Raw genomic sequence first — 57,671 nt, 5'->3', positions numbered from 1 at the left:
TGTTGCCCTCGAGCGGCACTTCGTAGGCGGCCTCCCAGTGACGCTGGACGATGAGGCGTTCGCCCTCGGGGCGGAGCGACCCGGTCGTGCCGGCGTCGCTGGCGGACGGGTCGAGCACCGGGTGCAGGCCCTCGTCAGCCAGGACGGCGCCGCGTTCGACGACCTCGAGCTCCGCCCGGCCGAGGGTGCCGTTGACCGCGACCCGATACCCCTCCCAGGGTGAGTGGGCGTTCAGCGAATAGCTCAGCGTCGCACCGGAGGCGTAGTCGACCACGAGGGCGAGGTTGTCCTCGATGGTGATCCCCTCGCCGAACACGTCGCGGTCGCGCAGGTACCCGTCGTGCTCCTCGGCGTCGAGGTACAGAGCCTTGAGACGTTCGTCGTCGCGGAGGTCGAGCTCGAAGGCATCGCCGCCGTCGTGCGTCCCGCGGGCAGGACGGTCGCCGAGGCCGCGGGCGGCGGCGTTGTCGGCGCCGTAGAACCGCAGCGCGCCCGACGCGTAGACGCGGCGCGGTGCGGAGCGGATCCACCAGTTCACGAGGTCGAAGTGGTGGCTGGCCTTGTGCACCAGCAGTCCGCCCGAATGCTCCTTCTCGCGGTGCCAGCGGCGGAAGTAGTCCGCGCCGTGCTTGGTGTCGAGCACCCACGAGAAGTCGACCGAGGTGACCTCGCCGATGGTGCCGTCCTGGATGACCTGACGCAGCGCGGAGTTGCGCGGCGAGTAGCGGTAGTTGAACGTGATGACGACCTGCCGGCCGGTGCGGTCGATGGCGTCCTCGATGGCCGCCGCGGAGGGCCCGTCGATGGTGAGCGGCTTCTCGACGACGACGTCGGCGCCGGCATCGAGCGCCCGCACGATGAGCGGGGCGTGCAGATCGTCGCGTGCACAGATGACGACGCGGTCCACCTGCTGCTCGCGGACCATCGTCTCGAGGTCGTCGGGCCCGTAGACCGCGGGAGCGGCGAAGCCGGCTTCGACGACACGATCGACGTAGTACTGCGCGCGCACCGGGTTCGGCTCGCAGATCGCGACCAGGGCGGCGTCGTCGCTGTACCGTCCGATGATCGCGTCGACGTACATCTGGGCGCGGTGTCCCGCGCCGACGAGGGCGTACCGGCGGTGGCTCATCTCACTCCTTCAGGAAACGTTTTCTCAGAGTATCATGCTACGCGTCGGAAAGCGCTCGCCGGGGTGATCAGGCCGCCGGGCCGGTCGTGCCGCGGATGGTCAGCTCGGGAAGGACGGTCAGCGGATGCCCCGGCTCCGCGCCCTCGAGCAGCTCTCGCATGCGCGACCAGGCCTGCACGCCGAGCTCCGTCGCGGGCACGGCTGCCGTCGTCAGCGGGGGAGTCGTGTACCGGGCGAACGGGATGTCGTCGAACCCCACGATGGAGAGGTCCTCGGGTACGCGGCATCCGCTCGCCTGCACGGCGCTCAAGAGGCCCATCGCGACGAGATCGTTGAAGGCGAGCGCGGCCGTGGCCCCTGACGCCAGCACGGCGCCACCTGCGGCGGCACCCGCCTCGAAGTCGACGCCGCACGGGATCTCGGTGACGTGCGTCTCGGGATGCTCGGCGGCGAACGACGCGATCGCCTCGAGGCGCGCGGTGTTGGCGACGCTGCCCGGTGCGCCGGCGAGGAAGACGATGCGCCGGTGCCCGAGCCGGTGGAGGTGGTCCAGCTCGGCGGCCAGTGCCGTGCGGTAGTCGGCGCGCACGTGCGGCACGTCGCCCGAGGCGCGATTGATGAGCACGACCGGCCGCAGTCCGCCGACGAGCCGGTCGAGCTCGTCCTGCGGCAGGCGCGGCGCGCAGAGGATCACGCCGTCGGTGCGCCGCCGTGTCGTGCCCGCGAGCACGCGCTCCTCTTCGACGGACTCCGCCGAGTCGGCGACGAGCACGTGGTAGTCGTCGGCCGCGGCGGCGTGGCTGAGTCCCCGCAGGATCGCCTGGAACGTCGGGTTGCCGAGGTCGGGGACGACCACTGCGACGGTCTGGGTGCGACCCAGCACGAGGCTGCGCGCGACCGGGCTCGCGGTGTAGTCGAGCTCCGCGGCGGCGGCCTTCACGCGTTCGGCGAGCGCCGGATCCACGGTGGGGTTGCCGTTGAGTGCGCGCGACACCGTCGACAGCGACACCCCCGCTCGGGCGGCGACGTCGGCGATGGTCGCGCGCGTCGAGCGATCGGCGCGGGGCGGTCGAGGCATCCGTGTCTCCCTGGGTCTCGGCGCGCTCAGCCTACCCGGAAACGTTTCCTCACCCGGCCATATCGCCGCCGGCGTCGACCTCCGCGCCCGTCAGCTGCGCGGCGGCGTGCTGCCCCGCACGATCACCTCGAGCGGGAGCTGCGGCTCGGCCGCCTCCCACTCCGGGTCGGTGGCGGCCTGCAGGGCGCGGTAGCCGAGGTCCTCGAGGGGCACGCGCACGGTCGTGAGACCGGGGCGGATGTCGCGGCCGGTGGCGATGTCGTCGAAACCCGCGACCGCGATGTCGGCGCCGACCTGGCGTCCGGCGTCGCGCACGGCCGACATGATGCCGATCGCGACGACGTCGCTGATGCCGAAGATCAGCGTGCCCGCGGGCACGTCGGCCTCGAGCAGCTCCGACGCGGCCGTGTAGCCGGCGTCGCGCGTGAACCCGGTGCGTCGTACTTCGCGGACGCTCCCGCCCGCGGCCGTGAAGCCCTCGGTGAAGCCTTCGAGGCGGTCATCGGACGTGCGGATGCCCTCGGATGCCGCGACCACGATCGCGTCGCGATAGCCCAGCCGCGCCAGCTCGGCGCCCAATGCCGCCGAGCCCCCACGGTTGTCGACGGCGACCGAACGGGCGGTGCCGCCGCCAGGGCCGACGACGACCACGCGGCCGCCCATGTTCGAGAACGCCTCGAGCTCGCCCTGCAGCCCGACGGCGTCGGGGCCTTCGACGCGAGAGGCCGCGAGGATCAGGCCGCGCGGTCGTTGTCCGCGCAGGGCCCGCACCAGCTTGACCTCGCGCTGCGGATCGCGCTCGGTGATCGCGATCGTGACGACGAGGCCGGCCTCGTCGGCGCCGCGCGCGACGCCGGAGGCGAGTTGACCGAAATAGGGGTCGGCGATGTCGGCGACCAGGAGCGCGACGATGGCGGCGGTGCCTCGCGCGGTGGCCTGGGCGGAGAGATTGGCCGTGTAGCCGAGCTTCTCGGCGGCGGTCTCGACGCGCTCGCGGTAGCTCTCGGCCACCTTTCGCGTCGAGCCGTTGAGCACCCGTGACGCGGTCGCGAGCGAGACCCCAGCCTCGCGCGCGACATCGTGAAGGGTGGCGGCGCCTCGGGTAGGCGCGATGATGTCGCTCACAGGCCAGAGTCTAGAGCCTGTGTCCGGTTCCGGCGATAGATTGGGAAGCGATTTCCCCCCTCCTTTTCCCCAGTTGAGGAACGACATGCCCCGCACTGCAGCGCCGCACTTCGCCTCCGCGTCCGAGGTGCGCCTCACCGGCGCCGATCTCGACGCGCAGCGCACCGTCGGCGTGACGCTCCAGCGGCTCGATCCCGAGCGGCTCCTCGCGCCCTTCCGTCGCGAGGCCGGGCTCCCCGCGCGGGCCGAGAACTACGGCGGGTGGGAGTCCGACGGCCTCGACGGGCACACGGCCGGTCACGTGCTGTCGGCGGCGAGCACGCTGAGCGCCGCGGGGGACGCGGATGCGGCGGCTCTCGCGCAGACGCTGGTGCGCGGCATCCGGGAATGCCAGCTCGCCAGGGGGTCGGGCTATGTGGGCGGCGTGCCCGACGGTGAGGCCCTGTGGGACGAACTGCGCGCCGGGCGCGTCGAGGTGGGGGCGTTCCACCTCAACGGCCGCTGGGTGCCGCTGTACAACCTGCACAAGATCGTCGCGGGGCTCGTCGACGCGGTCGAGCTGACCGGCGACCCGGCCGCGCGCGAGACGCTCGAGCACCTGGGTACCTGGTGGCTGCGCACTGCGGGCGACCTCGACGACGAGGCGTTCGAGCGCATCCTCGAGTGCGAGTTCGGCGGCATGACCGAGGCGTTCGCGCGACTGGCGCTGGTGCTGCAGGATGCTGCGTACCTGCGGCTCGCCCGCCGGTTCGCGCGGCGCGGGCTCGTGGAGCCGCTCGCGGCCGGCCGCGACGAGCTCGACGGCCTCCACGCGAACACGCAGATCCCGGTGGCAGTGGGCTTCGCGACCATCGAGCGTGCGGCGCGCGTGCTCGCGCCCGAGCTGCTGCCCGACATCGAGCCCCGCGAGGGCGCCGCCGCGCGCGTGTTCTTCGACCGGGTTGCGCGCCACCGCAGCGCCGCGATCGGCGGCGACAGCGTGCGCGAGCACTTCCCGTCGGGCTTCGCGAGCATGTTCATCGCCCGCGAGGGCCCCGAGACCTGCAACACGCACAACATGGTCAAGCTCGCGGCCGAGCTGCACCACCTCACCGGCGACGACGCCTACCTGCTGTGGGCCGAGCGCGCGAGGGCCAACCACCTGCGTTCGGCGCAGCATCCCGGTCACGGCGGACTCGTGTACTTCACGCCGCAGCGGCCCGCGCACTACCGCGTGTACTCGCCGGAGGCGGAGGGCTTCTGGTGCTGCATGGGATCGGGCTTCGAGGCGCAGGCGCGCCACGGCGCGCTCGTCTACGCGACCACGGGCGACGAAGTGCGCGTCAACGCCCTCGTGCCGTCGCGCGCCGTGCTCGGTGGGGTCGAGGTCGCGCTCGACGTGGACGACACCACCGATCCATCATGCGTGCGCGCGACGCTCGAGGTGGTCGCGGCCCACGCCGTGCGCCTCGCCGTGCTCGTCCCCGACTGGGTCGACGGCGACGCGCCCGCCGTCATCGACGGGACTGCGCAGACGGATGCCGCCACCGCCGCCGCGGGCACGCGCCTGGTGGTCGAGCTCGGCGCCGGGACGTCCGTCGTGACGCTGACGCTCCCGCGACGGCTGCGCTTCGAGCAGCCCGCCGATGGCTCGGCGTGGGCCTGGATCGTCGACGGACCCGACGTGCTGGCGCAGCGACAGCCCGACGACGCCGTCGCGTACCGGGGCACCGGCGCGCGCATGGGGCACATCGCCGTCGGGCCGCTGCGCCCGCTTGCGGAGACGCCGGTGCTGGCCCCCGGCGCGCTCGCTCGCGCGCTGCGTCTCGGCGCCGGCCGGGTGCGGGTGCCCACGGCCGACGGCAGCAGCGTCGAGCTCGAGCCGTTCGCCGGCATCCACGACGCGCGCTACACGCTGTCGTGGCCACTCGCCGCGGACAGCAGCACCGCGTCCGCCGCCGAGCGTCGCGCGGAGCTCGAGCGGATCGACGCCTCCTCGCTGGGACTCGAGGCACGTACCCGCGACGTCATCGCGTTCGGCGAGCAGCAGCCGGAGTCGGATCACGGCCTGTCCGCATCCGACGAGGAGATCGGCGTGCACGCAGACGCGCGCTGGCGCCGCACCCGAGGCGCGATCACAGCGACCCTGCGCGACTGGAGCGGCACGGCCGAGACGTTGCGTGTCTCTTGGCTGGGCGGCGACGACGACGCGCACCTGCGGATCACCGTCGGCGCAGCCGTGGTCCTCGACGAGCCGGTGCCCGCAGGGTCCGGTGACGAGACCCGCGAGGTGCCGCTCGGCGCTGCGACCGGCACGGTGGAGCTTCCCGTGCGCCTCGAGGCTGCAGGCTCGGCGACGCCCCGCCTGCGCGAGCTCCGGCTGCTGTCAGCGGCATCCGACCGCTGACTCCGAGCACGCCCTGCTCCGCAGTCTCGTTCGGCGACTTCGCTCGTCGCGGACTCGCCGAAGGTGACTGCGGAACAGGGGTGCGCGGTGATGACGAAGCGCCCGCGGGGACGCCGGTGGGTCGGCGTGCCCGCGAGCGCTTCTGAGCTCGCGGAAGCGTCGTCAGCTCGCGACGCGGGCGCGGAGGGAGGGCGAGACGGATGCTGCGAACCCGGCGGCCGTGCGCTGCACGGCGATGAGCGGGTCGGTGGCCCAGATCTCCTCATTGAAGATCTCGACCTCGATGTCGCGGTCGTAGCCGGTCGCCTCGACGGCCTCGGTCAGCGACGCGAAGTCGATGACGCCGTCGCCCGGGTAGTGGCGGCTGAGCAGCGGGTCCGCCGCGAGCGGCGTCTTCCAGTCGCACACCTGGTACGTCGCGATGCGGCCCTCGCGGCCCGCGCGCTCGATCGAGGCCAGCACGTCGGGGTCCCACCAGATGTGGAACGTGTCGACGGTGGCGCCGACGACGGCGGAGTCGAAGTCCGCGGCGATGTCGAGCGCCTGCCCGAGCGTCGAGACGACGCAGCGGTCGGAGGCGTACATCGGATGCAGCGGCTCGATGGCGAGCGTGACGCCCGCGGCCGCAGCATCCGGTGCCAGCTCGCCGATCGCGTCGCGCACCCGCTCGCGCGCGCCCACGAGGTCGCGGGACCCCTCGGGCAGGCCGCCCGCGACGAGCACGAGGATCGCGGTGGACCCCTCGGCGCCCGCCGCAGCGAGCGTCGCGGCCTCTTCGATCGCGACGCGGTTGTCGTCGATCGACGCGCGGCGCGCGGGGCCTTCGGGCATCGTGAAGAAGCCAGAGCGGCAGTGGGTCGTGAAGCGCAGGCCCGAGTCGGTCAGCATCGAGGCCGCGGTCCTGAGGCCGACCTCCTGCACCGGCTCGCGCCAGAGGCCGATCGCCTGCACGCCCGCCTCAGCGGTCACGCGCAGGGCGGTCGCGAGGTCGGCGTGCTTGATGGTGGCCTGGTTGATCGACAGGCGGGGGTCGGGGGCGTTCATGCGCGGCCCTCCTTCAGACGTGCTCCGAGCGTGGCCGCCGACGCGCCAGCAGGCGACCACACTCGGAAGGCGATGGCGGTGGCCGCGCTCACGCGATCACCCCGGGAACATCGATGCCGTTGTGGCGCAGCATCCCGTGCCAGCGGATGGCCGCGAGCTCGGGACGCTCGAGGGCGAGCGACGAGTTCGCGAGTTCGACGATGCGCGACAGGTGCGGAAGGCTCCGCGCCGAGTGCAGCCCGCCGACCATCTGGAACGCGGGCTGGTGCCCGTTCAGCCACGACAGGAAGGCGACGCCGGTCTTGTAGTAGAAGGTCGGCGCGGCGAACACCTGGCGGCTGAGCTCCTCGGTCGGGCCGAGGATCTCGAGATACCGGGCGGGATCGCCGGCGTCGAGCGCCTGGATCGCGGCCGATGCGACCGGCGTGATCGCCGCGAACGCGCCGAGGAGGGCGTCGGAGTGCTGGCGCGGGCTCTCGGGGTTGCGCTCCGGCTGCGTCGCGTCGGGCACGTCCTGGCCGCCGATGAGGCCGACGTAGTTGAAGTCGTCGCCGGTGAACATGCGCACGCCCTCGGGCAGGCGCTCGCGCACCGACACCTCGGATGCGGCGTCGAGCAGGCTCATCTTCACGCCCGCGACCTTGTCGACGTTCTCCTCGATGATCTCGAGGAGGACCGCGGACGCCTCGCGCCAGTCGGCCGAGCCGAAGTAGCCCTCGAGCGCCGGGTCGAACGCCGTGCCCAGCCAGTGGAGCACGACCGGCACGGTCGCCGACTGCAGCACCTCGCGGTAGACGTGGCGGTAGTCGTCGGCCGACTCCGCGACGCGCGCCAGGTGGCGCGACGCCATGAGGACGGGGCCCGCGCCCTGCTCCTCGGTGAAGTGGAGCTGCTCCTTGTAGGCGTCGATGACCTCCTGCAGCGAGATGTGCTCGGCTTCGACGTGATCGGTGTTGACCCCGACCACGACCGACCCGCCCTCTTCGCGGGCGACCTCGGCCGATCGCGCAATGAGGTCGCGCGTCGCGGCGGCGTCGAGGCCCATGTTGCGCTGGGCGGTGTCCATGGCGTCGGCGACGCCCAGACCCCACGAGTACACCGCGCGGCGGAAGTCCAGCGTCGCGTCCCAGTCGACCTCGGCCGGCTGACCGGGGGTGTTGTCAGCCCAGGTCTTCGGCACGACGTGCGCGGCGGCATACGCCACGCGGCTCTGGAGCGGGCCCTCGGGCTTGGTGTAGCCCGGCGACTCGTTCAGCTCGACGGGGGTCAGGGCTCCGGCGTCGGAGAGAAGTGTGAGCTTCGGCATCCGTCGTCCGATCAGTCCAGCGACAGCGTGGGCAGCTCGACCTTGCGGCCCTCGCGGCTCGACTGCAGGCCGGCCTCGGCGAGCAGCACGCCGCGCGCGCCCGACAGCAGGTCGAACTCGTACTCGGTGCCCTCGACATACGAGACGAGGAACTCCTCCCACTGCTGGCGGAAGCCGTTCTGGAACACGTCGTTCGTGGGGACCTCGGCCCAGTCGGCGTCGTAGTCGTGGTCGTCGGCGAGGTCGGGGTTCCACACCGGCTTCGGGGTGGCGTTGCGGTGCTGGATCTTCGCGCCGAACAGGCCCACGACGGCCGAGCCGTGCGTGCCGTCGACGTGGAACTCGACGAGCTCGTCGCGGTTCACGCGCACGGTCCACGACGAGTTGATCTGCGCGACGATGTCGCCCTCGAGCTCGAAGATGCCGTAGGCGGCGTCCTCGGCGGTGGCGGTGTAGTGCTCGCCCTTCTCGTCCCAGCGGTCAGCGATGTGCACGGCGGCCTGCGCGTAGACCGTCTTGACCTCGCCGAACAGGTTCTCGAGCACGTAGTTCCAGTGCGGGAACATGTCGACGATGATGCCGCCGCCGTCCTCGGCGCGGTAGTTCCACGACGGGCGCTGCGCGGGCTGCCAGTCGCCCTCGAAGACCCAGTAGCCGAACTCGCCGCGCACCGAGAGGATGCGGCCGAAGAAGCCCGAGTCGATGAGGCGCTTGAGCTTCTGCAGGCCCGGGAGGTACAGCTTGTCGTGCACGACGCCCGTCTTGACGCCCGCCTCCTGCGCGAGCTTCGCGAGCTCGAGGGCCTCGTCGACCGTCTCAGCCGTGGGCTTCTCGGTGTAGATCGTCTTGCCGGCGGCGATCGCCTTGCGCAGAGCCGAGGCGCGGGCCTTCGTCACGAGGAAGTCGGCGTAGATCTCCCAGCGCGGGTCGGCGAGGGCGGCGTCGAGGTCGGTCGTGTAGTCCTCGATGCCGTGCTTGGCGGCGAGCTCGGCGAGCTTGGCTTCGCTGCGGCCGACGAGGAGCGGCTTCACGGTGACCTTGGTGCCGTCGGGCAGTTCGATGCCGCCCTGCTCGCGGATCGCGAGGATCGATCGCACCAGGTGCTGGCGGTAGCCCATGCGGCCCGAGACGCCGTTCATGATGATGCCGATCTCACGCACGGTGGGACGGACGGATGCCTCGGCCGAGGCCGGGGCGAGAGTCGTGTCAGTCATGGGGTCCTGCTTTCTGCTCTGAAGGCTGTGGGTACCCTGCTTCACGGTCGGGACCGGAAGAAATGGGTAAACGCTTTCCAATAGTGTGACACGGGATCGGACCCTGCGCAAGCGCTTTCCCAGCAGCATCCGATCACCGTCTGTTCAGGCGCGCAAGAGCACACACCCGTGGGGCTCGAGCGAGACCCGTACGACCGAGCTGCCGGGGGCGACGCTGCGCGCGGCGTCGGACTGCTCGTGCACGGCTTCGACGGGCAGGGATTCTGAGCTCCAGACGTCGAGGACCGCCCTCGGCGCGGGACCCAGCCCGAGGGAGCGGGTGTCGAACGGCACCGCGCGCGCCTCGTCGGCGGTGTTGAAGACCGCGACCCAGCGCGTGTCGCCGCGCTCGGCTGTCCAGATCACGAGGTCCCGCTCGCGCAGCAGCTCGCGGTTGCCCGTGGAGTCCCGCAGGATCTCGAGCACGTCGGCGTTCTGGAAGAGCGCGATCGTCTCGGGCGCGCTCGTTGGCAGATCGCCGCCGATCATGAGCGGGGATCGCGCCATGACCCACAGCGTGACGAGGGTCCGGCGCTCGGCGAGCGTGAGCGCACCCTCGCGCGGCTCGCCGCGCTCGGCGCGGATGCCGATGCGGCCGAGCGGCAGCATGTCGGCGTCGGGCCAGCCCTCGGGGCCGGCGAACGGCGCCCAGCGGGCCAGTCGTGCGAAGTTCGCGACGACGTCCTCCCACCGGTCCCACAGATCGTCGCAGATGCGCCACATCGTGGCGTTCTCGCGAAGATGCTCGAGATGGGCGGCCGACAGGTCACGGCCCGGCGACAGCGACAATGCGATCTCGCGCGGCGCGGTCTCGATCGCGGTCGAGAGGGCCTCGATCTCGGCGGCCTGGTACGGCCACAGCATGTCGTCGGCCTTGATGAAGTCGACGCCCCACAGCGCGTACTGGTCCGCGATCGAGTGGTAGTAGGCCGCCGCGCCGGGCGTGCCGTGGTCGAGACCGACGTAGTGCGGGTTCCACTCGCAGGCGTTCGACGGGTCGGCGATGCCGGCCGCGGTCGCCTCGACGCCCAGTACCGGCAGGTCGCGATCGACCGCGATCCGCGGGATGCCGCGCATGATGTGGATGCCGAACCTCAGCCCCAGCTCGTGGATGCGCTCGGCGAGCGGCCCGAAGCCCGCACCGCCGGCCGCCGAGGGGAAGCGCACCGGGTCCGGCTGGACCCGCCCGAACTCGTCGATCACCAGCGGTGCGGACTCGTTGTAGCCGTGCGACCGGGCGGTCGGATCCGCCCAGTCGATGTCGACGACGATCGTGTCCCATCCGTGGGGGAGCAGGTGCTCGGCCATGAACTCGGCATTCGCCAGCACCTCGGCCTCGGTCACGGTCGTGCCGTAGGAGTCCCAGCTGTTCCAGCCCATCGGCGGGGTGGCGGTCTTGCGCAGCGTCATCGCTGTCTCGTCTTCCTTGTCGTGGCGCTCAGCGGATCTCGCACCAGAGAGCGCGCTGGTCGATGCGGGCATCGGCGAGCTCGCACAGCCCGTCGGTCGACGCCGCGAGGCGGGCGGCGGCGTCCGCCGGCAGATGCACGCCGGTGTCGCGGCGCAGGGGAAGGATGTGCAGCTCGACGTGGGCGTCGGGGCCGGCGCCGATGTCGCGGAGGTTGGCGACGAGCTCGGAGCCGTCCCAGAACCGGTCGGTCGCGGTCGCGCCGTCGACGCGCAGCTGCGCGATGTCGCCCGCCCAACGCACGCGGAGCACGGCGTCGGCATCGAGGCCCTCGGGAATCTGGAGCCGGTACACCGCCGCGTGGGCGTCGAGCACGGTGTCGTCGGGCGCGGCCTGCCGGCCGTCGCGCGCGCCGTACTCCCCGGACGGCGAGGTCGCCTCTCGGAGGAGACGGACCGCGACAGTGGCTGTGACCGGCGCCCCGTCCAGATGCTCCCGGTCCGGCGCGTGCCAGGATCCGCCCACGTACTCCCGTACGTCGGGAGCGTCACCGCTCGTGCGCACCCGCACGCGGCCTGCGGCGTCCCACGTGAGCTCGTCCGATGAGACCAAGAGGCGTCGCCCGCCCGTCGCCGCGTCGACGACCCACACCCGCGGGGCCTCCGCGGCGGGGAGCACGAGCACGTCGAGCGCGGCGCCGTCGGCCCCTGCGATCCGCACCGGCGCGGCACCCGGCGTGGCGGCGTGGGCGAAGCCGCCGTGAGCGACCTCCACGGGGATGCCGGCATCCTCGATCAGGACGAGCGTCGGCGGGGTGCCCGCCGACTCCGGCAGCACGGTGACCGCGGACGCCGTTGCCCAGTCGATCGTGACGCCGCTGACCTCGAGACCGAGCGGCCAGCGCGCGAGGGTGCCGGGCGGGATGTCGACCGGCGCACTCGGCAGCTCGATCGTGCCGTGGCTCGTGTCGACGCTGAGGCGCGCGCCGCGATACGCCGGCAGCGGCACGTGCGGCTGGTGCCGGCCGATGAAGACGAACCCCGAGCCGTTCTCGGCACGCAAGGCCCAGCGAAGGGTCTCGGCGTCCTCGACGCCCGACGGTCGCACCTCGGGCAGGTACGACGCCATCGGCGCGAGCCGCTCGCCGAACGCCTCGACGAACGCGTGCTGCAGGCGCAGGGCCGCATGGCTCGGCGCCGTGCGGCCGGACTCGCCGATCGGCGCGTGGAAGTCGTAGCTCAGCCGCGTCATGTCGTTGGGGTAGCCCGTGGCCTGCGTCTCCTCGAGACCCGGCCCGGGGTTCGTGCCCCCGGCGTACATGTAGTAGCCCTGCCACGCCGAGCCGCTGCCGAGCTTGGCGTGCGCGACGGCGGCGATGTCGAGCGCGTCCAGGCGCGGTCGGCGGTGGTAGGCCGTGGCCATGCCCCCGCCGAGTTCGCACGTGGCGGCGGGGAACCACGGCGACAGCTCGGCGCGGTGGCCGGCCTCCTCGCCGCGCACGTCGGCGCCGATGCCGGGATCGTCCCAGGTGTCGGAGAAGAAGTAGTGCGCGCGGAACGTCGGGTCCCACGGCTCGCCGGGGTCGACCCAGAAGCCGTCGCCGTACCCGCCCCACAGCGGAAGGACCTCGGGGTCGGGCAGATCCGCGCCACCCCACGCCGTCGCCGTCCACAGCGGCGCCGACAACCCTGCCTCGCGGGCCAGCCGCTTGAGGGTGACGAGGTGGCCGGGCTGGTCGTACAGCTCGTTGTCGAGCTGGATCCCGAGCACCGTGTCGGGCGTGCAGCGGCCGTCGAGCGCGGCCGCGAGCCGGCCGAACCACTCCGCAACCAGCTCGAGATACGCGGGGTCGTCGGTGCGATGCTGCACGGGCAGCTGCTGCACCCAGTCGGGGAAGCCGCCGTTGCGCATCTCGCCGTGCGCCCACGGCCCGATCCGCAGGATGATCTCGAGGCCTTCGGCGCGCACGGCGTCGACGAAGGCAGCGACGTCGTAGCGCCCGTCGAAGCGGGTCTGACCGCGCACCGGCTCGTGGTGCAGCCAGAACACGTAGGTCGACACGACCGAGATGCCGCCGGCGCGCATCAGCCGCAGCCGCTCGGTCCATCGCTCGCGCGGCACGCGCGTGTAGTGCAGCTCGCCCGACACCGGCAGCCACGGCCGGCCGTCACGCAGCAGCCCGCGGCTGGTGAGAGAGAGTCCGGGGCGCACGTCCTCCGTGTTGGCCATGGCAGGGAGCAGCGTTTCGCGGGGCTCTCCCGTGGCGTCGGCTCGCAGCATCCGCGTGTCCGTTCAGTGGGTCAGGTCAGGAAAGGAGGGGATGCGAGGAGCGGAGGAGACAATGCCGGCCGAGGATCCTCCGCCGGTCACATCTCCTCCGCCCGTCGCGGTTTCAGGCGAGCCGGATCGCCGTCCACGACACGGCCGGCAGTGCCAGCGACAGCAGTTCGCCGTCGACGGATGCCTCGGCCTCGCGCACACCGACACGCTCGGGGTCTTCGAGCGTGTTGGCCGCGTACAGGTCGTCGTCGTGCAGGAGGTGCGACTCGACGATCGCGACCTCGCGGCCGAGAGAGCGCACCAGCGGAGCGAGGTCGACGCGGAGGTCCGCGGCATCCGTCGTCGAACGGTTCACGACGAACAGCGACACGCCCTCGTCGTCGATGGTCGCGACGGCGTTCACGGTCTCGACCTCGCCGAGCTTCTCGCTCGTGAAGGTGCCCGCCGACACCGGCACGCGCACGGCGCGGCCATGGGCGAGGCGCGACGTGATCGAGAAGGGGAAGAACGTGGTCTGTCGCCACGCGGGGCCGCCCGGCTCGGTCATGATCGGCGCGATCACGTTGACGAGCTGTGCGAGCGACGCCGAGCGCACGCGGTCGGCGTGCTGCAGCAGCGTGATCATGAGGTCGCCGAAGACCACCGCGTCGAGGGCGTGGTACTTGTCTTCGAGCAGTCGCGGCGCGACCGGCCAGGCGCCGCCCTTGAACTCGTGGCCCGACTCGCTGCCGTCGGCGTTGTGGAGGTACCAGACGTTCCACTCGTCGAACGAGATCATGATGCGCTTGTCGCTCTTCTTGGTCGCCGCGACCGTGTCGGCGATCGCTGCGACCGACTCGATGAAGCGCGCCATGTCGACGCCCGACGCGAGGAACTCCTGCGCGTTCCCGTCGTGCTCCTGGTAGTACGAGTGGCACGAGATGAACTCGACGTCGTCGAAGGTGTGCTCGAGCACGGTGCGCTCCCACGAGCCGAACGTCGGCATGCCGCGACCCGACGACCCGCAGGCCACGAGCTCGACACCCGGGTCGATCATCCGCATGGCCTTCGCGGTGCGCGACGCGAGCTTGCCGTAGTCCTCCGCATTGAGGTGCCCGACCTGCCACGGGCCGTCCATCTCGTTGCCGAGGCACCACATCTTCACGCCGAACGGCGTCTCGCGGCCGTTCTCGGCCCGCTGGTCGGTCCAGGCGGTCTGCGTGTCGGCGTTGGCGTACTCGAGCAGGTCGAGCGCCTCCTGCGTCCCGCGGGTGCCGAGGTTGACGGCGAGCATGAGCTCGCTCCCGACGCGGTCGAGCCACGTCTGGAACTCGTGCAGCCCGACCTCGTTGGTCTCGGTCGAGTGCCACGCGAGGTCGAGGCGGCGCGGGCGCTCGGCGACCGGGCCGACGCCGTCCTCCCAGCGGTAGCCCGACACGAAGTTGCCGCCGGGGTAGCGGATGGTCGAGACGCCCAGCTCCTTCACGAGATCGATGACGTCGGTGCGGAAGCCGTCGGCGTCGGCGGACGGGTGCCCCGGCTCGAAGATGCCGTCGTAGATGTGGCGGCCGAGGTGCTCGACGAAGCCGCCGAACAGGCGGCGGTCGATGTCGGCGATCTCGTAGTGCGGGTCGAGCCGCGCGGTGGCGTCGGTCGAAGAGGTCATGGATGCTCCTTCATCGGATCGGTCGGGGCCCGGCGTGCGACAGCGCCGCCGGTGGCGCGGATCAGCCGAGCGTGGGCTCGTGCCGCAGGATCAGCGAGATGGCCGCCGGCTGTGCGTGCAGCCGGTGCCGCGGCAGCACGCCCGGCCCGCACGTCGCGGTGCCGACGCCCGACTGGGCGAGATCGATCGACACGAACGTGCGTCCTTCGGGGGTCAGCTCCCAGTTGTGCGCGGCGGCGGCGAGGGACTGCCGGCTGTGCTGCGAAACCGTGAGCGCGAACGGGTGGTCGAGGGTCGACACGTGGAGCGCGCCGCCTTCCGTGACGATTCTGGCATCTCGGACCCCGGTTCGGGAACCGCTTTCCTGAGGTTTCACGTTGTCGACCGTGAGGTCGTGGGGGCCGAGGTGCCACCAGCCGAACCGGGCGCCCGAGCGGAGGTCGGGGTAGCTGTGCATCGGCCCGTAGCCGGCGACGTCCGCGCCGAGGGGCTCGCCCTCGAGCACCAGGTCCAGACCGAGCCGTGCCCACTCGGTCGTCCAGGTCGCGTTGGGCTCGAGCTCGACGTCGAGGCGCACGGCCCCGTCACCGACCGCGCTCCATCGCAGGGTGGCGTCGATCGCGCTGTCGAGGATGGGCGTGCCGGTCCGGGTGCGCACGACGACCCCGTCCGGGCCGGGGCGCAGGTCGACCAGGCGCGTCACCATGCGGTCGATGCCCGCGGCGCGCCAGCGCTCGGCATAGGGCGGCAGGTCGAGCTCGTCGTTGCCGAGATCGCGGTCGTTGTCTGTCGGTGCTCGCCACACTCCCACCGTCGGGCCGGTGATCTCCAGGTCGCCCAGGCGCACGAGCCCGCCGGTCACCCTGTCGAAGTGCGCCGCGCCGACGCGGTCCTCGGTCACCTCGGCGACGATGCCGGGCGGCATGACAGGGCGGCCGTCGCACACCTGCTGGCCGCTCGCGAGCACGTGACCCGCGTCGGCCCACGGCGTCGCCACCGTCGTGAACGCTTCGATGGTGAGCACGTCGGCGACCTCGGCCGAGGCCGGCGTCCGTGCCTCGTCGGGCAGCTCGAGGGTGGCGACTTCGCGGGGGCCGCACGGCGGGACGGCGAGCGTGCCGGACGCGGTCCCCCGACCGTCGACGACGCGCGACCACCGCAGTTCGACGTGCCCGAGGTCGAGGAAGTCGTACCGGTTGGCGATGCGGACCGTCGTGCGCGCGCCATCGACGTCGATGACGACCGGCGCGATCACGGCCGCGTAGTGGAGCAGGCCGGGGCGCGGGTTGCGGTCGGCGTCCACGAGGCCGTCGATCACGAAGTTGCCGTCGTGCACGGCCTCGCCGAAGTCGCCGCCATAGAGGATGCGACTGCTGCCGTCCGGCCCGTCGACCGCGATGCCGTGCTCGATCCACTCCCACACGAACCCGCCGGCGTGCCGCGGGTAGGCCTCGAACAGGTCCCAGTACTCCTGCAGGCCGCCCGGACCGGTACCCATCGCGTGCGCGAACTCGCACTGCAGGAACGGCAGGGTCAGGCGGTGCGCCTGGGCCGGGGTGGCGTCGAAGGGAGCGGGCCGGAGCGTCTCCTCGCCGATCTCGCGTACCTCGTCGTGCGGCGCGTACATGCGCGAGTACACATCGACGTAGCGGCTCTCCCCGTCGCCCTCGTAGTGGATGAGGCGGCTCGGATCGGCGGACCTCGTCCACCGGGCCATCGCCTCGAGGTTCGGACCCACGTGCGATTCGTTGCCGAGCGACCACATGATGACGCTCGTATGGTTCTTGTCGCGGTGCACGGTGCGCTGTATGCGATCGAGGAAGGCGTCCCGCCACGCCGGGTCGGCGCTCGGGTTGCCGCGCCAGCCGACGTGCTCGAAGCCATGGGTCTCGAGGTCGCACTCGTCGATGACCCAGAACCCCAGCTCGTCGAAGAGGTCGAGCACATCCGGGTGCGGGGGATAGTGCGACGTCCGGACCGCGTTGATGTGGTGGCGCTTCATCAAGAGCAGCTCGTCGCGCGCGACCGTGGCGTCGAAGACGCGGCCATGCCGTGGGCGGTGCTCGTGACGGTTGACGCCGCGGAGCATGATCGGCTCGCCGTTCACGAGCAGGCGCGCATCGCGCACCTCGACCCGGCGGAAGCCGACCTTCAGTGAGACGGTCTCGGTCTCGGTGCGGACCTCGACGTCGTACAGGCGCGGTCGCTCCGCGTTCCAGGGCTCGACTCCGCCGAGCCGGATGGAGCCGTCGAGGGAGACGTCCACACCGAGCTCCTCGATCACGAGGCGGGCGCCGCCGCCTCCGTCCACCTCCGCCGCGACCTCGAGAATCCCTTCCGCTGCCTGATCGTCCCAGTCGGCGCGCACGAACAGGTCGTGGACGCCGCCGTCGGGGCGCGCGAGGAGGGTGACGCTGCGGAAGATCCCCGGGAGCCACCACATGTCCTGGTTCTCGAGGTATGTCGCGTCGCTGAACTGCGCCACCCGCACGGCCAGGCGGTTGACGCCCGCCACGAGCATGTCCGACACATCGAACTCGTGGGTGAGGCGGCTCCCGCGGGTCGTCCCGACGAGGGTGTCGTTCAGCCAGATCTCCGCCGCCGACTCGATGCCATCGAAACGCAGCAGACGCCGCCCGTGAGCGAGCACACCCGTGTCCGCGGTGAAGTCGAGGCGGTAGTCGCCGATCGGGTTCGCATCCGGCGGGAACGGCGGATCGACCGGGAACGGCATCTGCACGTTGGAGTACGCGGGAGAACCGTGCCCCTGGAGATTCCAGTGCCCGGGTACGTCGATGGGGCTCCATGAGGCCGTGTCGGCGTCGCGCCAGTCCGCGGGCGCGCTGCGTAGCGAGGGAGAGACCCGGAATCGCCAGCGCCCGTCGAGCGACTGCTGCGGAGCATCCGAACGCAGACGCGCGCGCGGAGCGATGGTGCCGGAACCGGGGCGGGTGGTGGCGATCTCCATGGATTCCTCGTCGATGAGTGGTGAAGACAGGCAACAGGCGCCCGCCGGAAGACGCTTTCCGACTCGCTGAGGCGAACCTGGGAAGACGCTTGCCCGATGGCGTACTTTGCATTAATGTCCTAACATCGTATCAGCGATCGACTCCGCCCCACGGTTCCGGAGCCGCACACAGGACGCGAAATCCCGCGCCCGATCGACAACGATGTTGGCCCCTGGTTCCCCGGGGCGAAAGGGAAATCCAATGAAGCATTCAATCCCAGCCCGCATGCGGGTGACTCTCGCCTTCGCCGCCGCGGCCGTCACCGCCGTCGCCCTCACCGGGTGCAGCGGTTCGGGCGACGCCGGCCCGTCGGACGAGCCCATCCAGTTCTTCCTCTCGGGCGACGCCAACCAGGGCGGCGGCTACGCGCACATGGCCGAGAAGTACGAGGAGGAGACGGGCGTCAAGGTCGAGATCGTCGACATCGCGAACGACGACCTCGCCACGAAGCTCCGCAACGCGGCCCAGGCGAACGACCTCCCCGCGATCGCCCGCGTCGGCGCTGTCGACCCGGTGTGGCGCAGCGAGGCCACCGACCTCTCCGACATCACCGACGGCAGCGAGATCCGCACCGAGCTGTCCGACAAGGACGACGACGGCAACGTCATCTCCCTTCCGTCCGACATCACCGCGGTCGGCATGTTCATCAACAAGACGCTGTTCGACGAGGCGGGGGTCGCGTACCCCACCAGCGAGGACGACATCTGGACGTGGGACGAGTACGTCGCCGCCGTCAAGCAGGTGCAGACCGCGACGGGCACCAGCTACGGCATGGTGATGGACAAGTCCTCGCACCGCCTGAAGGCGTTCCTGTACGAGTTCGGCTCGGACTACTTCCAGCCCGACAAGTCGGGTGAGTTCAGCACCAACGACCAGACCAAGGTCGCGCTCGAGTACTTCAACTCCCTGAACGACGACTCGTTCATGCCGCGCTCGGTGTGGCTGTCGGACGCCGACGGCAACGCGCTCTTCAAGAGCGGCGACGTCGTCTCGTACCTGTCGGGGTCGTGGCAGATCGCCGACTTCGCCGTGAACATCGCCGACTTCGAGTGGGCCTCGGTGTACATGCCGCAGGACGAGGAGCGCGCGACGAACTACGGCAACGCCGCATCCGTCGTCGTCTTCGACGGTCCGCAGCAGAAGGCCGCGCACGACTTCATCAAGTGGCTGTACGAGCCCGAGAACTACACCGAGCTCTCGGAGACCTCGTCGTTCATCCCCGCGATCGACGGGCTGGACATCACCTACGCGTCGCACGCTGAGGCGTTCGACATCTACAACCAGGACATCGCGGCGTCGCCGGCCATCGTGGGCGACATCAAGGCGATGGAGCTGCAGTACGGCGCGCAGAACGTGACGACCGACGGCGACCCGGTGCGCGACGAGACGGTCAAGTACCTGAACGGCGAACAGGATGTCGACACCACGATCAAGAACATCAACGCCCTGTTCACCGACCAGCTGGGTCCGCTGGAGTGACCATGTCCACCACCAAGTCCGTCGATGGTCGCAGCGCGGAGACGTCTGCGGTCATCACCCTGGAGCGGCGCGCGAAGCGCGCGCGCCGCTCCCGGCGGAGCTCGACGAGGTTCGTCCTGGCGCCGCTGTCGTTCATCGCGGTCGCGGTGGTGCTCTTCGGGCTCTTCTTCCTCTGGCCGGGCGCGCTCGGCCTCTGGTACTCGTTCACCGACTACAGCGGTGTCGGCACCCCTGACTTCATCGGGGCCGAGAACTACATCGAGCTCGCCCAGGACCCGGTGTTCTACTCGGTGCTCGGCCGCACCTTCCTCTATACGATCCTGTCGGTGCCGCTGCACTTCGCCGCGGCGCTCGGCATCGCGATGCTGCTGACGAGCTCGCTCGCCAAGGGCAAGTCGGCGGCCCGGATCATCTTCTTCCTGCCGTGGCTCATCTCGCCGATCGTCGCCGGTGTGATCTGGAAGTGGCTGTTCGGCGAGAACTTCGGCCTCGTGAACTACCTCATCGAGCTGATGGGCGGCAACGGCCTGCAGTGGGAGACGGACCCCAACCTCGCGCTGGTGCTCATCCTGATCGTGAGCACGTGGGGCGGAACGGCGTTCAACATGCTGCTGTTCATCGCCGCGATCCGCAACATCCCGCAGTCCTATCTCGAAGCCGCTCAGCTGGACGGCGCGAACGGATGGCAGCGCTTCCGCCGCATCATCCTGCCGCTGCTGCGTCCGACCTCGTTCATGGTGATCCTCCTCACCACGATCGGGTCGATGAAGGAGTTCGCGATGGTGCAGGCGCTCAACGGCGGTGGGCCCGGCACGTCGAACATGTTCATCGTGCAGTACATCTACCGCACCGGCTTCGAGCGTGCCGACGTCGGCTACGCCAGTGCCGCGTCCATGGTCCTCATGGTGATCCTCATCATCATCGCGCTCATCCAGATGCGCTTCGACAAGAGGAACGATCTCGCATGACAACTCTTCGATCCGCGAAGCGCTCGCGCCCTCGTGCCTCCCGGCCGCTGCGCTCCCTTCCGAGCACGCTGCTGCTGTGGATCCTCGCCCTCGGATTCCTGATCCCGGTCGCGTGGTTCATCCTCAGCTCGTTCAAGCCCGGCTCTGAGCTCTTCAGCCTTCCGCTGACGCTCTTCCCGAAGGACTGGACGGTCAGCGGCTACTCGACCGCCTGGAACCGCTTCAACTTCGCGCAGTACTTCCTGAACACGTCGATCGTGGCGATCGTCACGACCGCACTGACGGTCTTCGTCAGCGCGCTGACCGGCTACGCGTTCGCCAAGTACAAGGCGTGGTGGCTGAAGGCCTTCTTCATCTGCATCCTCGCCACGACGATGCTGCCGACCGAGGTCATCATGCCGAGCTCGTTCGCGGTGGTCCGCGACCTCGGCATGTACAACACCCTCGCGGGCATCATCGTGCCGTCGATCGTCACCGCGACCGGCATCTTCATGTTCCGTCAGTACTTCAAGACCGTCCCGGACGAACTGCTCGAGGCCGCGCGCATCGACGGTGTCTCGGAGTTCGGCGCGTTCTGGCGCATCATGCTGCCGCTCGCGAAGCCCATCGCTGTCGTGCTGGCCATCTTCTCGTTCCAGTGGCGCTGGAACGACTACATCTGGCCGCTCATCGTGCTGCGCGACCCCGACCGCTACACGCTGCAGGTGGCGCTGCGGTCGATCGTCGGCGCCGACAACGTGGACTGGTCGGTGCTGCTCGCTGCCTCCGTGATCTCGCTCGTCCCGATGGTGATCCTGTTCGCCGTCTTCCAGCGCCAGATCATGAACGCCGACATCAACTCGGGGCTGAAGGACTGACCCGTGTCGGACTCCGAATTCGAGACGGCGCTCCAGGCGGCCGTCGCCGACGAGGTGCGCCGCGCGCTGGAGGCGACCCTCGGGCCTCACGAGCGGCACCGGCACCTCATGGATCGCGCGCGGCTGTTCGTCGCCGCATACGTGTGGCCGCGCTCCGCGCACGCCGGCGACCCGGAGCTGATCGCCGCCGCGCGTGAGAGCGTCCGGGCGCTCCGCGCGCTGCAGGGGCCGGGCGGGCTGTTCGTCGGGGGCGACAACGTCGACTCGCCGCCGGACTCCTCCTTCACGGTCAACGATCTGTGCGACGCGCTCGAGCTCATCGTGCGGGCGCCGGCCGATGAGCGGGCGGCGCTGGCCGACCTCGAGGACGAGCTGACGGCGATCGCTGACGCGATCGAGCCCGCGCTCCTCGTGGGCGGCGTCCACACGCCCAACCACCGCTGGGAGATCTCGGCGGCCCTCGCCCGTCTGCACCGGCGGCGCCCGTCGCCTGCGCTGCGCGATCGCGCGGAGCAGTGGCTCGCAGAGGGGATCGACATCACGCCCGACGGTGTCTACTCGGAGCGCAGCGCCAACTACGCGGCCTACGTGTCGAACCCGTCGCTGACGGTGATCGCCGACGTGTTCGATCGCGCGGAGGCGCGGGAGGCCGTCATCCGCAATCTCGAGAGCACGCTGGGGCTCATCCACCCCGACGATTCGGTCGAGACCGTGCACTCGCGACGCCAGGACCAGCTGAACCGGTTCCCCCTCGCGCCGTACCTCGTGGCCTACCGCCGCGCCGCGATCGATCTCGACCGTGGCGATTTCGCCTGGGCGGCCGGGCGCGCGCTGGAGGGCGGCATCCCTCATCCCTCCGCGGTGCTGACCGAGCTGCTGCTCGCGCCCCGCATCGGGGAGGAGCTTCCGGATGCTGCGCCCCCGGCGCCGCAGCGCGCATGGGAGCAGTCGGGGCTCGTGGTCGACGCCACGGCCCACCGGCGCCTCGTGGTCTTCGGCGGCAGCGACTACGCGCGGTTCCGCCGCGTGCGGTCGGGGCTGTCGGCGAACCCGACCTTCCTCCGGATGTTCGCGGGCGACGTCGTGCTCGACTCGGTGCGGCTGTCGCGCGACTTCTTCGGTCTCGGTCCGTTCCGCGCGGACCGGTTCACACCGCGATCCGGCGAGCGCGCGCCGGGCTACCGGCTCGCAGAGACCGTCTCGGCCCACTACTACCAGCCGCTCGACGCCGACCGTCGGTCGCCGTCGGGGGAGTACGCCCTCACGGACGACGGCCGGTTCTACGGCTCGATGTCGTTCGGCGACCGCGCCACCGATGACGTGAGCCTGCACACCGTCATCGACGTCGAGCCCACGGTCGACGGCGCCGTCGTATCGATCGCGATCGACGGTCCTGACAGCCCGTGGGCGCTCGAGCTCGCGTTCCGCGACGGGGGAGTGTTCGAGGGTGTGACCGAGCGTGAGGACGGCACCGCGGTGCTGGACTCCGGTGCCGGCCGCTACCGTGTGGGTTCCACCGCGATCGCGTTCGACGCCGGCGACGACTACCGCGCCGACGGCGCCGGTCGGTACCACCCGGGCGAGGACTATGCGTTCCTCGGGGCCAGCGACGCCGCAGCGGGACGCCGCGTCTACCTGACCGGACGCGCCCCCGGCCGGCTCGTCCTCACACTGCATGCGGAAGGGACCGGCGAATGAGCGCCGTCATCGACGCCGTCGGCTTCGACACGCTGCGCGCGCTCCGCGCCGAGCGCCCCGACGCCGTGCGGGAGGCGCTGTCGAACCGTGTGCGGCGCGATGTCGTCCGCGGAGACGGCCGGCTGTTCATCGTCGCGGCCGACCACCCCGCGCGCGGTGCGCTGGCGGTGGGCGACCGCGACGACGCGATGGCGAGCAGGTACCTGCTGCTGGAGCGCCTGGCGGTGGCACTGAGCCACCCCGGCGTCGACGGCGTCCTCGGGACGCCCGACATCATCGACGACCTCGCGATGCTCGGCCTCCTCGACGACAAGGTCGTCGTGGGCTCGATGAACCGCGGCGGGCTGCGCGGCTCGGCGTTCGAGATGGACGACCGCTTCACCGGCTACGACGTGCCGTCGATGGTGCGCTCGGGGATCGACTTCGCGAAGGTGCTGCTGCGGGTGAACCTCGCCGACACCGGCACGGCGTCGACGCTCGAGGCGACCGCGCACGCGGTGACCGCGGCGGCCGAGGCGCGGATGCCGATCATGGTCGAGCCGTTCATGAGCCGATGGGTCGACGGCCGCATCGTCAACGACCTCGCGCCCGATGCCGTGGTGCTGTCGCTCGCGATCGCCGCGGGTCTCGGGGTCAGCAGCGCCTACACATGGATGAAGCTGCCCGTGGTGCCCGACATGGCGCGGGTGATGGAGGCGACGACCCTCCCTACCCTCCTGCTCGGCGGCGACTCGGGCGCCGGCCCCGACGAGACCTTCTCCTCGTGGGAGGATGCTCTCGCCCTTCCGGGCGTGCGCGGCCTGACCGCCGGACGAGCGCTGCTGTACCCGCCGGACGGCGATGTCGCCGGCGCCGTCGACGCGGCGGCCCGCCTCGTCCACACCGATCTCTGACCCGAAGGGGGACTGCGTGAGCATTTCCGGAGAGACCCGATGAAGGCCACCGTCGCGGGGGCGCCCGTGAGCTTCGGGGTGTTCGAGATGACCCCTGAGGGTGCGGCCACCGTCGCGGCCGACGACATGCTCGAGGTGCTGGCCGACGCGGGGTACGGCGGGGTCGACCTCGGCCCCGTCGGCTTCCTCGGCCGGGACGCCGACCTCCGCGCTCGACTGGCCCGCTTCGGGCTCGAGCTCGCCGGAGGCTGGGTGCAGCTGCCGTTCTCGGACGACGAGGCGTTCGAGGCCTCCCTCCCGTCGCTGCACGGCGCACTGCGCGTCTTCTCCGACGCGGCGGAGGCGGGACCGACCCGCCTGCCGCTGCCGACGCTGGCCGACGACGGCTCCTTGGCGCGTCGCGCCCGCCCCGGCCGCGGCCAGGACGTCGACCCGCTCACCGCCCCGGCCTGGGAGCGGCTCTTCGCGAACACCCAGCGCGCGGCCGACCTCGTGCGCGCCGCCGGCTTCGAGCCGACCTTCCACCATCACGCCGGCACGTTCGTGGAGTCTCCCGACGAGATCGACCGGTTCCTCGCGCACGTCGACGTCGACCTCACGCTCGACACCGGGCATCTGCTCATCGCCGACGGCGACCCGCTCGACGCGGTGACCCGCTGGGGTGACCGCATCAACCACCTGCACCTGAAGGACGTCGATCTCGCCGAGCTGCAGCGGGTGCTGGCGTCCGGCGGCGGGATGACCGAGGTGTGGTCGTCGGGCTCATTCGTGGCCTTCGGGCGCGGCGACCTCGACCTGGTCGGCGTGATGGATGCCCTCGAAGCACGCGGCTTCGACGGGTGGGTGGTCGTCGAGCAGGACGTCCTGAACGCCCCCGACGTGGCGATCGACGCCTTCCGGGCCGCACGCGGCGACGACCAGCGCGTCAACCGCGCCGCCCTGCGCCGCTGGGCCTGACCGGCTCCGTACCGAACCCCTGACGAGAAGGACAACCGCAGTGACACATGCCCCGCTCCGCTTCGGGCTGATCGGCACCGGCCGCATCGGCCAGGTGCACGCCGCCAACATCGCCGCGAACCGCGACACGACGCTGTCGTGGGTCGCGGATCCGTTCGTCGACGGCGCGCGGTCCGTGACCGAGAGCTTCGGCGGCCGGGTCACGGCGGATGCCGACGAGCTGTTCGCCGCCGACGACGTGGATGCGGTGCTCATCGCCTCGCCGACGCCGACGCACGTCGACCTCATCGAGCAGGCCGTGGACCGCGGCATCCCGGTGCTCTGCGAGAAGCCGATCGATCTCGACATCGCCCGGGTGGAGGCTCTGCGCCCGAAGGTCGCCGCAGCCGGCGTTCCCGTGGCGCTCGGCTTCAACCGCCGCTTCGACCCCGCTTTCGTCGAGGTCCGCGCGCGCGTCGCGGCGGGCGAGATCGGGGCGCTGGAGCAGCTGACGATCATCAGCCGCGACCCGTCCGCCCCTCCCGCCGCCTACGTCGCCGTGTCCGGCGGAATCTTCCGCGACATGACCATCCACGACTTCGACATGGCCCGCTTCTTCCTGCCCGACATCGTCGAGGTCAGTGCGGTCGGATCCACCACGTTCGACCAGGGCGCGCGCGAGCACGGCGACTTCGACACCGCCGTCGTGACCCTCCGCGCCGCATCGGGCGCGGTCGTCACGATCATCAACTCCCGCCACAGCGCGGTCGGCTACGACCAGCGCCTCGAGGCCTTCGGCGCCCTGGGCACGCTCCAGGTCGCGAACCGTTCGACGAGCCTGGTCCGCCTCTCCACCGCCGAGCGGGTCGAGGCCACCGCGCCCTACGAGGACTTCTTCCTGCAGCGCTACGCCGAGGCCTACGGGGCCGAGCTGCGCGCCTTCGTCGAGCTCGTCCGCGACGGTGCGTCGGCGAGTCCCACATTCGACGACGGCCGGGCGGCACTGCTCCTCGCCGACGCCGCCCAGCGCTCCGCCACCGAGAGGGTCGCCGTCACCGTCAGCCTCGACTGACCGTCACACGCGCGGGATCAATCGACGGATGCCGCGACCGTCGTGTGCACGACCGCGACGCCGGCGGGCTCCAGCGAGAGCGTGTCGCCGACGTCGAGAGTGCGGTCCGTCAGCAGATCGGTCCCCGCGCGGTCGAGCGTCACGGTGCGGACGTCATCGGAGTGGTTCAGCAGGAAGAGGAAGTCGCCGCGATCGTTGCGTCGCTCGGCGATCTCGACGCCGGGCGCGAGCGTGCGCGGCGCGATCCCGGCGCGACGCAGCGCAGCATCCGTCACCGCCTGCTGGGCGTCCGGGGCGAGCCGGGTGCCGACGTAGAGGACGGCACCCGCACCGTTCTCGTGCAGGGTGATCGCCGGCTCGCCGGCGAGATACCCGTCGCGGTAGACGGCCAGTGCCCGCGCGCCCTCGAGCACGATGTCGTCCTGCCAGAAATCGGCGCCGGCCGTGAAATCGACGTCGAGCTCGCTGCCCGCGACGCCGTCGACGTGCACGGTCGCGCCATCGGCGAGAGGCGAGAACTCGCGGACGTGCGCGCCGATGAGCGCGCGCAGGCCGCCCGGGTAGCCGTTCTCGATGACCCGGTCGCACTCGTCGACGATGCCGGAGAAGAACGACACCACGGCGACGCCGCCGGCCTCGACGAACCGGGTGAGCGACGCGCGCTGGGTCTCGGTGATGAGGTACTGATTGGGCACCACGACCATGGCGTACGCCGAGAGGTCGTCCGCCAGATCCACGACGTCGACGGCGACGTTTGCGTGCCACAGAGGGCGGTAGTGGTCGACCGCAGCCCTGGCGTAGGAGAAGGCGTTCGAGGGATGCGCGGCCCCCTCGACGGCCCACCAGTTGGGCCAATCGAACGCGACCGCGACCCGCGCCTCGGTGCGTGCGCCGGTGACCGCCGCCACGCGCGGCAGTTCGGAGCCGAGGTCGCGGACCGCCTGCCACGATCGCGTGGCGGTCCCGCCGTGCGGCAGCATCGCCGAGTGGAACTTCTCGTTGCCCTGCCGTGACGCCCGCCACTGGAAGAACATCACCGCGTCCGCGCCCCGAGCCACCGCCTGATAGGAGCCCAGCCGCATCCGGCCGGGTTGCTTCACGAGGTTCGTGCGCCATTGGCTGGCCGCGTTCGCGGACTGCTCCAGGAGCAACCAGGGGCGGCCGCCGCGCAGCGACCGCATCAGATCGTACTGGAGGGCGGCCTTCATCAGGCTCTCGGGATCGGCCGGGTCGGGGTAGGCGTCCAGCGACACGACGTCCTCTTCGGCTGCCCACGCCCGGTAGTCGTTCGGATCGACGTACTGCATGAAGTTCGTCGTCACCGGAATGCCCGGCGTGAGCTCGCGCATCACGTCGCGCTCCGCCGTCATGAGCTCCAGCTGCCGATCCGACGAGAAGCGTGCGAAGTCGAGCTCGCGGCTCGTCGTGACCTTCCCTTCGACAGGGCCGGGAACGTGCACCTGTTCCCACGCGCTGTAGCGCTGGCTCCAGAACATCGTGCCCCACGCGTCGTTGAGCGCGTCGAGCGCCCCGTATCGAGCATGCAGCCAGCCGCGGAACCGCTCGTCGCAGAGCTCGCAGTAGCACTTCGCGTAGTACTCGTTGCCGAGGTGCCACATCGCGAGCGCCGGGTGCGTGCCGTAGCGCTCGGCGAGCAGTCGCGCGATGCGCAGACTGCGGTCCCGGTAGACCGGCGACGACGAGCAGTAATGGGCGCGGCTGCCGACGCCGACGCGGGTGCCGTCGAATCGGCGGAGTCGCACTTCGGGGTGATCCTCGACGAGCCACGGGGGCGGTGACGCGTTGGGGGTGGCGAGGTTCACGGCGATGTCGTGCGCCCACAGCACGTCGATCACCTCATCGAGCCACTCGAAGACGAAGACGCCGTCGGCCGGTTCCAGCGCCGACCATGAGAACACGCCGACGCTCACGAGATTCACCCCGGCTGCCTGCATGAGACGTGCGTCATCGTGCCAGATCTCGCGCGGCCACTGCTCGGGGTTGTAGTCCCCGCCGTACGCGATGCCGCCGAGGCGGGCGCGCAGCTGCGACAGGCGTTCGTCGGATGCATCGGACACGGGGGCTCCTCCGGGGTGAGTACACGGATGCCGCGGCACGAGGCACGTGCCGCGGCATCCGTTTCCGTCATTCGGTCCGGCGTCAGCCGAGGATGGCGTCCGCCTCGGCGAAGAACTGGGTCACGGCGTCATCGACCGAGAGCACGCCGAGGCCGATCGACTTGCCGGCGTCCCAGAAGGCCTGCTCGAGCGAGCCGTAGCCGACGACGGGGACCGGCGGGGCGTCGCCGATGCGGTCCGCGGCCGACTCGATGTAGTCGGCGACCTGCTTGTCGGCGCCCTCGAGGGTCGTGCCCTCGAGCTTCGACGACGATGCCGGGAAGCCGAGCGTGGTGCCGAAGATCTCGCCGGCCTCGGGGCTGTTCACCACGAAGTCGAGGAAGAGGGCCGCGGCCTCGGGGTGCTCGGTGTTCGCGGCGATCGCGACCTGGAGACCGGCCTGACGATACAGGTCCTTCGAGCCCTCCTTGGCGGTGGGCGGGGCGACGAGCGAGATCGAGGACGCGCCCGAGTCGGCGAGGTAGCCGCCGAGGAAGTTGCTCCAGCTCATCTCGCTCGCCGTGATGGCGGCGCCGAAGCCGGACTTCGGCGAGAGCTCCTCGAGCTTCTGCTGCGGCACGGTGACGCCGTCGCGGATCTCGGCGCCGGATTCCCAGAACTCGCGCAGGTCGTCCTCGGTGAAGCCGAGCTCGCCGTCGTCGGTGTAGAGGTTGCCGCCGTTCGCGCGCAGCTGCAGCTCGAAGACCTGGATGCGCTGCGTGTAGTCGGTGCCACCGTACACGGCGCCGCCGGTGGCGTCGGTGACGGAGGCCATCCACTCGTCGAAGTCGGCGAAGCTCGTGCCGCCCTCGGGCGCCTCGACCCCGGCCTCGGCGACGAGGTCGTCGTTGACGAAGTTCGCCCACAGGCTGTAGCCGGTCGGAAGCGAGTACTGCACGCCGTCCAGGGCGCCCGTGCCGAGCAGCGACTCCTCGAACGTGGTGGTGTCGATGTAGTCCGACACATCGGCGAGGTCGAGCAGGTTGCCCGACTCCGCGTACTGGCGCAGGTAGCTGTCGGAGAACTGGAAGACGTCAGGAAGGCCACCGCCCGCAGCCTCCGTCTGGCGCTTCTCCCAGAAGCTCGGGAAGTCGGTGAACGACGAGTTGATCGTGATGTTCGGGTACTCCTCGTTGAACGCCGCGATCAGGTCGTTGTAGCGGGTCGCGCGGTCGTCATTGCCCCAGAAGGCGAAATCGAGGGTCACCTTCTCGTCGGGGTCGAACGCGGCGGCGTCGTCCGCGTCGCCGCCGGAGCAGCCCGAGAGGACGAGCGCGGCGCCCGCGGTCAGGGCGGCGGCCGCGAGCAGGGTGCGAGGTGCAGGCATGGAGATTCTCCAGTCTTCTGTTCTGATAAGGGTCAGGATTCGGCGACGGCGGCGGCGACGGCGACGGCGACGGCGGCGTGTGCGGAGTGCGCGGCGGCACCCGCGGTGTCGACGGGGGCCGACACGAACGCGACCCCCTGACCGTCGAGCACGACGCACTCGACGGCGACGCCGGTCTCGGCATCCATCCCGTCGATCGTGATCTCGACGCGCGCGTCGCCGTGGTTGATGAGGGTGATCAGGTCGCCCCGGCGCGCGGCCTCGACGCCTGCGGGCAGATCCGCCACGACGGGACGGACACCGGATGCCTCGACCACGGCACCGACGATCGCGTCGATCGCATCGGCACTGGGTTGGGTCGCGGTGTACCAGGCCTCGCCCGAGCCGAAGCGGTGGCGCGTGAGCGCCGGTGAGCCGGACTGCAGGCCCGAGGAGAACGTGGCGACCGGCGTTGCGCCGGTCGCGTGCACCGCTTCGGCGACCAGGCGACCGGATCGCTCCACCCCACCGAAGTCGAACGTGACCGCGCCGCGGCCGGCGGCGTCGCGCGCTGCCTGGACGGCGTCGGCGCTGAGGGCTCCGACGCCCGCGCCGCCGGAGGACTGACCTGCCAGGGCGCCGAAGTCCTCGAAGCGCAGGCCCAGCACCGGGCCGAGCTGCGTCAGGAAGCCGCCGTCGCGGAAGTGGTCGTGCGCGTCGACGATGTCGGTGAACGGACCGGTGAGGAGCGTTCCGCCGTCGTCGACGAAGCGGGCGAGCGCCGAGGCGCCCTCGTCCCGGAGGAGATACAGTGCCGGCGCGACCACGAGGGCGTAGCCGTGGTCTACCTCCTCGGGACCGACGATGTCGACCTGGATGTTGCGCACGTGGAAGGCGCCGTACCACTCGAGCACGACCGCGAGGTAGTCGATCTCGGTGGGGTGGTCGCGCTCTTCGACGGCCCACCAGTTCTCCCAGTCGAACACCAGGGCGACCTGCGCGTCGCGGCCCGGTGCCGGGAGCTTCGGCAGCGCGGCCAGGCGCGCGCCGAGCTCGGTCACCGCGTCCCACGTGCGGGTCTCGGTGCCGGCGTGGGGCAGCATCGCCGAGTGGAACTTCTCGCTGCCGGCGCGGGACTGCCGCCACTGGAAGAACATGATGCCGTCGGCGCCGCGGGCGATGGACTGCGCGGACTCAGCGGCGAGGGCACCGGGCCGCTTGCCGGGGTTCGCGGGCCGCCAGTTGACGGCATCCGTCGCCTGCTCCCACAGCAGCCATGGCACGCCGGGCTTGAGCGAGCGGACGAGGTCGCGCTGGAACGCGGCGTCGCGCACGCGGTTCGGGTTCGCGGGGTCGGGGTAGCAGTCGTCGGCGATGACGTCCATGTGCGGGGCCCACTTGCGGTAGTCCGCGGGCTTGAACGGGCCCATGAAGTTCGTCGTGATCGGCTGCGTCGCGCCGGCTTCGAGCAGGATCTGGCGCTCCATGAGGTAGCACTCGAGCAGCATGTCGCTCGTGAACCGTCGCCAGTCGAGCATCGACGACGGGTTGTGGCTGTAGGGGGCGAGGCGTGGCGGGAAGATCTCGTCGAACGAGCCGTAGCGCTGCGACCAGAAGCTCGTGCCCCATGCGTCGTTGAGCGCGTCGACGGTGGCGTAGCGCTTGTGGAGCCAGTCGCGGTACGCGTCGCGCGCAGCATCCGAGAAGTCCATCCAGAGGTGGCAGCCGAACTCGTTGCCGACGTGCCACATCACCACGGCGGGGTGGTGCACGTAGCGCTCGGCCAGCCGGCGCACGAGCTCGCCGGCAAGTCGCCGGTAGGTCGGCGACGAGGGGGCGAAGTGCTGACGGCTGCCCGGCCAGTACGACGCACCCGACTCGTTCGCCGGGAGCGTCTCGGGGTAGTTCCTGCTCACCCACGGCGGGGGAGAGGCGGTCGCGGTCGCGAGGTTCACCGCGATGCCGCCGGCGTGGAGCTTCTCGATGACGGTGTCGAGCCACGCGAAGTCCCACACACCCTCGGTGGGCTGGATGCGCGACCACGCGAAGATGCCGAGGCTCACGATGTTGACGCCGGCCTCCTGCATGAGGCGGACGTCCTCGTCCCACACCTCCTCGGGCCACTGGTCGGGGTTGTAGTCGGCGCCGTACAGCACGTCGAGCAGCTCCTTCTGGCTGGTCTTGCGATCGAGACAGGTGTGGGTTCAGCGGCGGGCGCGGCGCGCCGGGAGGGCCACGACGGCGAAGGCGGCGCAGCCGAGTCCGGCGATGATGAGCGGCGCGAGCATCCAGGTCATGACGCCGACCAGCACGGCCGCGGCCGCGAGATAGAGCGCGGCGATCGGGTCGCCGACAAGGGACGACGGGACGCTGCGCACCGCCGCCCGCCAGCCGCGCTCGGGTGTCCACGCGCCCGCGGCGACGAGCAGCGCCACGGCGCCGACGACGAGGCCGGCCCAGCCGACGAAGGAGATGAGGCCGCCGCCGGGGAGGGCGCCGGAGTTCGCGAGGTAGATGTCGAGCGTCAGCACGAACGTGACGAGCACCGCGGCGACGCCGACGACCAGGCCGCCGGGCAGTGCCCGCTTCCAGTCCTGCCAGAACGTCTTCGCGTGCGACTGCTCCGCGTTCACGTAGCGACGCAGATGACGGATGCCGGCGGCCAGCGCCGCGGGCAGCGTCACGACGAGCAGGCCTGCCGCGGTGACCAGCAGTCCGGTCAGCAGCACCTCGCCGAACAGGGCGAAGGCTCCCTTGGCGCCCGGGTAGCGGGCCGGAGCCCGCTCCTCGAGCGTCGGTCCGGCTCCGGACGCGTCGGCGCGACGCGCGGCGCGGAGTTCTCGGCGGTCCATGGGATGTCCTTGTCGTTGTGGCTCGGCGGGCCGTCAGCCCTTGAGGCCCTGCGTCGCCACGCCATCGACGAGGAAGCGCTGGAACACGAGGAAGAAGAGCAGGACGGGGATCAGCGCGATGAACGACGCGGTGACGGTGGCGCCGTAGTCGCTGACCGAGGTCTGGTCGTTGTAGAGGCGCAGCGCGATGGGCAGCGGGTAGTTCTCGGGGCTCGTCAGGTACAGCAGGGGTCCGAGGAAGTCGTTCCAGGCCCAGATGAACGCGAAGATCGAGCAGGTGATCAGCGCCGGCTTGATCAGCGGCAGGATGATCGACCAGAAGATGCGAAGGTGTCCGGCGCCGTCGATGCGGGCTGCCTCGTCCATGTCGCGCGGCATCTGACGGATGAACTGCACGAGCAGGAACACGAAGAACGCCTCGGTGGCGAGGAACTTCGGCAGCAGCAGGGGCCAGAACGTGTCGATCATGTCGAGGCGCTGGAAGATGATGTACTGCGGGATGATCACGACGTGGAACGGCAGCAGCAGCGTGCCGATCATCGCGGCGAACAGGATGCCGAGTCCCTTGAACTGGATGCGGGCGAACGCGTAGGCGGCCAGCGACGACGACAGCAGCACGCCGATCACGGAGCCCGCGGCGATGATGAAGCTGTTCAGGAAGAACCGCCACATCGGCACGCCCGCGATGCCCTCCATCACCTTCGCGTAGTTGGCGATGGTGGGGTTCTCGGGCAGCAGGCCCATGTTGGAGCCGAACTCGCTGTTGGGCTTGAACGTGGAGAACAGCAGCCACACCAGCGGGTAGAGCACGACCGCGGTGACCGCGATGAGCACGACGAACCAGATCACGGTCTGCCACGTGCCGCGCTTGACCTTGCGGCGCGGCTGCTGCGGGGTGGCGTCGACCTGGTTCTCGAGGGTGGCGATGGCGGGCTCGCCGAAGCTTGTGGTGCTCATCGGTTGTCTCCGGCGTAGTGGACCCAGCTGCGCTGGGTGCGGAAAAGGATGAAGGCGATGATGGCGACGACGATCAGCAGCACCCAGGCGATGGCGGCGGCGTAGCCCATCTGGCCGTCCGAGAAGCCGCGCTTGTAGAGGTAGAGGGTGATGAAGTTCGTCATGCCGGCGGGGCCGCCGGTGCCGTTGGAGATGATGTAGGCCGAGGCGAACACCTGGAACGCGCCGATCAGGCCGAGCAGCAGGTTGAAGAAGATCACAGGGCTCAGCATCGGCAGGGTGACCGCCCGGAAGCGGTGCCAGGGGCCGGCGCCGTCCATCTCCGCGGCCTCGTACAGCTCCTTGGGGATCTGCTTGAGTCCGGCGAGGAAGATCACCATGGTGGCGCCGAACATCCAGATCGCGAGGAGGATCATCGCCGGCAGCACCAGCGCGGGGTTGCCGATCCAGCCGCCCAGGTCGATGCCGATGGCGGAGAGGGCGTTGTCGACGGGGCCGTCGGAGGCGAACATGGCGCGCCATACGATCGCGACCGACACCGAGCCGCCGATGAGGGAAGGGGCGTAGAAGGCCGAGCGGAAGAATCCGGCGCCCTTGTCGCGGTAGTTCAGGAGCATCGCCACGCCGAGCGCGGCGGCCAGCGTGATGGGGGTGCCGACCAGCACGTAGATCATCGTGATCTGGGCGGACTGCATGAACGCCGGGTCGTTCGTGAACATCCGGACGTAGTTGTCGAAGCCGATCCACTTCGGCGGCGCGAAGATGTTGTACTTCGTGAACGACAGGTACAGCGAGTACGCCATCGGGATCAGCGTGAGGCCGAAGAACCCGACCAGCCACGGAACGAGGAACCCGTACCCGGCCAGCGTCTCCTTCACGACGCGCTGGCGCTGACCCGGCCGGTTCACATGCTCAGGGCTGCTCCGGCGGAACAGGGACCGGCGTGAGGACTTCTCACCGGTCACGATGACTCTGGTCGCTGTGGTGCTCACGAGACTCTCCGATACGGGTTGTGGAGTAGTGGTTCTCCGGGCCCGGGCGCATCGTACGCCCGGACCCGGAAGCTGTCACTGGTTGAGGACGACGTCCATCTCGGCGAAGAACTGCGAGACCGCGTCATCGACCGTGACGGTGCCGAAGTTGAGCTCGGTACCCAGCTGGCGGAACTTCTCCTCGAGCGTGCCGTAGCCGACGATCGGAACCGGCGGGGCGTCGCCGAGACGGTCGGCGATCGACGCCTCATAGTCCTTGACCTGCTGGCTCAGCGGGTCGAGCTCGGCCGCCTCGAGGGCGGTCTCCGAGGCCGGCAGGCCACGGTTGGTGCCGAAGATCTCACCCGACTGGGGCGAGTTCACGAGGAAGTTGACGAGCGTCGCCGCCGCCTCGGGGTGCTCGGTGTTGGCCGAGATCGTGTGGAGCATCGACGGCTTCAGGTACAGGTCCTTCGCGCCTTCCTTGGTCACCGGGGGAGCGATGAGGCCGAGCTCGGTGTAGCCCTCGCCGAGACCGGCGAGGTAGCCCGCGCCGAAGTTGTCCCAGGTGAGCTCGCTCGCCGTCAGCGCGCTGTCGAAGGCGCCCTTCGGGGCGACCTCTTCCACGCGCTGCTGCGGGATGCCGATGCCGTCCTCGCGGATCGGTGCGCCAGACTCCCAGAACTCGGTGAGGCGCTCCTCGTCGAAGCCGGGCGTGCCGTCCTCGTTGAAGAGGTTCTTGCCCTCCGCGCGCAGCTGCAGCTCGAAGTTCTGGATGCGGCCGGTGAAGTCGCCGCCGCCCCAGAACTCGCCGCCGGAGCCGTCGGTGACCTCGCCCATCCAGTCGGTGTAGTCGTCCCAGCTGCCGCCTTCGAACTCTTCGACGCCGGCCTTCTCGAGCAGAACCGGGTTGGTGAACAGGCCCCACGCGTTGGTGGAGGTCGTGATGCCGTAGGTGGTGTCGTCGACGACGCCGATGTTGAGGATGTTCTCGGGCAGCGGCTCGGTCTCGATGATGTTGCCGAGGTACGGGTCGAGGTCGAGCAGCAGGCCGTTCTCGGAGTACTGGCGCAGGTACGAGTAGTCGAACTGCATGACGTCGGGGAGGTTGCCGCCGGCGGCCTCGGTCTGACGCTTCTCCCAGAACTCGGGGAAGGTGAGGAACGTGGAGTTCACCGTGATGTTCGGGTACTCCTCGTTGAACGCTGCGATGGCCTCGTTGTAGAGCCCGGCGCGGACGTCGTTGCCCCAGAACGCGAGGTCGAGGGTGACCTTGTCGTTCGGGTCGAATGTGGGTGCGGCGTCGGGGGTCTCGTCGCTGCCGCCGGCGCAGCCGGCCAGCACGAGGGCGGCGCCGGCCGCGAGGGCGGCGACGGCGAGTGCCCGCTTCTTGCTGAACATCCTTGTCCTCCTTGTGAACGTCTGCGTTCGCTGTTCCGCGTGAGACGTTCGTCGTCTGTGTATGCGGTGTGGGGCGCTCTGTGGTGCAGGTCCTGCGATGCTGGAAAGCGCTTGCCCGCTACGGTACTCGGTCTAAAAACGTTTCGCAAGGCGTTCGCGCGAGTTTTTTAAACGATTCAGTAACAGCAGCGATCTTGCGGTGATGACGGACTGTGCTCGGTCCCAGCCCTCGACGCGCCGCCGCCGCCCGGTTCCGACAGGTCAACCGGCCTTCTGCAGGAGAGATTCGCTCTCCCGCATCGTGCGGAACCCCGGTTGACCTGTTGAAGGAGGGTGAGCGGAAGGGCGGGGGAGGGATGCCTCGGGTCAGCGCTCGGCGACCAGCTCGCCGTCTACCACGCGCAGGCGGGCGACGTGGACGGCGCTGCGGCGATGGCTGCGCTCTTCGGTGTCCGCGAGCTCGCTGCCGTCCCACCAGGGGTGGGTGAAGAAGTAGAGCCGTGCCTCGTCGCCCAGGACCACCACCGAGCCGTGCCGTCCGATCTGGATGCCGTCCCGCGGAGGGGTGCTCTCGCCCAGGATGACGGCATCCGTGCTGCCCTGCCGCTCCCACGTGACGGCGTCGGCACTCCGGTGCACGGCCATGCCGCGCCACTCGTCCGTGAGGAGGAACCACGTGCCGTCGAGCGCGAAGACGAACGGGCCCTCGTGCGGGCGCCCGCCGACGGCGGTGCCGTCGAGCCGCCACGAGTCGAGGTCGTCCGACACCGCGACCGCGGTCGTCGAATCGGCCGCCTCGTCCTTGTACCAGAGGCGCCAGAGGCCGTCGGGGCACCGGGTGACGGCGGCGTCGATCACGCGGTCGCTCGCGAGCGCGATGACGCCCCGGCGGCTCCAGGTGCGCAGGTCGTCCGAGACGTACTCGACGATCCGGCGGGCGTGCCCCTCCCATCGGGTCGGCACGCCGTCGATCTCCGTGAGGTACATGCGCCACTGCGTGCCGTCGTGGATGATCTCGGGCGCCCAATGCGTCTCGCCGACCGCCGCGGGCGGCGGGCCTTCCGCCAGGCGGAGGCCCGCAGCATCCGGTTCCAGCGTCCCGGCGTAGCTCCAGCGCAGGCCGTCCTCACTGCGCGCGACGCCGATGCGAGAGCCGTGCACCCAGGCGACCCCGTCGCCGGGGTGCGGATGCGTGGCGCGGCGCTGCGTATAGAAGATCCACCAGCCGTCGGCGTCCCGCACCACGGTGGGATCGGTCGCGCCGTCGTAGACGGGATCGCGGTAGATCTCGCGGGGTGCTGCGGCGTCGGGGTCGAGTGAGGCGTCGACCGTCATCGGGCCGGTCGCAGGTCGATGACGGTGCTCGCGAAGCTCTTGCGGTGCGTCGGGTGCGCGGCGAGGTCGGCGGGGGTCACCACGGCGCCGTCGGCGTCGGCCGACGCGTAGATCGCGGCGACGAGCTCGATCGAACGCGCCGGCGCCTCGGCCGTCGGCGGCAGGGGTGCGCCCGAACGGAGCGCGTCGAACACGTCGCGCAGCAGATACACGTGGTCGCTGCGCTCTTCGGGCCCGCTGATCTCCCAGGTCGCGGCCTCGGCGGCGTCGACGTGGGGAGCCGGCGTGATGCGCCAGTTCTCGTGGCCGTGGCCGTACAGGTGGTCGACCGTGATCGTCGCCTTCTCGGTGTCGATCCGGATCGTGCTCGTCTCGCGCGGCGACAGCGTGCTCGACACGACCTGTGCGACGACGCCGCCCTCGAACACCACGGTCGCCGTCGACACGTCCTCGGTCTGCGTCTCGCGGTCGAGTCGCCAGAGCCGCCCCTCGACGCGTGTCCAGTGGCCCAGCAGGAACGCCAGGAGGTCGAGCTGGTGGATGGCGTGGCCGAGCGTCGTCCCGCCGCCCTCCGTCTCCCACTTCCCGCGCCACGGCACCGCGAAGTACGCGGCGTCGCGGTACCAGAGCGTCTGGCACTGGGCGACGAGGGGTCGCCCGAGCGCGCCGGAATCGAGGAGGCGCTTGACGTGGGCGGGCGCGGTTCCCGTGCGCTGCTGGAAGACCACCGCGAGCTGCCGGCCGGCGGCGGCCGCGGCATCCGTCATCTGCTCGAGCTCGTCGAGGGACGGTGCCGGGGGCTTCTCGACCACCACGTGCGCACCGGCCGCGAACGCCGCGAGGGTCTGCGCGGTGTGGGCGCCCGGGGGAGTGCAGATGTGGACGACGTCGGGGTGCTCGGCGGCGAGCAGCGCCTCGAGGTCGTCGTAGACAGCGGGCGCGCCGTACGTCGCGGCGAACGCATCGGCCGAGGCGCGGCTGAGGTCGGTGACCGCGACCAGCTCGGCGTGCGGGTAGGCGGCGATGGCTCGGATGTGCGAGTGGGCGATCGCTCCCGTGCCCACGATGGCACAGCGGAGGGTCTCGGTCACGGTGGCTCCTTCGGGTGGATCGCGAACGGATGCTGCAGCCCCGCGGCATCCGCTCCTCCAGGGTAGGCGGTGTCGACGGAAAGCGCTATCCCACGGTGTGGTCAGTGCGGAAGGCCGGTCTGTGTCGCGTGCAGGTGGGCGTAGCGGCCCTCGGCGGCGACGAGCGCGTCGTGGCCGCCGACCTCGATGACCTCGCCGTGCTCGAGCACGACGATGCGGTCGGCCTGGCGGATCGTCGACAGACGGTGGGCGACGACGAGCGTGGTCCGGCCCTTCATGAGGCGGTTGAGCGCCTCCTTCACGAGCTCTTCCGACTCGGGGTCCAGCGCCGAGGTCGCCTCGTCGAGCAGCAGGATGCGCGGGTCGCGCACCAGCGCACGCGCGATCGCGAGCCGCTGGCGCTGCCCGCCCGAGAGTCGCGCGCCGCGTTCGCCGACGACCGTGTCCCACCCGTCCGGCAGCCGGTCGACGAACTCGGCGGCGTTCGCGTCGCGCAGAGCAGCGCGCAGGCGGTCGTCCGAGACGTCGTCGAGGCCGTACGCGATGTTCTCGCGGATCGTGCCCTCGAAGAGCACCGACTCCTGCGGCACGACCGAGACCGATTGCCGCACGGTGCGCAGGTCGAGGTCCTGCATGTCGACGCCGTCGAGCAGGATCCGGCCCGCCGTGGGGCGCACGAAGCCCAGCACGAGGTTGAGCATCGTGGACTTGCCCGAGCCGGACGAGCCCACGAAGGCCACGGTCTCGCCGGGCGAGATGTCGAGCGAGATGTCGTGCACGGCATCCCGTTCCGCCTCGTCGTAGCGGTGCGACACGTGCTGCAGCTCGAGGTGGCCGCCGACGTGCAGGGCGGCGCGCTTGCCCTCGTTCTGCTCGAGGTCGGGCTCCTGCAGAACCTCCGAGATCGACCGCATCGACTCCATGCCGCGCGCGCCGACCGGGATCAGCATGAGCAGCTGCGTCAGGCCGCCGGTCAGCAGTGTGAAGTACGTCGACAGCAGTACGACCTCACCGGGGGTGATGGGGAGCAAGCCCGTCAGCGAGAAGATGGCCGCGAGCACGAGGCATCCCACGCCCAGCAGCTGCATCGCGACCCACGAGATCGACGCGACGTGGCCGTTCAGCATGTCCAGGTGCAGGCCGGCACGGCGCACGCCGTCGGCGCCCGAGGCGACGCGGGTGACGGCGGTCCGCTCGAGGCCGTGCGCGCGGGTGACGGGGATGAGGGAGGCCATCTCGCCGACCCGTGCGGAGAGGGTCTCGACCTCGCGGCGGAACACCTCGTTGCGCTCACGCGAGCGGTTGCGCAGTCCGTAGCGGATGCCGATGGCGATCGGGATCGCGAGCGCGTAGACCGGGAGGAACTGCGGCACCGTGATCGCGGTCATCGAGATGGCGCCGATCATGACCATGGTGGCCGACAGCAGCGGGTGGGTCACCTGCTGGAGCATGAGCTCGATGTTCTCGACGTCGCGCACGACCTTCGTCTGCACGATCGACGAGCTCACCCGCGTGTGGTAGCCGATCGAGAGGCTCTGCAGTCGCGCCGCGAGCGCGTTGCGGAGGTCCGCGCCGGTGTCGCGCACGACGGTCATGAAGTTGCGCGTGTAGACGATGTGCATCGGGTAGTTCTGGATGAGCAGCACCGCCGCGACGCAGAACCAGATGAGCACGGTCGAGACCTCGCCGCCGGTCGCGACGATGTCGATGATCTTCGCCGTCACCACCGGCAGGAACCACAGCGGGACCTCTTTGCAGGCGAACGCGAGGATCGCCACCGCCATGCGCCCGGGCCGGCGCGCGAGCAGCTTCAGCACGGAGCGGCCGGGGCGCGGGTTCTGGGCGATCGAGATGATGCGGATGGGTCCGGTAAACGCTTTCTGCGTCATGATGACATGGTACTGACGGATGCCGCACCCCGGCGCGACGGAAGGCGAACATGACGTACCACCTGGCCGGCGACTCGACCGTCGCCCCTCCCAAGCCCGACGAGCTGCCGATGGCGGGCTGGGGCTCCTTCCTGGAGCCGACCGTCGAGGCGCCCGTGCGCAACCTCGCCTACGGCGGCGCGACGACCGAGTCGTTCCTCTCCGACGGCTCGTGGCAGGGGCTCCTCGACGGCGTTCGGCCCGGGGACACGGTGGTCATCCAGTTCGGGCACAACGACCAGAAGCTCCCCGAGCTCGACGCGCGCGGCGGCTACGCCGAACGGCTGCGGAGCATGGTCGTCGACGCCCGGGCGCGCGGCGCCGTCGCGGTGCTGTGCACCTCCGCCGAGCGCCGCTGGTTCGACGGTGACCGTGTGACGCCCACCCACGGCGACTACCCCAACGCGGTCCGCGACCTCGCGCACGACCTCGATGCCCCGCTCGTCGACCTCACGGCGTTCACCACCTGGCTCTACGAAGACATGGGCCCCGAGGCATCCCGGTCGCTCCTCAGTCACTTCGCACCCGGTGAGCACCCGGTGTGGCCCGATGGCCTGGCCGACGACACCCACTTCCACGAGCGCGGCGCCCGTCGTATCGCCGCCTTCGTCGGGCGCTCGCTGCGGGCGATCGAACGGCGCGACGGCGGCGCCCCCGCGAGGGGATCGTCGCTGGTCAGCTGACCGGTGGGATCAGCCCACCGTGGAGGCGCGGACGATCAATTCGGGCCGGTAGACCACGTTGCCGAGATCTGCCCCCGCGGTGCCGCCGATGCGTGCGAGCAGCAGCTCGGCCGCAGTGCGTCCCATCTCGCGCGCGGGCTGGCGCACGGAGGTGAGGGGAACGCCGGCGATGGCCGCGAACTCGATGTCGTCGTAGCCGACGACCGCGACGTCGTCCGGCACCCGCACGCCGCGCGAGATCAGTCCGTGCACCAGGCCGATCGCCAGGTGGTCGTTCGACGTCACGACCCCGTCCGGGCGGTCGGCGGGGGAGCGGGCGGCGAGCTGCTCGCCGAACGCCACGCCGAGCTCGGACGTCGTGCGATCGGTCCAGATCGGCTCCAGGGTCGCGCCCGGGTGGGCGGCGACGGCGAGCCGCGTGCCCTGCAGGCGTTCGCGCACCTGTCGCACCGCTTCGCGCGCGCCCACGAAGGCGAGCCGCCGGCGTCCCGTCGAGAGCAGGTGCTCAGCGGCGAGCCGCCCACCGGCGACGTCGTCGAACGACACCGAGGGCAGCTCGCCGGTGTCGTCGATCGCATCGACGAGGACGACCGGGATGCCGCGGCCGCGCAAGCGCTGCAGCCAGGGTTCGAGGGGGCCGAACGGGCTCACCAGCGCACCCTCGACCTGCACCCGCTCGAACAGCTCGAGGTGGTCGCGCTCCTTGCCGACGTCGTCGCTGGAGTTGCCGACGAGCACGCGCATTCCGGCCGCCGAGGCGGCGTCTTCGGCGCCGGCGACCATGTCGCCGAAGAAGGGGTTCGCGATGTTGATGACCGTCATCCCCAGCAGCCCGGAGCGCCCGGCGCGCAATTGCTGGGCGGCCTGCAGCGGCACGTAGCCGAGCTGGTCGGCGGCCGAGCGCACCCGGTCGACGAGACGCTCGCTCACCATGTGAGGGCGGTTCAGCGCGTTCGATACGGTGCTGATCGAGACGCCCGCGCGCTCGGCGACATCGCGGATGCCGACTCGCTTCATGTCGTTCGTCCCGTCATGCTCACCCGGCACGGGTCCGGGCCGGACGCCCCCGCGCGTCCGATCCGACTATGGTAGGCGCTTTCCTGAGCGCGGGAGAGCGCTCGCGGCGCGGTCGATCGTTACCCCCGCGTTACGAGGAGACATTTGACGAATCGAGCAGTGCCGCCTACTCTTCAATCGAAGCGGTTCGAAATCGAAGCGGTTCGATGAACGAACCTCGGATCCCGCCCCTCGACAGAGCGGCAGCCACGTACACGAAGGAGTGACATGGAACGGCATGCTCACCCGGCGGCCCCCTCGGCGGATGCCGCGAGCCAGGGCGCGCTCCGATGACCACTCAGGCGCAGTCGCAGGTCGTCTTCCAGGAGGCGGCGGTTCACAACCTGGACCACAACGCCAAGAAGGGGCGCGGCCGGCGGCTGCGTCCGGCGGGCAGCCGGACGTCGTTCACGCTGTTCCTGTGCATCGTGCCGTTCCTGGTGCTGGCGTTCCTGTTCTCGTACCTTCCGCTGTACGGCTGGATCTACTCGCTGTACGACTACAAGCCGGCGCTCGGCCTCGAGGGCAGTGAGTTCGTCGGCCTGCAGTGGTTCCAGATGCTGGTGAGCTCGCCCACTCAGATGGCGCAGATCGGCCAGGTCCTCCTCAACACGCTCGCGATCAGCTTCCTCGGGATCGCGACATCCGTCCTGCCGCTCTTCTTCGCGATCCTGCTCAACGAGATCAAGGCGCCCTGGTTCCGCAACTCCGTGCAGACGCTGACGGCCCTGCCGAACTTCATCTCGTGGGTCCTCGTCTACATGATCGCGTTCTCGCTCTTCTCGAGCTCGGGCCTCGTCAACGACGTGCTCAACGACGCCGGACTCATCACGGCGCCCATCAAGTTCCTCGACACCGACCAGAACGTGTGGATCACCATGACGCTCTGGAGCATCTGGAAGGGGCTCGGCTGGGGCGCGATCATCTACCTCGCCGCGATCGCCGGCATCGACCAGTCGCTGTACGAGTCGGCCCGCATCGACGGGGCCGGCCGCTTCCAGCTGATGCGGTACATCACGGTGCCGCAGCTGATGCCGACCTATCTCGTGCTCCTGCTGCTGTCGATCGCCAACATCCTCAACAACGGCATGGAGCAGTACTACGTGTTCCAGAACGCCTTCAACAAGCAGTGGATCCAGGTGCTCGACCTGTACGTGTACAACATCGGCATGACGGGCAACAGCCTGTCGATGGCCACCGCGATCGGCATGCTCAAGAGCCTCATCTCGGTCGCCCTGCTGCTCACCGTCAACGCGGTCTCCAAGCGCGTCCGCGGCGAATCGATCGTCTGAGAGGCCAGGACATGACCACGACGATGACGAAGACGCTCACCACGACGAAGAAGGGCGACACCTCGGCTCGCTATGGCGGGACCGTCGGCGATGTGGTGTTCCGCCTCGCGAACTACGCGCTGCTCTTCCTCTTCGCGCTGATCTGCGCGTACCCCTTCTACTACCTGATCATCAACTCCGTCAGCGCCAACGACATCTCGGCGCTCGGCGACGTGCGCCTGTGGCCGGTCGGGTTCCACCTGTCGAACTACGCCCAGGTGTTCCAGCTGCCCGGTCTGCCGATGGCGACGGTGGTCAGCATCGGCCGCACGGTGATCGGAACGGCCCTCACGGTGCTCGCGTCAGCCTTCCTCGGGTTCATGTTCACGCAGACCCGCATGTGGGGCCGCAAGTTCTGGTACCGCTTCCTCATCATCACGATGTACTTCAGCGCGGGCCTGATCCCGGTGTTCATCATCATGAAGACGCTGGGGCTCACCAACAACTTCTGGGTCTACGTGCTCCCGTTCGTGGTGCAGCCGTTCAACGTCATCCTCGCGAAGACCTACGTCGAGTCGATGCCGAAGGAGCTGCAGGAAGCGGCCGAGGTCGACGGCGCCAACATCCTGCAGGTGTTCTTCAAGGTGTACCTGCCCAACATGACGCCGATCCTCGCGACGATCGCGATCTTCAGTGCGGTCACGCAGTGGAACAGCTTCCAGGACACCCTGATCTACATCACCGACCAGAGCCTGTACACGCTGCAGTACCTGCTCTACATGTTCATCAACCAGGCATCGAGCCTCGCCCAGGCGGCACAGAACGCCGGCGGCAACATCGGTCAGATCGCCGGGCTCGCCACCGAGCAGACGCCGACCTCGATACGCATGACCGTCTCGGTGCTCGTCGTGCTGCCCATCATCTTCATCTATCCCCTGTTCCAGCGCTTCTTCGTGAAGGGCATCATGCTGGGCGCCGTCAAGGGTTGACGGCGGCCACGAACCACCACAGAACCACCAAGAAAGGAAAGCAATGACGCTTCGAAAGAAGGTGTCCCTGGCTCTCGTGGCGCTGCTCGCCGCGGGCTCGCTCGCCTCGTGCAGCGCCGGCGGCGGCGACGACCAGGGCGCGATCGACCAGTTCCCCGAGAAGTGGGACCAGGAGATCACGATCGACGTGTTCGACGGTCTCGCCAACTACATGGGCGTCCAGCAGGGCTGGTTCGCCAAGATCGTCAAAGACAAGTTCAACATGAAGCTGAACATCATCGCCCCGAACGTCGCGGGCGGCGGTGACACCCTCTACAACACGCGCGTCGCGGCCGGCGATCTCGGCGATCTGATCATCACCGACAAGGGCCAGAAGCTCGACGAGCTCATCGAGGGCGGTCTGGTCAAGGACTCGGCGAACTACTACGGCGCGATGGACAACCTCGCGAAGTTCGACGCCGCGGTCGAGCACCTCAACGACGGCAAGGACGGCGTCTACGGCTTCCCGTCGGCGGTCTCGTCGCTCAAGCCGACCGAGCCCTCCGAGGGTCTCAACCCCACCTTCGGCCCGTACCTCCGCTGGGACTACTACAAGGAGGCCGGCTACCCCGAGATCGGCACCCTCGAAGACCTCCTCCCGGTGCTCGCCGACATGCAGGCCGCGCACCCCACCGCCGACAACGGCCAGCCCACGTACGCCTTCTCGCTGTTCAAGGACTGGGACGGCAACATGATGGTCACCGCGAAGCAGCCCGCCTGCTTCTACGGCTACGACGAGATCGGGTTCGTGCTGGCCAAGGCCGACGGCTCGGACTACCAGAGCATCCTCGACCCGGACGGCGAGTACATCCGCAACCTGAAGCTCTACTTCGACGCCAACCAGCTCGGCCTCGTCGACCCGGAGTCGACGACGCAGAACTACGACACCCTCTTCTCGAAGTTCCAGAACGGCCAGGTGCTGTTCTCGTGGTGGCCGTGGCTGGGTCAGTCGGCCTTCAACACCGAGGAGAACATGGCCGCGGGCAAGGGCTTCGAGATGGTGCCCCTGGCCGACCAGAACATCTTCTCGTACGGCGCCGAGGCGTACGGCGGCAAGCAGGTGTTCGCGATCGGCTCGAAGGCCGAGGACCCGGAGCGCATCGCCGCCTTCATCGACTGGCTCTACTCGCCCGAGGGCGCGTATGCCAACAGCAGCCAGACCGGTGCGTCGGCGGGACCCAAGGGCCTCACGTGGGACGTGAACGACGCGGGCGAGCCCGAGCTCACCGACTTCGGCAACGAGGTCTTCCTCCAGGGCGGCGCGACAGTTCCCGAGGAGTGGGGCGGCGGCGAGTACGCCGACGGCGTCTCGGCGCTCAACCTCAGCGCGGTGCTTCCGATCGACACCGACCCCGAGACGAGCCTGCCGTACAGCTACACGTTCTGGCCCACCTACCAGGCGTCCATCGCCAACCCGCTGACCGTCGACTGGTCGGCGAACATGGGCGACGCGACCTCGACCATGGAGTACCTGCAGACCAACGACCAGGTGCTCGTCGCACCGGGCGCGAGCTACGCCGCCCCCGCCGACGACTCCGAGATCGAGACGCTGCGCAACCAGGTCAAGGAGATCATCAAGCAGTACTCGTGGCAGATGGTGTTCGCCTCGAACGAGGCGCAGTTCGACTCGCTCCGCGACGAGCTGATCAAGACCGCTGAAGGCCTCGGCTACGACAAGGTGCTCGAGTTCGACATGACCAACGCGAAGTCGCAGAACGACGCGCGCGTGGCCGTGGCGAAGGAGTTCGCAGGCTGATACGCCGGTAACCAGCGAAGGGCTCGGGATGCAGCATCCCGAGCCCTTCGTCGTGCCGCTCGCGCGGGCGTCCTCAATTGAGGCGATGCGCCGAGATGAGGACGTCGGCGTCGTGATCGGTCCGCAGCCGGGCTCTCGTCCTCAATTGAGGGAATGGCCCGGGATGAGTACCCTAGCGCACGGCCGCTCAGCAGCTGGGCTCTCGTCCTCAACTGAGGGTGACGGATGCTGCGGGCCCCGGGCCACCGTCCCCGCGTCGCGTCCTCAATCGAGGGGATGCGCCGAGATGAGGACCTCGACGTCGTGATCGGTCCGCAGCTCGGCTCTCGTCCTCAACTGAGGTTGACGGATGCTGCGGGCTCCGGGCCTGCGTCCCCGCGTCGCGTCCTCAATCGAGGGGATGTGCCGAGATGAGGACCTCGGCGTCGTGATCGGTCCGCAGCTCGGCTCTCGTCCTCAACTGAGGTTGACGGATGCTGCGGGCCCCGGGCCGCCGTCCCCGCGTCGCGTCCTCAATCGAGGGGATGTGCCGAGATGAGGACGTCGGCGTCGTGATCGGTCCGCAGCTCGGCTCTCGTCCTCAAATGAGGTTGACGGATGCTGCGGGCCCCGGGCCGCCGTCCCCGCGTCGCGTCCTCAATCGAGGGGATGCGCCGAGATGAGGACGTCGGCGTCGTGATCGGTCCGCACTTCGGCTCTCGTCCTCAGTTGAGGATCACGGATGCTGCGGGCCGCGGCATCCGTCACCGCCAGAGCCCGAAGGGGTCAGGCCTCGTGGCGGGTGAAGACGCTCCGGAAGAGGAAGGCCGTGGCGTAGGCGCCGACGGAGAAGCCGATGGTGGCGATCAGGATCGCGACGGGAGGGAACAGGATCGTCAGTGCGACCGCGGTCACCGGGATCACGAGCACGCCGAGGGTGCGCACCGGCTCGGCCGCCGGGAGCAGCAGCGAGTTCTTGAGGGTCTGGCGCACGGGGCCCGTGAGGAACGCCACCTGGGCCATCGCATAGAGGAACGCGGCGAAGAGGTAGACCGCGCCGATCACCGCCACGACTCCCGCGACCCCGGCGAAGAGCGCGGGGTACGCGAACCAGAACACGCTCGAGAATCCGAGCAGCGCGGCGGGCAGCAGCAGGCACAGCATCAGCACCGTGGCGCGGCCGAAGTTCGCGCGGAACGCGGGGAGGAAGTCCTTGAGGGGGCGTCCGCTCTCGTCGTCCGAGTAGCGGATGGTGACCTCGTACAGTGCGCTCGTGGCTGCGCCGATCGTGACGATCGGCAGGCACACGAGGATGTAGAGCAGGTTGAGTGCGACGAACGTCAGGAACGTCGAGAAGCCGCCGAGCGCGCGGCTGTCGGGATCGATCCTCATGCGGGCGTCACGATCACGGCGTGGGTGCTCCGGTGAGCGCCGGCGGCAGCAGGCGCACCGCGGGCTTCGCGCCGCTCGAGAGGATCTCGCAGATCATGTCGGTCGCCGCCGCGCCGATCGCCTCGGCGGGCACCGCGATGCTGTCGGCGAGCCCCGGCACCGAACGCGCCACGTCGTCGGGGCACAGGGCGACGATGGCGGTCTCGCCTGCGCGCTGCCGGCCGCGCTGGGTGATCGTCGTCGCGACGTGGGGGAGTGCGCCCTCGTTGTGCACGAAGAAGCCGGTGATGCCCGGGTCCTCGGTCATCACGCCGTCGACGGTGGCGATGGACTCGGACGAGCTCGGGCAGGCGTGAACGGTGCCCGTCACGCCGTTCGCGTCGCACGCCGCCAGGAAGCCGCGTGCGAGCCGGTCGGCGTACGAGGTGTGGCGCGACATGACCTCGGGCGGCGAGCCGATGAGCGCGATGCGCTTGTGGCCGAGCGCGACGAGCCGGTCGACCGCGAGCCAGCCCGCGGCCTCGAAATCGAAGTCGACGCAGGGCACGGAGCGCCGCCCCTCGGGAAGACCGATGAGGACGCTCGGATGCCCGAGCCCCGACAGCGTGTCGATGCGCGGGTCGTCGGACTCGACGTCCATGACCAGCAGCGCGTCGACCATCGAGCCCTTCGCCGCGCGCTGGAGCGCCTTCGAGTCGTCGCTCGCGAGCAGCAGGATGTCGTAACCGTGCTTGCGCGCCTGCGTGACGACGCCGGTGACGATCTGCATCACGACGTGCACGTCGACGCCGGTGCGCAGGGGCGCCTGCAGGCCGATGACGTTCGTCGAGCGCGACGCCAGCGAGCGCGCCCCCGCGTGCGGGCTGAAGCCGAGGCTGTCGATCGCCTTCTCGACCCGGTCGCGCGTCTCCTGCGAGATGGCCCGCTTGCCGCTCATGACGTATGACACCGTCGAGATCGACACGCCCGCCTTCTGCGCGACGTCCGCGATCGTCACCATGAGATCCCCTGCTCTCCTCGTTCGATCACCCGTGTGGTTCCGGGTGCGAGCTCGTATGTTCCGATCGAACCGTCCGGCCCGTGCACACTCATTGTGACGGCTCGCGCCCGCGCGCGAAGCCGCGCCCGCACGAGTCGTCCGCCCGCCCATTCGACGTCGACGGAGACGTCGCCGCGGGAACGGATGCCGCGCACCCGGCCATCCGGCCATTCCGGCGGCAGCGCGGGCAGCAGTCGCAGCGTGACGCGCGTCGCCTCCCGGTCGTCGGCGGGGTTCGGGGCGTCATTCCTCCGTTGGGGCGCAGATTCTGCGCCCCAACGGAGGTTCTGCGCCCCAAACCCGGAAGTGACGGGGCGTGAGGGCTCGAGGAAGGACTGCACGAGGGCCTCGGCGATCGCTGCGGTCAGTCCGAGGTTGCCGTCGATCTGATACGGCGGATGCGCGCTGAAGAGGTTCGGGTAGACCCCGCCGCGGTGAGCATCGGAGCCCTCTTCCGCGGGCCGGAGCGCCATCCGCAGCTGCGCGTGAACGGCCCCGCCGTCGCGCAGGCGAGCCTGCATCGCGGCACGCCAGGCGAGCGCCCAGCCGGTCGATTCCGGACCGCGGAGGCGAATGGATTCGGATGCTGCGCGCGCGAGTCCGGGCGTCGCGTCCGGCGTGATCTGCGCCAGAGGGAACAGCCCCATCAGGTGCGAGAGATGGCGGTGCTCGGGCTCGGCCTCGACGCGTTCGCGGTCCCACTCGAGCAGGTCGCCGCGTGCCGACACCTGCGGGTCGGGAAGCGCATCCGTGAGCGTGGTCAGCTCCGCGATCCACGGGTCGTCGACGTCGAGCACCGCCGCGGCGGCGCGGCAGACCGCGGCGAGCTCGCGCAGCAGGGCGACGTCCATCGCCGCCGACACCGCGACCCCGCGCTCGCGCCCCTCGGCGTCGAGGTAGTGGTTCTCGGGCGAGGTCGACGGGCTCGTCCACGCGCGCTCGCCGTCCGTCTGGATCCACGACAGCGCGAAGGCCGCAGCCGAGGCGAGCGCCGGCCAGGCCTCGCTCTGCAGGTACGCGCGGTCTCCGCCGAACGAGTAGTGCTCCCACAGGTGCAGGGCGAGCCACACCCCGCCGAGCGACCAGTTCGCCCACGCCGGGTCGCCGTGGCCTGCGCCGACCGGCGCGGCGAAGGCCCAGGCATCCGAATTGTGATGGGCCACCCAGCCGTCCGCGCCGTACAGCTCGCGCGCGACGGCGGGGCCCGTCGTCTCGGAGAGCCGCCGCGTGAAGCGCAGGAGGGGCTCATGGCACTCGGCGAGGTCGGTCGTCTCGGCCGGCCAGTACGCCATCTGCGTGTTGATGTTGAGGGTGTACGCGCTCGACCACGGCCCCGGAAGCTCGGCGTTCCACATCCCCTGCAGCGTGACCGGCAGCCCGCCCGGCTGCGACGAAGCGATGAGCAGGTACCGCCCGTAGTGGAACATGAGGGCGGCGAGAGCCGGGTCGTCGCGCTCCTGCGCGCGACGCACCCGGTCGACGGTGTCGAGTGCCTCGACGTCGCCGGGTGCCGGCAGTTCGAGCGCGCACCGCGCGTAGAGCTCACCGTGGGCGGCTTCGTGGGCGGTGAGCAGGTCGGCTGCGGTCGCGTGGACATCGAAGGAGCCGCGGATGCCGCGCAGCAGCGCCGCGGCGTGCCCCTCTGCGTCGCGGGCATCGGTCGGGTCGCCGGGCAGCGACGGCGCGGTGGCCGTGGCGATCGCGAAGAGGTGCGTCGTCGCGGACGCGCCGACCAGGACTCCGTCGACGACCTCGGAGGCGCCGCGCGCCTGGATCACGATCGCGCCATGGCGCCCGTGCTCCTCGTCGTAGCGGATGGGCTCGGCGGGGCTCTCGTGACCGGGAGCGACGTCGACGGGGAGCCACCACTCGGTGGCGAGGTCGCCGCCCGCCGAGCGCGGCGCCGAGCGCGGGCGCAGGAGCGACCCGATCTCGAGGTGCACGCGCACCGGCGCGTTCGCGGTGACTTCGTGCATGATCGCACCGGTCACGAGGTCCGCCCACGTGCGGTGCCGCACATCGACGTCACCGAGCGCGTAGTGGTGGGTCGCGACGCCGGTGGCGAGATCCAGGCGCCGCACATACTCCTGCGGCTCCGACCCCCGGTCGTTGAGCGAGGGAGCGCCGGCGACCGCGTCGAAACGCCCCGAACCCGGCTGCGAGCCGGAGTGCGCAGCATCCGTCTCCACCGTCAACTCGACCCAGCCGAGCGGCAGGTAGGCCTGCACCCAGGGCGCCTGCATGCGCTGCAGAAGCGCCTCGGCGCGATCGAGGTCGTCGGCGTCGATCGCCGCGCGCACGGCCTCGAGTGCCTCGGGGCCGCGATCCGCGACGCCGTCCAGGGGGTCGGCGTGGGCGTGCCCCGACCACGCCGTGATGTCGTTCAGCCACAGCCGCTCGCCGCCGGTGAGCCCCGCGCACATCGCGCCGCGCACGCCGTTGCCGACGGGGTAGGCCTCGAGCCACCGCGAGGCGGGCGTGGAGGCGCGCAGGACGTGGAGGCCTTCGGAAAGGACCTGCGGGGCCGCATCATCGCGGCGCGTGGACATCGTCACAGTCGTAGTATACCTTCTCAGTGTTGAAGCGCTTCGAAAGTTCGACGCCCTTCTCGCCGACAATCCCGCCAACGTCCGATCGAAACTCAGCGAAGAGGTTCCCCGCTCCATGGCCACCACGCCCGACCCGCGACGCATCGACGCGTTCTCCGAGATCACCCGCGACCTCGGCATCTGCTTCGGCGGTGACTACAACCCCGAGCAGTGGCCGCGAGAGATCTGGCAGGAGGACGCCGAGCTCATGGTGCGCGCCGGCGTCAACCTGGTGACGGCCGGGGTGTTCAGCTGGGCGCGCCTCGAGCCGTCGCCGGGCGCGTACGACTTCGCGTGGCTCGACGAGGTGCTCGACCTGCTGCACGCGCACGGCATCGCCGTGGATCTCGCGACCCCGACGGCGTCGCCGCCGCCGTGGCTCGGCATCCTCCATCCCGAGACACTCCCCGTGAACCCCGACGGCGTGCGCCTCGCGGCCGGGTCGCGCAACCAGTTCACGCCGGCCTCGCGCGTCTACCGCGACCGCGCCCTCGCGATCGCGACCGCCCTCGCCGAGCGCTACGCCGCCCACCCCGCCGTGCGCATGTGGCACGTCGGCAACGAGTTCGGCCAGATCGACTTCGGCGACGAGGCGGCTCGCGAGTTCCGGCTGTGGCTGCGCGAGCGCTACGGCTCGATCGACGCCCTCAACGAGGCGTGGGGAACCCTCGTCTGGGCGCAGGGCTATCGCGACTTCGACGAGATCCTGCCGCCCCGGCGCATGCCCTACCTCGTGAACCCGGCGCAGTCGCTCGACTTCCACCGGTACACGTCGTGGGCGCTGCAGCGCGTCTTCACCGAGCAGCGCGACGCCATCCGCGACGCCGGGGCCACCCAGCCGGTCACGACGAACTTCATGGGCTTCGAGCCGCTCACCGACCTGTGGGAGTGGGCGGGAGAGGTCGACGTCGTCGCCGACGACCAGTACCCCGACCACGCGACCACCACGTCGTCGTCCGACATCGCGCTCGTGCAGGACCTCATGCGCTCGCTCGGTGAAGGGCGGCCGTGGGTGCTCATGGAGCAGGCGGTGAGTGCGACCTCATGGCGCCCGCACAACCTGCCCAAGAGCCGCGACCGCGCTCGTCTCGACTCGCTGCAGGCGGTCGCCCGAGGGGCGGACGCGATCTGCTTCTTCCAGTGGCGCCAGGCCCGCACCGGCGCGGAGCGCTTCCACTCCGCGATGCTGCCGCACGCCGGCGCCGACACCGAGGTGTTCGAGACCACCTGTGCGCTGGGCGCCGACCTGCGCAGGCTGCGGCCCATCGTCGGCGGACGGGTCGAGGCATCCGTCGCGCTGCTCTTCGACTGGCCGTCGCGATGGGCAGCGGACGAACCGGGCCGCCCGACCCAGCGGCTCGACACGCTCGAGCAGGTGCAGCGATGGCACCGCGCGCTGTGGCGCCGCGGCATCGCGGTCGATCTGGTGCGTCCGGGCGCCGACCTGTCGGCCTACGCCACGGTGCTCGTGCCGCACACGTACATCGTGCAGACGGATGCTGCCACCGCCCTCCGTGCGGCGGTCGAACGCGGGGCGAGCCTCGTGGTCGGCCCGTTCTCGGGGGTCGCCGACGGCAACGCCGGCATCCTCACCGGTCGCTCGCCGGTGCTGCTGCGCGACCTGCTCGGCGTCAGCGGCGAGGAGTGGGTCGGTCTTCCCGACGCGCCCACCCCGGTCGTCGTGGAGCAGACCTGGGCGACCGCGCCCGCGGAGGTCGAGGCATCCGTTCTCGGTGAGCGCCTCCGTGCCGAGGGGGCCGAGGTGCTCGCCCGCTTCGGTGCCGGACACCTGTCCGGGGCACCCGCCATCACCCGCCACCGTGCCGGCGACGGCGCGGCCTGGTACCTCGGCGCCATCGTCTCGGACGACGCGCTCGCCGCGGTGCTCGACGACGCGCTGGACGCCGCGGGTGTCACGAGTGTCCTGCCGGACCGCGTGCTGCCGGACGGCGTCGAGGCGGTCCAGCGCGGCGAGGCCCTCTTCCTCCTCAACCACGGCGATCAGGACCGGCGCGTCACGCTGCCCGGCCTGCGCCGCGATCTCCTGTCGGACGCGGACGTCGAGGGGCAGCTGACGCTCGCTTCCGGCGCCGCCATGGTGCTCATCGAAAGGCACGCAGAGTGAAGTTCACCGATGGCTACTGGCTGACCAGGCCCGGTCTCGCCCCGCTGTACGCGGTCGAGGTCGACGACATCCGCGTCGACCAGGCGGCGGGCACGATGACCGTGTACGCGCCCACCGCCGTGATCCGCGACCGGGGCGACACCCTCAACCGCGCGATGCTGACCGTGACGTTCTCGGCGCCCGCGCCGGGCGTCGTCAAGGTGCGCGTCGAGCGCCACGCGGGAGCCGTGCACCGTGGGCCCGACTTCGAGATCTTCGGCGCGGAGGGCTTCCGGCCCGACATCACGGTCGACGACGACGAGGGCGTCCTCGACGCCGGGCCGCTGAAGGTGCGCGTCGTGCGCACCGCGGGGCAGTGGCGGGTCGACTTCCTCGAGGCCGATGGGCGCGTGCTCACGAGCTCCCTCCCGCGGTCGATCGGGCACTACACCGACACGACGGGCAAGAACGGCACCGCCGCGACCGCGGGCACGGCCGGCACCGCCGGCACCGCCGCCGGCGGCACGAAGCCGACGTGGGTGCACCAGCAGCTCAGCATCGAGCCGGGAGAGCGGGTCTACGGGCTCGGCGAGCGGTTCGGCGCGTTCGTCAAGAACGGCCAGGTCGTCGACACGTGGAACGCCGACGGCGGCACCTCCAGCGAGCAGGCGTACAAGAACGTGCCGTTCTACCTCACCTCCCGTGGGTACGGCGTGTTCGTCGACCACCCCGAGAACGTCTCGTTCGAGGTCGGCAGCGAGGTCAACTCGCGCGTGCAGTTCTCGGTGGGGGGCGAGTCCCTCGACTACTACGTCATCGCCGGCCCCGAGCCGAAGGACGTGCTCCGTCGCTACACCGCGCTCACCGGCCGGCCGGCGCGCGTGCCCGCGTGGTCGTTCGGACTATGGCTCACGACATCCTTCACCGCCAGCTATGACGAAGACACCGTCAGCGCCTTCGTCGACGGGATGGCGGAGCGCGACATCCCGCTGTCGGTCTTCCACTACGACTGCTTCTGGATGCGCGAGTACCAGTGGAGCGACTTCGAGTGGGACTCCCGCGCGTTCCATGACCCCGTCGGGCAGATCGCCCGCATGCACGAGCGCGACGTGCACGTGTCGCTCTGGATCAACCCGTACATCGCGCAGCGCTCGGTGCTGTTCCGCGAAGCGGCCGACAACGGCTATCTGCTCAAGCGCACCGACGGCAGCGTGTGGCAGTGGGACATGTGGCAGGCGGGCATGGGCCTCGTGGACTTCACGAACCCCGATGCCGCGGACTGGTACGTCGCGAAGCTGCAGGGTCTGCTCGATCAGGGCGTCGATGCGTTCAAGACGGACTTCGGCGAGCGGATCCCCGTCGAAGGGGTCGTGTGGCACGACGGGTCCGACCCGCACCGCATGCACAACTACTACGCGAAGCTCTACAACGAGGTCGTGTTCCGCGCGCTCGAACGGCACCACGGTGTCGGCGACGCGGTCGTGTTCGCCCGTTCCGCGACCGCCGGCTCGCAGCAGTTCCCGGTGCACTGGGGCGGTGACAACGACTCGACGTTCCTGTCGATGGCGGAGTCCCTCCGCGGCGGCCTGTCGCTCGCGATGTCGGGCTTCGGCTACTGGAGCCACGACATCGGCGGGTTCGAGGGCACGCCCGACCCGGGCCTGTTCAAGCGCTGGCTCGCGTTCGGCCTGCTCTCCTCGCACTCGCGGCTGCACGGCTCGTCGTCGGTGCGCGTGCCGTGGGCCTTCGACGACGAGGCCGTCGACATTGCCCGCTCGTTCACGAAGCTCAAGATGCGGCTCATGCCGTACCTCGCCGGCGCCGCCGAGCAGGCGCATCGCTGCGGGACGCCGATGATGCGCCCGATGGCGCTCGAGTTCCCCGGCGACCGCTCGGGCTTCGACGCCGACACGCAGTACATGCTGGGCGACGCGCTGCTCGTGGCGCCGATCTTCACCGCCGACGGCAGCGTGGAGTACTACGTGCCGGAGGGCGAGTGGACCTCGCTCCTCGACGGCTCCGTCGTCGACGGCCGCCGGTGGATCTCCGAGACCCACGGCTACGACTCGGTGCCGCTGCGGGTGCGCCCGGGCACGGTGCTGCCCTTCGGCGCCGACGACAGCCGCCCCGATTACGACTGGTCCGATGGCGTCACGCTCCGGTGCTTCGAACTGCCGGACGGCTACGACCGCGAGACGCGGGTGCCGGGCCACGACAGCAAGGGATCCATCGACGGCGTCGGCGCCACCACTTTCCGCGTGCGTCGTGAGGGCCGGGCGATCATCGCGTCGACGGACGACGCGCACGCCCCGTGGGCGCTGCAGGTGGGTGAGCGGATCGCCCGCGCCGCAGCATCCGGAGAGATCCGTCTCGAACTCGACGAGGAGAGCGCACGATGACCGACACCGCGACGGTCCCCACTCCCCCTCCACACGGCGCTGGCGCGCCGCGCGGAGCCTCGGGGCGCGTGGGCCCAGCCACCGCCACCGCGATCGCCGAAGACCACACGCCCGGCCAGCCGCTGTTCAGGCGGGTCGACCAGCCGCTCGCGGCGCGCGCCCGCGACCTGCTCGACCGGCTGACGCCCGACGAGCGGATCGCGATGCTGCACCAGGCCGCGCCCGCGGTCGAGCGGCTCGGGGTGCCGGCGTGGCACACGGGATGCGAGGCGCTGCACGGTGTCGCGTGGCTCGGGCGCTCCACGGTGTTCCCGCAGTCCGTGGGACTCGCCGCGACCTGGGACACCGACCTCGTCGAGAAGGTGGGCGAGGTCGCCGCGGTCGAGGTGCGTGCCAAGCGCGCCGAGAACCCGCTGGTGAGCCTCAACGTCTGGGCGCCGGTCGTCAACACGCTGCGTCACCCCGGCTGGGGGCGTAACGAGGAGGGCTACTCCGAGGACCCGCACATCACCGGGGTGTTCGGCACCGCGTACTCACGCGGCCTGCGCGGCGACCACCCGCGCGTCTGGCGCACCGTGCCCGCGCTCAAGCACTTCCTGGCGTACAACAACGAGACCGATCGCTCGGTGACCTCGTCGGAGATGTCGCTGCGCACCCTCCACGAGGAGGAGCTGCCCGCGTTCCGCAGCGCGATCGAGGAGGGTGTCGCGGGCGGCATGATGCTCGCCTACAACCGCGTGAACGGCGTCCCTGCCCACACGCAGCCCGAGCTCGTCGCGGAAGCCCGGTCGTGGTCGGACGAATCGATCGCGGTGGTGTCGGATGCCGGCGCCCCGACCTTCCTCGTCACCACCCAGCGCACCCAGCCCGACCATGTGCACGCGGCCGCCGCCCTCGTGACCTCGGGCCTCGACTCGTTCACCGACAACGACGCGAACGCGGAGCCCACCATCGGCTACGTGACGGAGGCGCTCGCCGCGGGCCTGCTCACCACGGCCGACGTCGACCAGGCCGTGCTGCGGCTGCTCGAGCTGCGCATCCGCACGGGCGAGTTCGACGGCGACGCCGACCCGTACGCGGGGATCGGCGCCGACGCCATCGACGCACCCGGGGCCCGTGAACTCGCCCGGGAGGCGGTGGCGCGCTCGGTCGTCGTGCTGCGGAACGACGCCGACGTGCTGCCGCTCTCCCGGGCGTCGCGGGTCGCGGTCGTCGGCCCGCTCGCCGACCTCGTGCTCACCGATTGGTACGCCGGCACTCCGCCCTACGCGGTCGGCATCGGCGCCGCTGCCGCCGAGCGCTTCGCCGAGGCCGAGGTCGTGACCGGCGCCGACACGATCGCGCTCCGGGCCTCGTCCAACGGCCGCTACGTCGTGGCGAACGCCGACGGCTCGGTGGTCGAGGCGGCCGGCGACGCCGCGGCAGACGACGCGCTGTTCGACGTGACGGACTGGGGCGACGGCATCCTCACCCTCCGCTCCCACGCGAGCGGGCTGCTGCTCACCGGTGCGAAGTGGCCGATGCGCGCGGACGCGACGCGCGTGGGCGAATGGGTCGTGCAGGAGAGCTTCCGCACGCACGTCCACGCCGACGGCACGTGGTCGCTGCTGCACCTCGGCTCGGGCCGGTGGCTGCGGGTGTTCCGCGATTCGGGGCTGCTCGCCGCCGAGGCGGTCACGCTCGACGACGCCGAGCGCTTCGGCGTGCGCGTCGTGCGATCGGGCGCGACCGCGGTGGCCGAGGCGGCCGCGCGTGCCGACGCCGTCGTCGTCGCGGTCGGCAACGACCCCCACCTCAACGGCCGCGAGACCCAGGACCGCCCGCACCTGCGGCTGCCCGCCGCGTGGGCAGAGGTGTGGCGCGCCGCGCGCGAGGCGAACCCGCGGGCGGTGCTCACGATCGTGTCGAGCTACCCCTATGTGCTCGACGGTGTCGACGCCGACACCGTCGTGTGGTCGAGCCACGGCGGCCAGGAGCTCGGGCACGGCGTGATCGATGTGCTCTCGGGCGACGTCGAGCCGTCGGGCCGTCTCTCGCAGAGCTGGCCCGCGACCGAGGCGCAGGCGGGCGACCTGTTCGATTACGACACACTCCGCCAGGGTGCGACCTACCGCCATCAGCCTGACGAGCCGACGTTCGCGTTCGGGCACGGACTCACCTACACGACGGTCGCGTACGAGTCGGTGACGCTGACGGTCCCCACGGCCCCTCCACTCGCCGCTGGCGCGTCGAGCGGAGCCTCCGGCCGCGTGGGCCCAGCTGCGGTCCCCGCGCCCGCGGCGACCCACCGCCACGCCGGCTTCGCGCCACGGGAAGACGAGGCCGTCGTGAACGCGGTGGTGCGGGTGCGCAACACCGGGGACCGCGATGCCGAGGAGCTCGTGCAGCTCTGCGCGCTGTCGTCGGGCCTCCCGCTGCCGACGCCGCGGCGCCTGCTCGTGGCCTATCGCCGCGTGCGGCTCGCGCCCGGCGAAGTCCGCGACGTCGAGCTGACGTTCTCACCCGCGCGCCTCGCCGTGTGGGACGACGCCGTGCGCCTCCCCGGCGCGGTCGACGACTGGCTCCACGAGGGTGCGCTGCGCGTGCAGCCCGGGACCTACACCGTTGCCGCGGGCCCGTCGGCGTGGGATCTGCCCGTGCGGGCTGATCTGGAGGTCACTGCGGGCTGAGGCTGCGGCATCCCACCCCGCGGGCTTGGCAGCCGACGCCGCCCGTCCTCAACAGGTCATCCGGGCTCCTGCAGGGACGTTTCGGTGTAGGGCGCTCCGCGTGTCGTGGAGTCGGTCCCTGCTCCTTTCGTTTCAGGCTGCGGTTGCAGCGGGTCGGGTTGTGAGTCGGGTCATGGTGTCGGCG

The 57,671-nt window shown here is 70.6% G+C and carries 39 protein-coding genes (1 of these 39 running past the window's edge); 15 read left to right on the top strand and 24 right to left on the bottom strand.

Going from position 1 to position 57,671, the window contains the following annotated elements:
* The 3 genes from ASF40_RS18060 to ASF40_RS18050 form a co-directional block, all read right to left on the bottom strand.
* On the bottom strand, positions 1-1,129 hold the 5' portion of the coding sequence (locus ASF40_RS18060; RefSeq protein WP_056371709.1) for a Gfo/Idh/MocA family protein. The gene continues 227 nt to the left of window position 1, outside the view; 1,129 of the gene's 1,356 nt are visible here — the first part of the coding sequence; it begins with the start codon at positions 1,127-1,129; its stop codon lies off the left edge, out of view.
* Between the two features lie 67 nt (positions 1,130-1,196).
* Positions 1,197-2,207, bottom strand: coding sequence for a LacI family DNA-binding transcriptional regulator (locus ASF40_RS18055; RefSeq protein WP_056371707.1), 1,011 nt, complete (start codon positions 2,205-2,207; stop codon positions 1,197-1,199).
* 90 nt (positions 2,208-2,297) lie between these two features.
* The gene (locus ASF40_RS18050) at positions 2,298-3,332 is read right to left on the bottom strand and encodes a LacI family DNA-binding transcriptional regulator (RefSeq protein ID WP_056371706.1); all 1,035 of its coding nucleotides are present in this window, start codon (positions 3,330-3,332) and stop codon (positions 2,298-2,300) included.
* Positions 3,333-3,417: 85 nt separating this feature from the next.
* Between ASF40_RS18050 and ASF40_RS18045 the strand changes: the two genes are divergently transcribed.
* Entirely contained in the window at positions 3,418-5,718 is a 2,301-nt protein-coding gene (locus ASF40_RS18045) for a beta-L-arabinofuranosidase domain-containing protein (protein WP_056371704.1), read from the top strand.
* A 162-nt stretch (positions 5,719-5,880) separates the two neighbouring features.
* Here ASF40_RS18045 and ASF40_RS18040 read toward each other — a convergent pair whose 3' ends face one another.
* The 7 genes from ASF40_RS18040 to ASF40_RS18010 all read right to left on the bottom strand — a co-directional run bounded on the left by ASF40_RS18040 (position 5,881) and on the right by ASF40_RS18010 (position 17,622).
* Entirely contained in the window at positions 5,881-6,762 is an 882-nt protein-coding gene (locus ASF40_RS18040) for a sugar phosphate isomerase/epimerase family protein (protein ID WP_056371702.1), read from the bottom strand.
* Positions 6,763-6,850: 88 nt separating this feature from the next.
* Positions 6,851-8,068: a dihydrodipicolinate synthase family protein gene (locus ASF40_RS18035; protein WP_056371700.1), complete on the bottom strand. Its 1,218-nt coding sequence runs from the start codon at positions 8,066-8,068 to the stop codon at positions 6,851-6,853.
* 11 nt (positions 8,069-8,079) lie between these two features.
* The gene (locus tag ASF40_RS18030) at positions 8,080-9,282 is read right to left on the bottom strand and encodes a Gfo/Idh/MocA family protein (protein WP_181911818.1); all 1,203 of its coding nucleotides are present in this window, start codon (positions 9,280-9,282) and stop codon (positions 8,080-8,082) included.
* Between the two features lie 144 nt (positions 9,283-9,426).
* A complete protein-coding gene (locus tag ASF40_RS18025) occupies positions 9,427-10,731 on the bottom strand; it encodes an alpha-galactosidase (protein ID WP_056371698.1) in 1,305 nt (434 codons plus the stop codon).
* 28 nt (positions 10,732-10,759) lie between these two features.
* Positions 10,760-12,958, bottom strand: a complete 2,199-nt coding sequence (locus tag ASF40_RS18020; protein ID WP_157549797.1) for a beta-galactosidase — start codon at positions 12,956-12,958, stop codon at positions 10,760-10,762.
* Between the two features lie 163 nt (positions 12,959-13,121).
* The gene (gene arfA / locus ASF40_RS18015; RefSeq protein ID WP_056371693.1) at positions 13,122-14,654 is read right to left on the bottom strand and encodes an arabinosylfuranosidase ArfA; all 1,533 of its coding nucleotides are present in this window, start codon (positions 14,652-14,654) and stop codon (positions 13,122-13,124) included.
* A gap of 61 nt (positions 14,655-14,715) precedes the next feature.
* Positions 14,716-17,622 (bottom strand): glycoside hydrolase family 2 TIM barrel-domain containing protein, encoded by a 2,907-nt coding sequence (locus ASF40_RS18010; RefSeq protein ID WP_157549795.1) that lies wholly within the window; start codon positions 17,620-17,622, stop codon positions 14,716-14,718.
* 241 nt (positions 17,623-17,863) lie between these two features.
* Here ASF40_RS18010 and ASF40_RS18005 point away from each other — a divergent pair, with 241 nt between their 5' ends.
* From ASF40_RS18005 to iolG, 7 genes are read left to right on the top strand one after another with little or no spacing between them, the layout of a single operon-like run.
* Positions 17,864-19,141, top strand: a complete 1,278-nt coding sequence (locus tag ASF40_RS18005; protein WP_082497184.1) for an ABC transporter substrate-binding protein — start codon at positions 17,864-17,866, stop codon at positions 19,139-19,141.
* A 2-nt stretch (positions 19,142-19,143) separates the two neighbouring features.
* On the top strand, positions 19,144-20,109 hold the full coding sequence (locus ASF40_RS18000) for a carbohydrate ABC transporter permease (RefSeq protein ID WP_056371687.1): 966 nt from the start codon (positions 19,144-19,146) through the stop codon (positions 20,107-20,109).
* Entirely contained in the window at positions 20,106-20,966 is an 861-nt protein-coding gene (locus ASF40_RS17995; RefSeq protein WP_056371685.1) for a carbohydrate ABC transporter permease, read from the top strand. The genes ASF40_RS18000 and ASF40_RS17995 overlap by 4 nt, the downstream gene beginning before the upstream one ends.
* A gap of 3 nt (positions 20,967-20,969) precedes the next feature.
* On the top strand, positions 20,970-22,664 hold the full coding sequence (locus tag ASF40_RS17990) for a hypothetical protein (RefSeq protein WP_056371683.1): 1,695 nt from the start codon (positions 20,970-20,972) through the stop codon (positions 22,662-22,664).
* Complete coding sequence (locus ASF40_RS17985) at positions 22,661-23,557, top strand: Cgl0159 family (beta/alpha)8-fold protein (RefSeq protein WP_056371681.1); 897 nt, start codon at positions 22,661-22,663, stop codon at positions 23,555-23,557. Before ASF40_RS17990 ends, ASF40_RS17985 begins: the two co-directional genes overlap by 4 nt.
* A gap of 39 nt (positions 23,558-23,596) precedes the next feature.
* Positions 23,597-24,514 (top strand): sugar phosphate isomerase/epimerase family protein, encoded by a 918-nt coding sequence (locus ASF40_RS17980; RefSeq protein ID WP_056371680.1) that lies wholly within the window; start codon positions 23,597-23,599, stop codon positions 24,512-24,514.
* Positions 24,515-24,554: 40 nt separating this feature from the next.
* The gene (gene iolG, locus ASF40_RS17975) at positions 24,555-25,565 is read left to right on the top strand and encodes an inositol 2-dehydrogenase (protein ID WP_056371678.1); all 1,011 of its coding nucleotides are present in this window, start codon (positions 24,555-24,557) and stop codon (positions 25,563-25,565) included.
* Positions 25,566-25,582: 17 nt separating this feature from the next.
* Here iolG and ASF40_RS17970 read toward each other — a convergent pair whose 3' ends face one another.
* From ASF40_RS17970 to ASF40_RS17925, 10 genes are all read right to left on the bottom strand, one after another.
* Positions 25,583-27,643 (bottom strand): beta-galactosidase, encoded by a 2,061-nt coding sequence (locus ASF40_RS17970; protein ID WP_056371676.1) that lies wholly within the window; start codon positions 27,641-27,643, stop codon positions 25,583-25,585.
* Positions 27,644-27,725: 82 nt separating this feature from the next.
* Complete coding sequence (locus tag ASF40_RS17965) at positions 27,726-29,009, bottom strand: ABC transporter substrate-binding protein (protein WP_056371675.1); 1,284 nt, start codon at positions 29,007-29,009, stop codon at positions 27,726-27,728.
* 32 nt (positions 29,010-29,041) lie between these two features.
* Positions 29,042-31,144, bottom strand: a complete 2,103-nt coding sequence (locus tag ASF40_RS17960; RefSeq protein ID WP_056371673.1) for a beta-galactosidase — start codon at positions 31,142-31,144, stop codon at positions 29,042-29,044.
* Between the two features lie 48 nt (positions 31,145-31,192).
* Positions 31,193-31,840 (bottom strand): DUF624 domain-containing protein, encoded by a 648-nt coding sequence (locus ASF40_RS17955; RefSeq protein WP_056371671.1) that lies wholly within the window; start codon positions 31,838-31,840, stop codon positions 31,193-31,195.
* A gap of 33 nt (positions 31,841-31,873) precedes the next feature.
* Positions 31,874-32,797 (bottom strand): carbohydrate ABC transporter permease, encoded by a 924-nt coding sequence (locus tag ASF40_RS17950; protein WP_056371669.1) that lies wholly within the window; start codon positions 32,795-32,797, stop codon positions 31,874-31,876.
* A complete protein-coding gene (locus ASF40_RS17945) occupies positions 32,794-33,789 on the bottom strand; it encodes a carbohydrate ABC transporter permease (protein ID WP_056371667.1) in 996 nt (331 codons plus the stop codon). The genes ASF40_RS17950 and ASF40_RS17945 overlap by 4 nt, the downstream gene beginning before the upstream one ends.
* Before the next feature lie 75 nt (positions 33,790-33,864).
* Positions 33,865-35,169: an ABC transporter substrate-binding protein gene (locus ASF40_RS17940; protein ID WP_056371666.1), complete on the bottom strand. Its 1,305-nt coding sequence runs from the start codon at positions 35,167-35,169 to the stop codon at positions 33,865-33,867.
* Positions 35,170-35,535: 366 nt separating this feature from the next.
* On the bottom strand, positions 35,536-36,504 hold the full coding sequence (locus tag ASF40_RS17935) for a family 43 glycosylhydrolase (protein WP_056371664.1): 969 nt from the start codon (positions 36,502-36,504) through the stop codon (positions 35,536-35,538).
* Positions 36,501-37,595 carry a Gfo/Idh/MocA family protein gene (locus tag ASF40_RS17930; RefSeq protein ID WP_056371661.1) on the bottom strand — a complete coding sequence of 365 codons (1,095 nt, stop codon included), beginning with the start codon at positions 37,593-37,595 and terminating at the stop codon, positions 36,501-36,503. The genes ASF40_RS17935 and ASF40_RS17930 overlap by 4 nt, the downstream gene beginning before the upstream one ends.
* Positions 37,596-37,696: 101 nt before the next feature.
* Positions 37,697-39,484, bottom strand: coding sequence for an ABC transporter ATP-binding protein (locus ASF40_RS17925; RefSeq protein WP_056371659.1), 1,788 nt, complete (start codon positions 39,482-39,484; stop codon positions 37,697-37,699).
* Between the two features lie 50 nt (positions 39,485-39,534).
* Between ASF40_RS17925 and ASF40_RS17920 the strand changes: the two genes are divergently transcribed.
* Complete coding sequence (locus tag ASF40_RS17920) at positions 39,535-40,206, top strand: rhamnogalacturonan acetylesterase (RefSeq protein WP_056371657.1); 672 nt, start codon at positions 39,535-39,537, stop codon at positions 40,204-40,206.
* 9 nt (positions 40,207-40,215) lie between these two features.
* Here ASF40_RS17920 and ASF40_RS17915 read toward each other — a convergent pair whose 3' ends face one another.
* Complete coding sequence (locus tag ASF40_RS17915; RefSeq protein WP_056371655.1) at positions 40,216-41,223, bottom strand: LacI family DNA-binding transcriptional regulator; 1,008 nt, start codon at positions 41,221-41,223, stop codon at positions 40,216-40,218.
* A 329-nt stretch (positions 41,224-41,552) separates the two neighbouring features.
* Here ASF40_RS17915 and ASF40_RS17910 point away from each other — a divergent pair, with 329 nt between their 5' ends.
* Genes ASF40_RS17910 through ASF40_RS17900 form a run of 3 tightly spaced genes read left to right on the top strand, consistent with a single transcriptional unit; the run spans position 41,553 to position 45,317 of the window.
* The gene (locus ASF40_RS17910; protein WP_200919530.1) at positions 41,553-42,554 is read left to right on the top strand and encodes an ABC transporter permease; all 1,002 of its coding nucleotides are present in this window, start codon (positions 41,553-41,555) and stop codon (positions 42,552-42,554) included.
* 11 nt (positions 42,555-42,565) lie between these two features.
* A complete protein-coding gene (locus ASF40_RS17905) occupies positions 42,566-43,522 on the top strand; it encodes a carbohydrate ABC transporter permease (RefSeq protein ID WP_200919529.1) in 957 nt (318 codons plus the stop codon).
* 43 nt (positions 43,523-43,565) lie between these two features.
* Positions 43,566-45,317: a hypothetical protein gene (locus ASF40_RS17900; protein WP_056371653.1), complete on the top strand. Its 1,752-nt coding sequence runs from the start codon at positions 43,566-43,568 to the stop codon at positions 45,315-45,317.
* A 765-nt stretch (positions 45,318-46,082) separates the two neighbouring features.
* Here the strand turns inward: ASF40_RS17900 and ASF40_RS17895 are convergent.
* The 3 genes from ASF40_RS17895 to ASF40_RS17885 are packed head-to-tail and all read right to left on the bottom strand — an operon-like array spanning position 46,083 to position 50,276.
* The gene (locus ASF40_RS17895; protein WP_056371651.1) at positions 46,083-46,688 is read right to left on the bottom strand and encodes a YesL family protein; all 606 of its coding nucleotides are present in this window, start codon (positions 46,686-46,688) and stop codon (positions 46,083-46,085) included.
* 13 nt (positions 46,689-46,701) lie between these two features.
* Entirely contained in the window at positions 46,702-47,688 is a 987-nt protein-coding gene (locus ASF40_RS17890) for a LacI family DNA-binding transcriptional regulator (RefSeq protein WP_056371650.1), read from the bottom strand.
* A complete protein-coding gene (locus ASF40_RS17885; protein ID WP_235560289.1) occupies positions 47,682-50,276 on the bottom strand; it encodes a glycosyl hydrolase family 95 catalytic domain-containing protein in 2,595 nt (864 codons plus the stop codon). Before ASF40_RS17885 ends, ASF40_RS17890 begins: the two co-directional genes overlap by 7 nt.
* 115 nt (positions 50,277-50,391) lie before the next feature.
* Here ASF40_RS17885 and ASF40_RS17880 point away from each other — a divergent pair, with 115 nt between their 5' ends.
* The 3 genes from ASF40_RS17880 to ASF40_RS17870 are packed head-to-tail and all read left to right on the top strand — an operon-like array spanning position 50,392 to position 57,487.
* Complete coding sequence (locus ASF40_RS17880) at positions 50,392-52,440, top strand: beta-galactosidase (protein ID WP_056371646.1); 2,049 nt, start codon at positions 50,392-50,394, stop codon at positions 52,438-52,440.
* Positions 52,437-54,818: an alpha-xylosidase gene (gene yicI / locus ASF40_RS17875; RefSeq protein ID WP_056371643.1), complete on the top strand. Its 2,382-nt coding sequence runs from the start codon at positions 52,437-52,439 to the stop codon at positions 54,816-54,818. The genes ASF40_RS17880 and yicI overlap by 4 nt, the downstream gene beginning before the upstream one ends.
* Positions 54,815-57,487: a glycoside hydrolase family 3 C-terminal domain-containing protein gene (locus tag ASF40_RS17870; protein ID WP_082497183.1), complete on the top strand. Its 2,673-nt coding sequence runs from the start codon at positions 54,815-54,817 to the stop codon at positions 57,485-57,487. The genes yicI and ASF40_RS17870 overlap by 4 nt, the downstream gene beginning before the upstream one ends.
* The last annotated feature ends 184 nt before the right edge of the window (positions 57,488-57,671 follow it).

It is taken from the genome of Microbacterium sp. Leaf288, assembly GCF_001422925.1.
Classification (GTDB): domain Bacteria; phylum Actinomycetota; class Actinomycetes; order Actinomycetales; family Microbacteriaceae; genus Microbacterium.
Note: the sequence above shows the minus strand (reverse complement) of the source record. Positions and strands in the feature narration are given on the sequence as shown.

Bases quoted from the DNA above. Each gene is read 5' to 3' on its own strand.
- ASF40_RS17885 (WP_235560289.1), bottom strand. From the start codon at position 50,276: ATGTCCACGCGCCGCGATGATGCGGCCCCGCAGGTCCTTTCCGAAGGC.
- ASF40_RS18005 (WP_082497184.1), top strand. From the start codon at position 17,864: ATGAAGCATTCAATCCCAGCCCGCATGCGGGTGACTCTCGCCTTCGCC.
- ASF40_RS17880 (WP_056371646.1), top strand. From the start codon at position 50,392: ATGGCCACCACGCCCGACCCGCGACGCATCGACGCGTTCTCCGAGATC.
- ASF40_RS18000 (WP_056371687.1), top strand. From the start codon at position 19,144: ATGTCCACCACCAAGTCCGTCGATGGTCGCAGCGCGGAGACGTCTGCG.
- ASF40_RS17925 (WP_056371659.1), bottom strand. From the start codon at position 39,484: ATGACGCAGAAAGCGTTTACCGGACCCATCCGCATCATCTCGATCGCC.
- ASF40_RS17910 (WP_200919530.1), top strand. From the start codon at position 41,553: ATGACCACTCAGGCGCAGTCGCAGGTCGTCTTCCAGGAGGCGGCGGTT.
- ASF40_RS18020 (WP_157549797.1), bottom strand. From the start codon at position 12,958: ATGGCCAACACGGAGGACGTGCGCCCCGGACTCTCTCTCACCAGCCGC.
- ASF40_RS17985 (WP_056371681.1), top strand. From the start codon at position 22,661: ATGAGCGCCGTCATCGACGCCGTCGGCTTCGACACGCTGCGCGCGCTC.
- ASF40_RS17920 (WP_056371657.1), top strand. From the start codon at position 39,535: ATGACGTACCACCTGGCCGGCGACTCGACCGTCGCCCCTCCCAAGCCC.
- ASF40_RS17895 (WP_056371651.1), bottom strand. From the start codon at position 46,688: ATGAGGATCGATCCCGACAGCCGCGCGCTCGGCGGCTTCTCGACGTTC.
- ASF40_RS17935 (WP_056371664.1), bottom strand. From the start codon at position 36,504: ATGACGGTCGACGCCTCACTCGACCCCGACGCCGCAGCACCCCGCGAG.
- ASF40_RS18035 (WP_056371700.1), bottom strand. From the start codon at position 8,068: ATGCCGAAGCTCACACTTCTCTCCGACGCCGGAGCCCTGACCCCCGTC.
- ASF40_RS17890 (WP_056371650.1), bottom strand. From the start codon at position 47,688: ATGGTGACGATCGCGGACGTCGCGCAGAAGGCGGGCGTGTCGATCTCG.
- ASF40_RS17995 (WP_056371685.1), top strand. From the start codon at position 20,106: ATGACAACTCTTCGATCCGCGAAGCGCTCGCGCCCTCGTGCCTCCCGG.
- arfA (WP_056371693.1), bottom strand. From the start codon at position 14,654: ATGACCTCTTCGACCGACGCCACCGCGCGGCTCGACCCGCACTACGAG.
- ASF40_RS18055 (WP_056371707.1), bottom strand. From the start codon at position 2,207: ATGCCTCGACCGCCCCGCGCCGATCGCTCGACGCGCGCGACCATCGCC.
- ASF40_RS18010 (WP_157549795.1), bottom strand. From the start codon at position 17,622: ATGGAGATCGCCACCACCCGCCCCGGTTCCGGCACCATCGCTCCGCGC.
- ASF40_RS17980 (WP_056371680.1), top strand. From the start codon at position 23,597: ATGAAGGCCACCGTCGCGGGGGCGCCCGTGAGCTTCGGGGTGTTCGAG.
- ASF40_RS17940 (WP_056371666.1), bottom strand. From the start codon at position 35,169: ATGTTCAGCAAGAAGCGGGCACTCGCCGTCGCCGCCCTCGCGGCCGGC.
- ASF40_RS18045 (WP_056371704.1), top strand. From the start codon at position 3,418: ATGCCCCGCACTGCAGCGCCGCACTTCGCCTCCGCGTCCGAGGTGCGC.
- ASF40_RS17900 (WP_056371653.1), top strand. From the start codon at position 43,566: ATGACGCTTCGAAAGAAGGTGTCCCTGGCTCTCGTGGCGCTGCTCGCC.
- ASF40_RS18040 (WP_056371702.1), bottom strand. From the start codon at position 6,762: ATGAACGCCCCCGACCCCCGCCTGTCGATCAACCAGGCCACCATCAAG.
- ASF40_RS17955 (WP_056371671.1), bottom strand. From the start codon at position 31,840: ATGGACCGCCGAGAACTCCGCGCCGCGCGTCGCGCCGACGCGTCCGGA.
- ASF40_RS17915 (WP_056371655.1), bottom strand. From the start codon at position 41,223: ATGAAGCGAGTCGGCATCCGCGATGTCGCCGAGCGCGCGGGCGTCTCG.
- ASF40_RS17965 (WP_056371675.1), bottom strand. From the start codon at position 29,009: ATGCCTGCACCTCGCACCCTGCTCGCGGCCGCCGCCCTGACCGCGGGC.
- ASF40_RS18030 (WP_181911818.1), bottom strand. From the start codon at position 9,282: ATGACTGACACGACTCTCGCCCCGGCCTCGGCCGAGGCATCCGTCCGT.
- ASF40_RS17905 (WP_200919529.1), top strand. From the start codon at position 42,566: ATGACCACGACGATGACGAAGACGCTCACCACGACGAAGAAGGGCGAC.
- ASF40_RS17950 (WP_056371669.1), bottom strand. From the start codon at position 32,797: ATGAGCACCACAAGCTTCGGCGAGCCCGCCATCGCCACCCTCGAGAAC.
- ASF40_RS17870 (WP_082497183.1), top strand. From the start codon at position 54,815: ATGACCGACACCGCGACGGTCCCCACTCCCCCTCCACACGGCGCTGGC.
- ASF40_RS18025 (WP_056371698.1), bottom strand. From the start codon at position 10,731: ATGACGCTGCGCAAGACCGCCACCCCGCCGATGGGCTGGAACAGCTGG.